The 55894-nt window shown below is 51.5% G+C and carries 59 protein-coding genes, 1 tRNA gene and 2 pseudogenes (2 of these 62 cut by a window edge); 30 read left to right on the top strand and 32 right to left on the bottom strand.

What is annotated here, in order from left to right; genetic code table 11:
- Window positions 1-96 carry the beginning of an NADPH-dependent aldehyde reductase Ahr gene (ahr, locus tag ABIC80_RS11440; protein WP_042713995.1) on the bottom strand. It extends 924 nt beyond the left edge of the window, so only the first 96 of its 1020 coding nucleotides appear in the window; it begins with the start codon at window positions 94-96; its stop codon lies off the left edge, out of view.
- 248 nt (window positions 97-344) lie between these two features.
- On the opposite strand from ahr, the gene ABIC80_RS11445 reads away from it, so the two are divergent.
- On the top strand, window positions 345-797 hold the full coding sequence (locus ABIC80_RS11445; protein ID WP_042714022.1) for a lysozyme: 453 nt from the start codon (window positions 345-347) through the stop codon (window positions 795-797).
- Here ABIC80_RS11445 and ABIC80_RS11450 read toward each other — a convergent pair.
- Together ABIC80_RS11450 and ABIC80_RS11455 are read right to left on the bottom strand one after the other, a co-directional pair.
- On the bottom strand, window positions 794-1372 hold the full coding sequence (locus tag ABIC80_RS11450) for a class I SAM-dependent methyltransferase (RefSeq protein ID WP_429177156.1): 579 nt from the start codon (window positions 1370-1372) through the stop codon (window positions 794-796). The genes ABIC80_RS11445 and ABIC80_RS11450 overlap by 4 nt on opposite strands.
- Window positions 1372-2394, bottom strand: coding sequence for an HNH endonuclease (locus tag ABIC80_RS11455; protein ID WP_429177158.1), 1023 nt, complete (start codon window positions 2392-2394; stop codon window positions 1372-1374). Before ABIC80_RS11455 ends, ABIC80_RS11450 begins: the two co-directional genes overlap by 1 nt.
- A 220-nt stretch (window positions 2395-2614) precedes the next feature.
- Here ABIC80_RS11455 and ABIC80_RS11460 point away from each other — a divergent pair.
- Together ABIC80_RS11460 and ABIC80_RS11465 are read left to right on the top strand one after the other, a co-directional pair.
- Window positions 2615-2699 (top strand) — tRNA-Leu (locus ABIC80_RS11460).
- Window positions 2700-2889: 190 nt separating this feature from the next.
- A pseudogene (locus tag ABIC80_RS11465) lies at window positions 2890-3507 on the top strand (tyrosine-type recombinase/integrase); the annotation flags it as partial.
- 236 nt (window positions 3508-3743) lie between these two features.
- On the opposite strand, the gene ABIC80_RS11470 reads toward ABIC80_RS11465, so the two are convergent.
- The 7 genes and pseudogenes from ABIC80_RS11470 to ABIC80_RS11500 form a co-directional block, all read right to left on the bottom strand.
- Entirely contained in the window at window positions 3744-4982 is a 1239-nt protein-coding gene (locus tag ABIC80_RS11470) for a hypothetical protein (protein WP_429177160.1), read from the bottom strand.
- Window positions 4970-5779, bottom strand: a complete 810-nt coding sequence (locus tag ABIC80_RS11475) for an AAA family ATPase (protein WP_429177163.1) — start codon at window positions 5777-5779, stop codon at window positions 4970-4972. Before ABIC80_RS11475 ends, ABIC80_RS11470 begins: the two co-directional genes overlap by 13 nt.
- Window positions 5780-5783: 4 nt before the next feature.
- Window positions 5784-6215 (bottom strand): hypothetical protein, encoded by a 432-nt coding sequence (locus tag ABIC80_RS11480; protein ID WP_429177166.1) that lies wholly within the window; start codon window positions 6213-6215, stop codon window positions 5784-5786.
- Window positions 6212-7351, bottom strand: a complete 1140-nt coding sequence (locus ABIC80_RS11485) for a hypothetical protein (protein WP_429177169.1) — start codon at window positions 7349-7351, stop codon at window positions 6212-6214. The genes ABIC80_RS11480 and ABIC80_RS11485 overlap by 4 nt, the downstream gene beginning before the upstream one ends.
- Window positions 7348-8355: a ComEC/Rec2 family competence protein gene (locus ABIC80_RS11490; protein WP_429177171.1), complete on the bottom strand. Its 1008-nt coding sequence runs from the start codon at window positions 8353-8355 to the stop codon at window positions 7348-7350. Before ABIC80_RS11490 ends, ABIC80_RS11485 begins: the two co-directional genes overlap by 4 nt.
- A 197-nt stretch (window positions 8356-8552) precedes the next feature.
- Window positions 8553-8733 (bottom strand): annotated as a pseudogene (locus ABIC80_RS11495) (IS3 family transposase); the annotation flags it as partial.
- A gap of 432 nt (window positions 8734-9165) precedes the next feature.
- On the bottom strand, window positions 9166-10605 hold the full coding sequence (locus ABIC80_RS11500) for a hypothetical protein (RefSeq protein WP_429177174.1): 1440 nt from the start codon (window positions 10603-10605) through the stop codon (window positions 9166-9168).
- A 587-nt stretch (window positions 10606-11192) separates the two neighbouring features.
- Between ABIC80_RS11500 and ABIC80_RS11505 the strand changes: the two genes are divergently transcribed.
- From ABIC80_RS11505 to ABIC80_RS11545, 9 genes are all read left to right on the top strand, one after another.
- A complete protein-coding gene (locus ABIC80_RS11505; protein ID WP_094193057.1) occupies window positions 11193-11732 on the top strand; it encodes a type IV secretion protein Rhs in 540 nt (179 codons plus the stop codon).
- A gap of 3 nt (window positions 11733-11735) precedes the next feature.
- Entirely contained in the window at window positions 11736-12146 is a 411-nt protein-coding gene (locus ABIC80_RS11510; protein ID WP_429177176.1) for a putative T6SS immunity periplasmic lipoprotein, read from the top strand.
- A gap of 322 nt (window positions 12147-12468) precedes the next feature.
- Window positions 12469-12810, top strand: a complete 342-nt coding sequence (gene symE, locus ABIC80_RS11515) for an endoribonuclease SymE (RefSeq protein WP_277173907.1) — start codon at window positions 12469-12471, stop codon at window positions 12808-12810.
- Between the two features lie 236 nt (window positions 12811-13046).
- The gene (locus ABIC80_RS11520) at window positions 13047-13469 is read left to right on the top strand and encodes a hypothetical protein (RefSeq protein ID WP_429177179.1); all 423 of its coding nucleotides are present in this window, start codon (window positions 13047-13049) and stop codon (window positions 13467-13469) included.
- A 219-nt stretch (window positions 13470-13688) separates the two neighbouring features.
- Window positions 13689-14300: a tyrosine-type DNA invertase gene (locus tag ABIC80_RS11525; protein ID WP_429177181.1), complete on the top strand. Its 612-nt coding sequence runs from the start codon at window positions 13689-13691 to the stop codon at window positions 14298-14300.
- Between the two features lie 344 nt (window positions 14301-14644).
- Complete coding sequence (locus ABIC80_RS11530) at window positions 14645-15166, top strand: fimbrial protein (RefSeq protein WP_429177184.1); 522 nt, start codon at window positions 14645-14647, stop codon at window positions 15164-15166.
- Between the two features lie 73 nt (window positions 15167-15239).
- Window positions 15240-15920 (top strand): fimbrial biogenesis chaperone, encoded by a 681-nt coding sequence (locus tag ABIC80_RS11535; RefSeq protein WP_429177187.1) that lies wholly within the window; start codon window positions 15240-15242, stop codon window positions 15918-15920.
- 10 nt (window positions 15921-15930) lie between these two features.
- A complete protein-coding gene (locus ABIC80_RS11540) occupies window positions 15931-18417 on the top strand; it encodes a fimbria/pilus outer membrane usher protein (protein WP_429177190.1) in 2487 nt (828 codons plus the stop codon).
- The gene (locus tag ABIC80_RS11545) at window positions 18414-19367 is read left to right on the top strand and encodes a fimbrial protein (RefSeq protein ID WP_429177193.1); all 954 of its coding nucleotides are present in this window, start codon (window positions 18414-18416) and stop codon (window positions 19365-19367) included. Before ABIC80_RS11540 ends, ABIC80_RS11545 begins: the two co-directional genes overlap by 4 nt.
- Before the next feature lie 38 nt (window positions 19368-19405).
- Here the strand turns inward: ABIC80_RS11545 and ABIC80_RS11550 are convergent, their stop codons facing one another.
- Window positions 19406-19822: a hypothetical protein gene (locus ABIC80_RS11550; RefSeq protein ID WP_200134190.1), complete on the bottom strand. Its 417-nt coding sequence runs from the start codon at window positions 19820-19822 to the stop codon at window positions 19406-19408.
- A gap of 337 nt (window positions 19823-20159) precedes the next feature.
- On the opposite strand from ABIC80_RS11550, the gene ABIC80_RS11555 reads away from it, so the two are divergent.
- Both ABIC80_RS11555 and ABIC80_RS11560 read left to right on the top strand, forming a co-directional pair.
- Window positions 20160-21869, top strand: a complete 1710-nt coding sequence (locus ABIC80_RS11555) for a DUF4153 domain-containing protein (protein ID WP_429177195.1) — start codon at window positions 20160-20162, stop codon at window positions 21867-21869.
- Window positions 21870-21913: 44 nt separating this feature from the next.
- Entirely contained in the window at window positions 21914-22303 is a 390-nt protein-coding gene (locus ABIC80_RS11560; protein WP_429177197.1) for a hypothetical protein, read from the top strand.
- Here the strand turns inward: ABIC80_RS11560 and ABIC80_RS11565 are convergent.
- The 12 genes from ABIC80_RS11565 to ABIC80_RS11620 all read right to left on the bottom strand — a co-directional run bounded on the left by ABIC80_RS11565 (window position 22300) and on the right by ABIC80_RS11620 (window position 32020).
- On the bottom strand, window positions 22300-22674 hold the full coding sequence (locus tag ABIC80_RS11565; protein ID WP_429177200.1) for a hypothetical protein: 375 nt from the start codon (window positions 22672-22674) through the stop codon (window positions 22300-22302). The genes ABIC80_RS11560 and ABIC80_RS11565 overlap by 4 nt on opposite strands.
- Before the next feature lie 216 nt (window positions 22675-22890).
- Window positions 22891-23262: a hypothetical protein gene (locus ABIC80_RS11570; protein WP_429177203.1), complete on the bottom strand. Its 372-nt coding sequence runs from the start codon at window positions 23260-23262 to the stop codon at window positions 22891-22893.
- Window positions 23263-23285: 23 nt separating this feature from the next.
- Complete coding sequence (locus ABIC80_RS11575) at window positions 23286-23669, bottom strand: hypothetical protein (RefSeq protein WP_429177206.1); 384 nt, start codon at window positions 23667-23669, stop codon at window positions 23286-23288.
- Between the two features lie 267 nt (window positions 23670-23936).
- On the bottom strand, window positions 23937-24308 hold the full coding sequence (locus ABIC80_RS11580; RefSeq protein ID WP_429177209.1) for a DUF3592 domain-containing protein: 372 nt from the start codon (window positions 24306-24308) through the stop codon (window positions 23937-23939).
- Window positions 24309-24406: 98 nt separating this feature from the next.
- Entirely contained in the window at window positions 24407-24787 is a 381-nt protein-coding gene (locus tag ABIC80_RS11585) for a hypothetical protein (protein WP_429177212.1), read from the bottom strand.
- A 51-nt stretch (window positions 24788-24838) separates the two neighbouring features.
- Window positions 24839-25243, bottom strand: coding sequence for a hypothetical protein (locus tag ABIC80_RS11590; RefSeq protein ID WP_429177214.1), 405 nt, complete (start codon window positions 25241-25243; stop codon window positions 24839-24841).
- A 100-nt stretch (window positions 25244-25343) separates the two neighbouring features.
- Complete coding sequence (locus ABIC80_RS11595; RefSeq protein ID WP_429177217.1) at window positions 25344-25721, bottom strand: hypothetical protein; 378 nt, start codon at window positions 25719-25721, stop codon at window positions 25344-25346.
- A gap of 81 nt (window positions 25722-25802) precedes the next feature.
- Window positions 25803-26171, bottom strand: coding sequence for a hypothetical protein (locus ABIC80_RS11600; RefSeq protein ID WP_429177220.1), 369 nt, complete (start codon window positions 26169-26171; stop codon window positions 25803-25805).
- Between the two features lie 316 nt (window positions 26172-26487).
- Window positions 26488-26865, bottom strand: a complete 378-nt coding sequence (locus ABIC80_RS11605; protein WP_429177223.1) for a hypothetical protein — start codon at window positions 26863-26865, stop codon at window positions 26488-26490.
- Between the two features lie 67 nt (window positions 26866-26932).
- Window positions 26933-27319, bottom strand: a complete 387-nt coding sequence (locus ABIC80_RS11610; protein ID WP_124970186.1) for a hypothetical protein — start codon at window positions 27317-27319, stop codon at window positions 26933-26935.
- Window positions 27320-27327: 8 nt separating this feature from the next.
- Window positions 27328-29706: a type VI secretion system Vgr family protein gene (locus ABIC80_RS11615; RefSeq protein WP_429177225.1), complete on the bottom strand. Its 2379-nt coding sequence runs from the start codon at window positions 29704-29706 to the stop codon at window positions 27328-27330.
- Window positions 29707-29989: 283 nt separating this feature from the next.
- On the bottom strand, window positions 29990-32020 hold the full coding sequence (locus tag ABIC80_RS11620) for a choline transporter (RefSeq protein ID WP_242389870.1): 2031 nt from the start codon (window positions 32018-32020) through the stop codon (window positions 29990-29992).
- A gap of 239 nt (window positions 32021-32259) precedes the next feature.
- Here ABIC80_RS11620 and betI point away from each other — a divergent pair, with 239 nt between their 5' ends.
- From betI to betA, 3 genes are read left to right on the top strand one after another with little or no spacing between them, the layout of a single operon-like run.
- A complete protein-coding gene (gene betI / locus ABIC80_RS11625) occupies window positions 32260-32856 on the top strand; it encodes a transcriptional regulator BetI (protein ID WP_023480351.1) in 597 nt (198 codons plus the stop codon).
- A gap of 13 nt (window positions 32857-32869) precedes the next feature.
- Window positions 32870-34342 carry a betaine-aldehyde dehydrogenase gene (betB, locus tag ABIC80_RS11630; RefSeq protein ID WP_429177228.1) on the top strand — a complete coding sequence of 491 codons (1473 nt, stop codon included), beginning with the start codon at window positions 32870-32872 and terminating at the stop codon, window positions 34340-34342.
- A 26-nt stretch (window positions 34343-34368) separates the two neighbouring features.
- Entirely contained in the window at window positions 34369-36048 is a 1680-nt protein-coding gene (gene betA / locus ABIC80_RS11635; protein ID WP_305206943.1) for a choline dehydrogenase, read from the top strand.
- A gap of 30 nt (window positions 36049-36078) precedes the next feature.
- Here betA and ABIC80_RS11640 read toward each other — a convergent pair whose 3' ends face one another.
- From ABIC80_RS11640 to ABIC80_RS11650, 3 genes are all read right to left on the bottom strand, one after another.
- On the bottom strand, window positions 36079-36525 hold the full coding sequence (locus ABIC80_RS11640) for a GNAT family N-acetyltransferase (RefSeq protein WP_429177231.1): 447 nt from the start codon (window positions 36523-36525) through the stop codon (window positions 36079-36081).
- Between the two features lie 10 nt (window positions 36526-36535).
- The gene (locus ABIC80_RS11645) at window positions 36536-37093 is read right to left on the bottom strand and encodes a GNAT family N-acetyltransferase (RefSeq protein WP_312200924.1); all 558 of its coding nucleotides are present in this window, start codon (window positions 37091-37093) and stop codon (window positions 36536-36538) included.
- Between the two features lie 133 nt (window positions 37094-37226).
- On the bottom strand, window positions 37227-38015 hold the full coding sequence (locus ABIC80_RS11650) for a MipA/OmpV family protein (protein WP_429177234.1): 789 nt from the start codon (window positions 38013-38015) through the stop codon (window positions 37227-37229).
- Window positions 38016-38125: 110 nt separating this feature from the next.
- Between ABIC80_RS11650 and ABIC80_RS11655 the strand changes: the two genes are divergently transcribed.
- The 4 genes from ABIC80_RS11655 (at window position 38126) to ABIC80_RS11670 (ending at window position 44282) form a co-directional block, all read left to right on the top strand.
- Window positions 38126-38821, top strand: coding sequence for a response regulator (locus ABIC80_RS11655; protein ID WP_042713947.1), 696 nt, complete (start codon window positions 38126-38128; stop codon window positions 38819-38821).
- On the top strand, window positions 38818-40014 hold the full coding sequence (locus tag ABIC80_RS11660; protein WP_429177236.1) for a sensor histidine kinase: 1197 nt from the start codon (window positions 38818-38820) through the stop codon (window positions 40012-40014). The genes ABIC80_RS11655 and ABIC80_RS11660 overlap by 4 nt, the downstream gene beginning before the upstream one ends.
- 78 nt (window positions 40015-40092) lie before the next feature.
- Complete coding sequence (locus ABIC80_RS11665) at window positions 40093-41211, top strand: efflux RND transporter periplasmic adaptor subunit (RefSeq protein WP_429177239.1); 1119 nt, start codon at window positions 40093-40095, stop codon at window positions 41209-41211.
- Window positions 41208-44282, top strand: a complete 3075-nt coding sequence (locus ABIC80_RS11670; RefSeq protein ID WP_429177242.1) for an efflux RND transporter permease subunit — start codon at window positions 41208-41210, stop codon at window positions 44280-44282. Before ABIC80_RS11665 ends, ABIC80_RS11670 begins: the two co-directional genes overlap by 4 nt.
- Here the strand turns inward: ABIC80_RS11670 and ABIC80_RS11675 are convergent.
- From ABIC80_RS11675 to ABIC80_RS11690, 4 genes are read right to left on the bottom strand one after another with little or no spacing between them, the layout of a single operon-like run.
- On the bottom strand, window positions 44247-45479 hold the full coding sequence (locus ABIC80_RS11675) for an MDR family MFS transporter (RefSeq protein ID WP_042713939.1): 1233 nt from the start codon (window positions 45477-45479) through the stop codon (window positions 44247-44249). The two genes, ABIC80_RS11670 and ABIC80_RS11675, sit on opposite strands and share 36 nt — an antisense overlap.
- Before the next feature lie 15 nt (window positions 45480-45494).
- Complete coding sequence (locus ABIC80_RS11680; protein ID WP_042713938.1) at window positions 45495-46256, bottom strand: ABC transporter ATP-binding protein; 762 nt, start codon at window positions 46254-46256, stop codon at window positions 45495-45497.
- Window positions 46256-47290 (bottom strand): FecCD family ABC transporter permease, encoded by a 1035-nt coding sequence (locus ABIC80_RS11685; protein WP_094420563.1) that lies wholly within the window; start codon window positions 47288-47290, stop codon window positions 46256-46258. Before ABIC80_RS11685 ends, ABIC80_RS11680 begins: the two co-directional genes overlap by 1 nt.
- Window positions 47290-48288 (bottom strand): ABC transporter substrate-binding protein, encoded by a 999-nt coding sequence (locus ABIC80_RS11690; RefSeq protein WP_305206938.1) that lies wholly within the window; start codon window positions 48286-48288, stop codon window positions 47290-47292. Before ABIC80_RS11690 ends, ABIC80_RS11685 begins: the two co-directional genes overlap by 1 nt.
- A gap of 269 nt (window positions 48289-48557) precedes the next feature.
- On the opposite strand from ABIC80_RS11690, the gene ABIC80_RS11695 reads away from it, so the two are divergent.
- From ABIC80_RS11695 to ABIC80_RS11730, 8 genes are all read left to right on the top strand, one after another.
- Complete coding sequence (locus ABIC80_RS11695) at window positions 48558-50096, top strand: methyl-accepting chemotaxis protein (RefSeq protein ID WP_042713931.1); 1539 nt, start codon at window positions 48558-48560, stop codon at window positions 50094-50096.
- A gap of 107 nt (window positions 50097-50203) precedes the next feature.
- Window positions 50204-50632: a type VI secretion system amidase immunity protein Tai4 gene (locus tag ABIC80_RS11700; RefSeq protein ID WP_263753344.1), complete on the top strand. Its 429-nt coding sequence runs from the start codon at window positions 50204-50206 to the stop codon at window positions 50630-50632.
- Between the two features lie 157 nt (window positions 50633-50789).
- Window positions 50790-51329 carry a type IV secretion protein Rhs gene (locus ABIC80_RS11705; protein WP_263754772.1) on the top strand — a complete coding sequence of 180 codons (540 nt, stop codon included), beginning with the start codon at window positions 50790-50792 and terminating at the stop codon, window positions 51327-51329.
- A 5-nt stretch (window positions 51330-51334) separates the two neighbouring features.
- Window positions 51335-51733 carry a putative T6SS immunity periplasmic lipoprotein gene (locus ABIC80_RS11710; RefSeq protein WP_263753343.1) on the top strand — a complete coding sequence of 133 codons (399 nt, stop codon included), beginning with the start codon at window positions 51335-51337 and terminating at the stop codon, window positions 51731-51733.
- Window positions 51734-51834: 101 nt separating this feature from the next.
- Window positions 51835-52185, top strand: coding sequence for a putative T6SS immunity periplasmic lipoprotein (locus tag ABIC80_RS11715; protein WP_429177244.1), 351 nt, complete (start codon window positions 51835-51837; stop codon window positions 52183-52185).
- Between the two features lie 35 nt (window positions 52186-52220).
- Entirely contained in the window at window positions 52221-52622 is a 402-nt protein-coding gene (locus ABIC80_RS11720; protein WP_312277859.1) for a putative T6SS immunity periplasmic lipoprotein, read from the top strand.
- 62 nt (window positions 52623-52684) lie between these two features.
- Window positions 52685-53206, top strand: a complete 522-nt coding sequence (locus tag ABIC80_RS11725; protein ID WP_094419251.1) for a TetR/AcrR family transcriptional regulator — start codon at window positions 52685-52687, stop codon at window positions 53204-53206.
- Window positions 53203-54342, top strand: coding sequence for an MFS transporter (locus ABIC80_RS11730; RefSeq protein ID WP_429177247.1), 1140 nt, complete (start codon window positions 53203-53205; stop codon window positions 54340-54342). Before ABIC80_RS11725 ends, ABIC80_RS11730 begins: the two co-directional genes overlap by 4 nt.
- Here ABIC80_RS11730 and ABIC80_RS11735 read toward each other — a convergent pair.
- Together ABIC80_RS11735 and ABIC80_RS11740 are read right to left on the bottom strand one after the other, a co-directional pair.
- Window positions 54290-54919, bottom strand: a complete 630-nt coding sequence (locus ABIC80_RS11735; protein ID WP_429177250.1) for a hypothetical protein — start codon at window positions 54917-54919, stop codon at window positions 54290-54292. The two genes, ABIC80_RS11730 and ABIC80_RS11735, sit on opposite strands and share 53 nt — an antisense overlap.
- Complete coding sequence (locus ABIC80_RS11740; RefSeq protein ID WP_312606269.1) at window positions 54919-55650, bottom strand: hypothetical protein; 732 nt, start codon at window positions 55648-55650, stop codon at window positions 54919-54921. Before ABIC80_RS11740 ends, ABIC80_RS11735 begins: the two co-directional genes overlap by 1 nt.
- 147 nt (window positions 55651-55797) lie before the next feature.
- Between ABIC80_RS11740 and ABIC80_RS11745 the strand changes: the two genes are divergently transcribed.
- A protein-coding gene (locus tag ABIC80_RS11745) for a hypothetical protein (protein ID WP_429177252.1) crosses the window boundary here: on the top strand, window positions 55798-55894 show its beginning. It continues 941 nt past the right edge of the window; 97 of the gene's 1038 nt are visible here — the first part of the coding sequence; the start codon lies at window positions 55798-55800; its stop codon lies off the right edge, out of view.

Genomic DNA, 55894 nt, shown 5'->3' on the forward strand with positions numbered 1-55894 from the left:
TTCAACATCTTCAGCCGCCAGCGGGCCTGCATCGTATTCCTGAAGCTCAAGCTCGGCGCCAGCCTGTGGCGCGGCGTAGTTTTTGATGATGCTCATCACGGATTCCTTTATGTTGAGGGAGACGCTTGAAGTGTAGGGCATCTGCCGCCGCTCTGGCAGCCTGCGGCTGTCCATACCGCCCGTTTCGTTAAGCGATTGCTCTGAAAGCCGCGTTTTTTAGGATTTTCCATCCGCATATTAAGCCGTGGCGACTTTGCAACACGATGTGTCCGAACCATCCTCAAATAAGGGCGCAACGCGCAGTCAACGCTCAGCGCCATTCTCTCTCTACAGGAGCAACGATGATGGCGAATCAACCGCAACACACCGGCGATGCTGGCGTCGCATTAATCAAATCCTTTGAAGGACTACGGCTGGAGAAGTATCGCGATGCCGTCGGCAAGTGGACCATTGGCTACGGGCACCTGATCCTGCCGAACGAGAACTTTCCGCGCCCGATTACCGAAGCGGAGGCTGACGCGCTGCTGCGCAAGGATTTGCAGACGAGCGAGCGCGGCGTGCACCGGCTGGTGACGGTCGATCTCGACCAGGATCAGTTCGACGCGCTGGTGTCGTTTACCTTCAACCTCGGCGCCGGGAATTTGCAAAGCTCGACGCTGCTCAAGCTATTAAATCAGGGCGAATATACGCAGGCCGCCGACCAGTTTCTGCGCTGGAACAAAGCGGGCGGCAGAGTGCTGCCCGGCCTGACACGGCGGCGCGAAGCAGAGCGGGCGCTGTTTTTGCAGGCGGGTTAGCGCTTGTTAACCAGCGCGTTTAGCCAGCTTTCATCGTGATCGGGGCGCTGATCCTGCGTTATCCACATTTTATGGATTGTCAGCTCAGGCAGGGGCGCCAGCAGCGCGGTCAGCCGGGACTCCGTCATATCGCTAAAACGACGGCCCGCCAGTTCGCGCTCGCTGTCGCCATATTTAAACGACAGATACCAGATGCCGCCGGGTTTCAGCGCGCGCGCCAGCGTGTTTATCACCGCAGGTAATTCGTTATACGGGACGTGCAGCAGCGAGGCGCAGCACCAGATCCCGTCGTACTTCTGCGTTTCATTCAGCTGGTCGAAGGTCATCTCCTTCACCGGCAGCCCGCTGTAGTGACGCGCCAGCGCCACCAGTTCGGCAGAGGCGTCGAACGCTTCCACGTGATAGCCCTTGCGGGCAAAGGCCAGCGCATCGCGCCCGGAGCCGCATCCGGCATCCAGCACGCACGCCTGTTCCGGCAAGTGCGCCATAAAGTCGGCGTACAGCGGCGACATATCGAGATCGACCGTGCCGTCGAAGAAGGTTTGCGCATGGTTCTGGTAGTAATTCATCGTCATCAGAGCACTCGCTGTTGTTGTCTCTCTGGGGCCCAGGTTTTCAGCTGTGAAGCCAGCGCCCTGTTCCAGCGGTCATTCAGGAAGGCTTTGCGCTTCGGTTCACTGTTACCGGTCTGGTTGATAATCGCCTCATGCAGCGGCAGGCGGCTATTAATAAGATACTCATTACGGGCATGCAGGCGCTCCAGCAGCGGCAATGTCGGCAACTGGGCGAGCTTACCCTGTGTGCCACGGTTGCAACTCTGGCAGGCCAGTACCAGGTTCCAGACGCCGTTCAGGTTGACGCCCGGCAGCCCTGCGCGCGCCATCAACGGGATAAAGTGATCGACATCGGCTAATAACGGATCGCTGCTTTCGATACTTATCGGCGCATGGCAGTAAAAACAGTGCCCTTTCTGGTAACCATTGAGACTGTTCCGGCAACTGGTCAGCGTGATGCGCGCGCTTTTAAGCTGGGTAAAGAGCGTTTGTTGCTCATCATCATAATGAACGTCCAGCAACTGCGGCGGCAGGTTCATCTCCCAGGCCTTTTCGACCAGCGTCCAGCGCGCGTCCGTCTCATGCACCAGGTTCTGGAACTGCGGCGTCTGCGTCAGACGATAAAAATCATCCGTCAGGCGAATGCCTTTGCTTTCGCGTTGCTCATCAATAAAAAACTGCTTCGCAATCGGCCCGCCGTTGACGTTATGAAACGCCTTCAGCACCACCTTAAAACCCTGCTTTGCCGTCACCTGCAACAGCTCATCGTAACTAATCTCACCCCGATTAAACTGCAAGCAGGCGGCGATAAACGGGCCGGGTTTGCTGGTGTTGAGGATCTGCTTTGGTGCGTTTTTCAGATGCGCGCAGATGTGCTGGCTAAAGGGGATCGCCAGATCCTGCAAGGAGATGAAGGTGTTGCTGCGATCGATATCGTACAGCGCATGCGCCAGCGCGAACTTATAGGTCGCGAAGTTGTTGCCAAAGAGGATCACTCCCCGCCAGTAGTTTTCCAGCGTGGGATCGACCTGGTAAAAACGCATAGGTTTTCCTGGTGATGGATTACCGTGAATGTTACGTGATCACATAACAAATGCGCAGTGATGTAAATCACCCAACAATTGGTTTGGTGAATTTATGAGGGGAGGAGAGGGGGAGGTTTAGCGCTGAAAATTTCAGCACTTGGCAGACCTTACGCGCGGCGCTGCTTGCATGGAGACGATTGACAGGTATAATCCAACACGTTTCCGCATCCCTTTCCGTGCCGGAGTGGCGAAATCGGTAGACGCAGTTGATTCAAAATCAACCGTAGAAATACGTGCCGGTTCGAGTCCGGCCTTCGGCACCATAAGATGCAAAGATAAGTCGCCTAAGAGCGGCTTTTTTTGTGTCTAAGAAGACTAGAGTCCGCAAGGCCTTGCCCCGCTTTCCAGCCAACCCAAGTCAATCTGAGCAACCCACATCAACATGCTTGTGAGTATATATGCTAGTTCGATGATGGTTATATAATAACCACGGCACATGGACGGGGAGGTTTTATTGCTCTGACAGATATCACAAAGTGGGGTCGTAAAACTGCAGGACAATGAGTACACCTTCGTCGATGGGGATGGCATGTTTTTGCTTATTCATCCTAACGGCTCAAAATACTGGCGGTTCCGCTTTCGCTTTGGTGGCAAGCAGCATCTGATGGCTATTCTTAAACATCTTTAACCGATGCGAGGTAGAAGAGAGAAGTGGCCAGAAAGCTGGTTGCTCCAGGTATTGATCCTAGTGAGCATAAGCGTGCCGTAAAAGAAGATCAGGTGAAAGAGGTCATTACTTTTGAGTCAGTTGCCAGAGAGAGGCATGCCGCTTACAAGAAGTGGTTAGAGTCACAGTCAATGGATTCTGAAGAGTCTTGAAGACAATCTGTCGCAATTGGCAGGCGTAGTATCGAAGAGCTAAGAACTCTTGATCTGCTTACTACTATTAAACTTATAAAAGCTACACGCCGTTTGAAGTCGCCTCTCGTCTTCATCCGAACAATTGCCATCATGCGTTATGCCGTTCAAACCGGCTTGATTGATTACAACTCAGTCCAATAGGTGGCTGAAACAGTTGCTTCCACTAAGCATGTCCATCGTCCTGCACTTGGGCTATTAATTCACAATATAAAAATAATCAAGATAGAGTAATATTTCTTCATTAAAATCACGATAAGATAGGATGAATCAAGAACAGCTTCAATGTAATAATTTTGGCGCTATTGGGGATAGTGAGAGGAATAAGAACGTCAGTGTTATGTATAAAGGTTTTTCACTCATATGAGGGGTGTCTTATTTTAGAGCACTGAAGCCATGGTTATTAATAACAATGGCTTCATGATGTCATCTGATTTTATTTTGTGGTTTTATCTAGAACCAACACATTTTTGTTCATTTGGGTCAATATCAATAAGTTTATATTTTTGAAGCCCTTCTAACTTTGTGAATATTTTATTTAGGTTTGCAGTATTTGACTTATCTTTTGTGTCTTTTGATATGCACATTATTATCTGTTTATTAGATGATGCAGCATATGTAAGCAAAGCAACCATGCTTTCGACATTCATTGCGTGTTGGCCTGGTTCATCGAGTATTAAAAAACCGGGGTGATTGGCTGAAATATCTAAAAGAGTTAGATAGAATGCCCATTGGGCTCGAATGAAATCACTTGCTGAAGAACTGAGTCTTATTGTTTGAGTATCGCGGCCAGTAATCACTACAGGAAGTAGTCTTGATGGAGGTTTATTTTGAATGGCAATATGATAAATATGATTGCTAGTATAATTGAAATACTCAGGGCCTAGCAGTATTTTAAATTTTTCTAAAAAGAAGGCTATCTTGATGTTATCTCTTTCGTCTGATGATCTAAGTGAAGATTTATCTTCTTTTAATTTAGTAAACTCTACTGCTAGATCTTTAAGATCTGCCTTTATGGCTTTGAATGAATGGAGTAGTTTTTTATACTGTTCTATTTTTTGAGATATAGTTAGTTCGTTTAATATATCAGTTCGTAGTGTCGAGTCTTCAAAAGAAGAAATATCCTTTCTAAGGTTTTTTATTTCATTTTTCTTCAGGGAAATTTCGTTTACCAAATAAGTACTAATGTTATCGAACTTAGAATCTAGTTCATTGTGTTTACTAATATAAGACATGTAAAGATTTCTTTGGCTTTTGAGAAAAGCTATAGAATCTCTAAAGTTCATTTTTGAATTTGTAACATTTAGCCTTGATTCAACATCAAGTTTGTGATCACAAAGTGGACATAAAGAAGATGCTTTATCTTCAGGTAGAAATGCATCTAACTTTAAAGCACTATCTAACCTATCGATCTCAATATCTAATTTATTTATTGATTCTTTATATTCATTTATTTTCTGTTTTTCTGCGATCCTTTCTATATTTAATGTTCTAAGTTGCCGGTTTATTAATGAAATTTCTGATTGTAATTTTCCCTGCGCATTTTTGATTAGTTCTGGTGTTAGAGAAGATTTTTTTTCTTTGATTTTTTTTATAGTTAATGTTAGTTCATTATCTAGCTCAGTTAATTCTTTTTCAAGCGTGATCCATTCTTTTTTATCAGCTGATATTTTACTCAATGATGACATCGAAATATTTTTAAATCATTACTATGGATATCATTATTGATCCCTTTTAAGATGAAACCTTTTTCAGAGGCTAATCCATCAATTCTTTCGTATTTTTTTTCCCACAACGATTTAATATTTTTTTCTTCTTGAACAAGTATATCCTTTTTGAATTCATTCTCTAAACTCTCTAAGTTTAAGAGGAATTCTATTAATTTTTGTTTAGCATCTTTGATTCCGAAATTAGGCATTTGAGCAAAGAAATCAGACCAACCTTTCGTTTGTTCAATTAAAGCACAAGGAAATATGTTTTGTAAGTATAAATGCTTTACCTGATCGGTATTTTCACTGTAGGTTTTAGGTAAATCTATCCCTAAAAAAAGAGTTAGCCATTTATAAAAACCTGAGGTCCTATCATGATCTCCTTGAGTGTGGACTAAATATGATCTAGTATTTCCATCCTCGTTAATTATTATTTTATTTTTATTTTCATCAAAATTGTTTTTTATATATCTTTTTAAAGTCGCAACTCTATTATTGTGACTGATTTTTAATTCTGCTTCAGACTCAATAATGTTATAAGTTTTTCCATTATAATCAAATTCTCTAGTTATGCTTTTATCAAGTATTAGGTTACGATTTCCCCCAAGCAACTGTTCCATACCTAAGCAATAATAGATACAAGAAATAATGGTTGATTTACCACTAGAGTTATGCCCAGTAATAATATTCAATCCAGAATCAAAGTTATATGAAAAACCATATTCTTCTACTGAACCAAAAACTCTAACGTGAAGGTTTATACTATTTATTTTCATAAGATTACCAAAGCAGCTTGTTGTTTTGTAGTTTTTTAATTGTCAGTTTTTTGGTTAGTTCTCTGGCTGATGTGTTGATATCATTGAATAATTCTTCATTAATCATTTCTTCAACATATAAAATCCCATTATAAGTTATTTTTATCGCCATTTTACTGTTTTTATAATCAATATCGAGTAATTCATAAGTGTATAATAATAATATTATTGGCTTGATTAAACTATTTACATTCCAAAGCTGAACATAATCATAATCTAAGTTATTGGTATTGTTTATGATGTTATCGAAAGCAAAGCTTATATATTCTAAATTGACAGATTTAGTTCTTCCTTTTAGAGCATAATAAATAGTAAATAATACTATTGAAGAATATATCTCATTTGAATTAGAGCTGCTAGCTAAAACTCTTCTCTTATTTAATTTGATTTCAATCATGATTCATCCTCCAAAAAATCCAAATCACAATTAGCGAGCCAAAAAGCAATATCTTTGTTGCGCAATAATCGGATTTCATCTTTTTTTAAGCCGTGAGGGGATAGGCTATCGGACAAAATATTTAAATAATCAAGCTTGATACCTTGATAACCTTTATTTGCCTCTGAACGGTTATTAACGTATAAGGTCATATCCTCTCCACAGAATACTTGGTGTGCTGTAGAGTAGCTAGTTTCAATATTTGGATTGTTACTCATCCTCACTCGAGAGAAATCATTCCCTGAAAGTAAGTTAAGTATTATTTTTTTCTTTTCTTGCTCAATTTTATTTGCAGCATGCAATATGCTTATTTTTCTATCTATATTGTTTTTGTATTTTTTATTCTCTTCTGAACTTTCCCATTCATGTATGACTGAGTCTATATTTTCGTCCTTTAGCATGAGTAAAGATTCTTTTAATATTGCGCTACCGTAATTATAATCATTATTGTCATTTGTTTTTAATGAATCGTGAATATCAATAAAACAGGAGGCGTTACTACATCTAATTTTCCCAAATAAACCATCATCCGGAATGGAGGATATGATACCTACTAATACTAATTGTTGATGAATTTTAACAAATACACCCGCTCCCGATATTCCTTGTAGAGCGCTAGCTCCCCAACGGCCAGAAGAGTCTTCCATAATATTTTTATCAATATTTATATAATAATAAAAATCGTCAAACCTTTCTATTTGTTCTTTTGAGTATAACGAAGTAGGATGATTATTAAGGCGACTTCGGCACCTGGAAATTAATTCCATACTTGGAGAGGAAAGTGGATTTAAAAAAAATATCTCTTCAAGGCTATCAGCTTCCCCATCTAAAATAAGAAGTGCAACATCACGCTTCTTGCTTTCACTAACATTGCCGCGTAGTTCATTAACTTTATATATTCGTTTTTTTTCATCTACGATTTGTATTAAATGTCTATTCTCAGAAAGGTTATAAGCTAATGGTTCAAGAACATGAAATGCTGTTGCTAGCATGATTTCATTATTTTTTTTAAAAATAACAGCACACCCGATAAAATCACCTGATATATAAACAAATGCTGTTACTCTGCATAGATTATTGATCTGATAGCAAGTCATAAAATTATCTCATTCGTGACAATTTTGCAAATTTCAATATCAAAATCTGCTTCATTTATTATTTCGAATTCCGATGCGTAATGGTAATTAAAATAAAAATAAATTTTGGGAAATCCAACATTAATAGCATTAATGATAATCTTGTTTATTGTCTCTATATCAGGATGATTATAAGGACGACTACCGTCGGTAGAAATAATATATCTATTACAATTAATTAAACTTAATAATTCTAAAGTTGTATTATGTTTACTGCCATGATGAGATATTTTTACAACATCAATATCTATTTTTTGAATCTTTTGGTTTTTGAGTAAAGTTTTTAACTGTCTTGAAATTATTTCAGGGTGAGCATCCCCTAACATTAAGGCTTTTTTATTCTTATATTCAATAAGACATGCTATAGAAGTTGAGTTTAATAAATCATTAACTGGCTTTTTTACTAAATCATTTTGTGCTACTCGAATATCAATGTTGAGTTTCTTTTTTTGCAGCGATACAAATTCGTCACTATAATATTTTTTATTTAATTCATTCTCTATTTCAATCCATTTTTCTTTTAATATATAAATATGTTCTAATGTTGGCGATAAAATGGTAACTTTAATGTTTTTTAAAGATAACACATCACCGGAAAATAGAGGCTTACATTTTAAATTTAGTATAGATATTAGGACGGATAGTGCAGAGCCGTGGCGAAAACCGACTTCATCATTGTCTTTATATCGTATTAGATCTAATGTGTTTCCAAAAAAAAGAAAATCTGGATGTAGATCGTTTCTTTTAGCTTTGGATAAAAAATCTAAAAATCCACCGATATGATCATAATCGATGTGCGTAATTAAGCAAAACTCGATATCTTTGATTGGAGGCAAAGAAGGATTACGGTTCTTCCTTAAAGTCGAAGGAGTACCGCTATCAATGAGCATGTGGTTCCCCTCCCATGACAACAGAAGCGAGTCTCCCTTACCAGCTTTTAAAATCCCTATTCGCATATCATCCATTGCCTTAAGGAGTAAGATTAACGTTAGAATTTGCTTAATGCTAACATCATTTGTTCTTTTTTTGAACTGTATGCATTTACACTGTTTTTATATTCAGTCATTAATGCCAAATATTAAATGTAATTTAATTATATGGGAGATCACCTCTATTTATAGTTTGAACGTAATAAAAATAATATTGAATCACGACGGTTAATCTAGATACTTCCGAGCCATTGATAATATTGATTTTCATATTCCGTCGATGGCATCTGAGCACACGAATCATGCCAACGTTTATTATTATAAAAATTTCCACGGAATCATAATATCGCTGCGTGCCTCTTCCCATGTTCCAGAGACCTTTTTCTTTATACGTTCACGCTTCAGTAGCTCTATTCGTATTTCTTCTAGTATTTGCGGCACAGCCTGACCTTATGCAGCTCGAACTGATTTCTGCAGAACCCTAGAGCCGGTTAAAGAACGGCAGAGGCTGGAGCGCTATGGCTCGTCCTTACGCACTCTCCACTAGCCAAAAGGACGGCTGAAAAAAGTGCCTTTTTTATATTTGGTGTTTATTTTTTAGCGCCCTTTTTCAGGCCAGCATAGTTTGGAATAAGTCATGGATGTATAAGGTGAATAGATTTGCATGGAGAATGCCGGTCTACAGACACCCCGTCAGCCCTTATTCGGCCAGACTTTTCCCGGTTTATGCAGCAGCATAAACCGGGCAGGCGAGATGGGGATCGTATTGCGTAGAGGCTACAAATAAATTATATCTTCTTACTAAAATTGATAGCTATATGAATCGGTTCGAATTACTGTAGCTCCCTATTTATAGGTGATTTTCTTCATTTTATCGGATAATATCTCCTCAAGATATTTAGCCTCGCCAAGCTTATATTTATTCAATGATGACAATAAATCTAGGTCAGTGATAGGTATAATTAAACCACGGTCATCTTTTAAATTGTCTGCGCAACGCTCTAGAAAAAGGTCTTCATTTTTTATCTCTCTACATAATAGTAATCCGAATTTCCCTTTATTGGGTGAGAATCGACCTGAGAGTTGATCTAATTCTGGATTTGTAATGTCCTTTTTGTAGTTTTTACACTCAACTGGAATATATCCACATGGGTGTTTGTGGATCATATGGAGATTGTAGAAGAAACCATTTTCTGCTGAGTTCTCAAAAAGAATATCAATTCTTTTTCTTCCTGAATTTACTTCATGTTCTACACTTGGTGCAGAGATGTTGGGGTATAATAAAAGCTCAAGTATGCCCACAGTCAATCGGTGATAAACAGATGCGTTCTCATTACCAGGTATTGTGTTGGTTAGCTTATCTGAAAGATAATCGACAATTTTAACTCTGTCTAAATCTTCAATTATTTCTTCATTTTGCAAAGATGTAGATGTCTTTTTTATCCAGTCTTTATAATCGTTAAAAACACTTGGATGTTTTTCTGAAAATTCAAGAAGGTATTCTTTTGAGTATGTCACCGCCTTTTCCTTAAGATCTTTTTTTGTGACATAGGGGGTGCCATCAGATTTATACTTTACAAAGTTTGAGTTAATGCGTAAATGTTCATTTTGCAAGAATTCCAAAACAAATTTATTAAAATATTTATCTGCAGTCGTATTTTTACTAAAGGATACTACACCCTTTGGAACTAGTAGTATTAATTTATTGCTTATGACAAGAGCATCGTCGTGATGTGTAATCCATTTGCTGGATTTTCTATCCCACCAGTGACCTACATTTATATTTTTAGTTAATGGTATATTCCAGAGTACACATTGCGCTTTTGTATAATCCAGAAGGTGTCTTCTGATTATATTTGTAGACATATCTGAAATTTTATCCTTCCCTATTCCGGGAATAAAAAATTTAAAATCTTCCAGATCCTCCACCAGTCCTGAGTTTACGGCTTTACTTGTCTTTATACTTTCAAATAGCTTGTCGGCATCTCCATCTCCCATACCATTACCACGAGGTTTACCACGCGAAAGGCCTAGCCGAGTTTCGTTGGGTTCATGAAGATATGAAAATAAGGCTCGAGCCTCATCTTCTTTTTGGGCGCGTATGAGTCTGATAAAGGTTTCGAAAAAGCTTTTTAAAGTTCTTGAAGCATCGGATGACCATCTATCTTTTCTAATTGATAAAAAGTAAGGATCAATAAAGAGAGGTAAATCCCTATTGATGTTTATATCTACAAAATCAAGTTCATACTGAGTTTTTCCTAGAGAAAATTTTTTTGATATGCGCATTTGTCGACCCTAATCTATAAAGTAAGAATAATCCTATTGCTCCATTCATTACACTTAAGGATTAAATAGTCAAGTAAAAATTAAGGATAATGTGAAGCTTATACTTGGATTATATCTTTTGAGCGCTGACGAGCAATTGTGGGCATTGATAAATAATCTACTTTTTTGTTGAATATTAATTGGTTGTTTTTTTGAGCTCTGATTTGCACTAAAGGATGAAAAAAATTGGCCTAATAGCATTTTGATTTTCCTGTAATTCGTCATCCGCAATGCTTTCTGAGCTTTTTAGTCAACCTAAGCCACCTGATTCACTCAACAGCAGTTAACTGACGTGTACAAATCTGAGTGAGTATCTCTGTTCGATAAATTCTTATGAATATATAATAATAAAACAAGTAAGGAGTATTATGCTTATTTAAATTGCTTCTTATTTTTTTTGACTATTAAGCAATAGCTTTCGCGATATTATAAATATTTATCCTTCTTTTCTGTGTTTTTTATATTGAACGTTGTAGTCTGGACAATTCTAATAGCCCTCAATAAAATCCGTACCTCTCATGGTTTAAAAGGACTTAATTATGTCAGCAATAGATATGCAACCAGAAGAAGGGACGTTGCGCCTAATGACTCCCGGTGAGATAGCTATGGCCCGAAGGATCTATGGTGATTCGATTGTGTATAGCCGGGTATGGATACACTGCGATAGCTATTTACCTTTTGGGTGGCAGCATCCACAGTTTGCGATGACACCCAATGGTGAACTGTGGTTAAGAAAAGAGAAGTATGTTGCGGACTACTCAAAAGCATCAGTATCTATTGATTTGAAGCATTTATTCATTCATGAATTGGCGCACGTCTGGCAGCACCAGACCGGTCGATGGGTAAGATTGCGTGGTTCTTTTAGCTGGGCTGCTGATTATACTTACAGGCTCGATAAAGAGAAGCTTACGGATTATAGCCTCGAAAGGCAGGCATCTATCATCGCGGACTACTGGCTGTTAACGGTCTACGGAATGAGGACATGGCGTGATAATCAAGGAAAGGAACTGATGGGTAATTACCGGGGCATAGACCATTTAAAAGATGTTCCTGCACTCTATGAAAAAATCATTTATGGGCGAGGGTAGACGATGAATAAATTCATTTTAATCGCGGCTGTATTTCTGCTCACCGGCTGCCCAGGGCCCATGGATCCTGTTCCTCAAGAGTACCCCGCACAAGCCCGATTGGTCGGCAATCAGGTGTGCATCACCGTTCCGGCCATGGCGGGCGAAAAAATTTTCTCTGTGCAGTTTGGTACTGGATCAGGTCGTGAGGTATACAAAACCTTTGGTCAGCCTGATCAGCAGCTCCCGGTTGTTCAGGGTCAATGCCTGCCCACGTTTGATTTTCAGTTCAAGTCGGGTGACAGGTATGCGGCTTATTATAAGTTAACAAACCCGCAAACCGGGCCGGGTAAGTTGTTTGCCGCGCGGTTCTCGCTGGAGAAGAGTGAAAATGGTCACCTGCAGCTGAAACAATACAGCCGTAGTGAATATTAGAATTTCGAGAGGATTGCCTTGTGGGTGTAAAACCAGGTCTGGCGGAAAAAACTCATTCTGGACGCTCTATTCAGTAGGAATGAAATCCTTAATTAATAAATTATTTTCAGCGCGTCTTTTAGATGCGCTTTTTATTATTTCTCAAAAATAAAGCCTAAATATTTATATTTAAATGGATTCAGAAGCTTCTTATTTTATCCTGTTTTTATCTGGACTTTATTTCTCTTTATTGGTGATATGTACAGGTTTTTAGCGCGATGCGGATGTGCTGCAACACACCCGCACCGCTCATCACAATCACTATTTCGAGAGAATAGCAATCATGACTGACACGCATTCTATTGCACAACCGTTTGAACCAGAAGTCTCCCCGGCAAATAACCGTCAACTGACCGTAACTTATGCGAGCCGCTATCCGGATTACAGCCGTATTCCCGCCATTATTATGAAAGGGCAGTGGCTGGAAGCCGCCGGATTTAACAGCGGTACGGGAGTCGATGTGAAAGTAATGGAAGGCTGCATTGTGCTCACCGCCCGAAAAGCCGCACCCGAAGAGAGCGAACTGATGCGGTCGCTGCGCCAGGCGTGCAAGCTTTCAGCGCGGAAACAGAAGCAGGTGCAGGAGTTTATAGGCGTGATTTCCGGTAAACAGAAAGTCGCCTGAATGGAAACACGCTCCCGGCAAAAAAACGGGAGCGTTTCATTGTCAGGAGGCGGTCATTTCAACCAGAAGGTCCGTTACCCGCACCCTGAACGCTTCCCCAATGCCAGCCCGCATCACGGCCATTTACCTGCTTTCATGCAAACCATTCAGCCTTATACTGACTGGAACTCAGGCAACGTAGCTATATCAACCATTAATGGAAGCTTTATGCAATCAGGAAAGGGCGCACCGATAATATGAAAACCTCTACGAAAATTTTACTCGCAACGATTGCCATCATCGCCGCAGGCCTGGTTTACGCATGGCCCTACGTCAAAATGGATTTTGCTGAAAGCGCTAACTATACGGAGCAGGATAAACGGGAGTACGAATTTTTCACCCCAGAACTGTTAAAGAAAATTCCGCGCGTGTCTGAAAATTATCGGTTCGGGTATTCCAATGTCACTGGCCCGGATCTGCTTATTTACGATGTGACATTTTCGGGTACCACAGATGCGAGCAGAATAAAGACCTATCTTGAAGAAAATGGATATAAGCGTCTTGGCGTCTGCGATATTGAAGGGGAGTGCTGGCAAGGCGCTGACCCCAAAACCTCTGTCTCGGTTGGTGTTGTATCGAAGCCAGAAACCGTCATTGTATCGTTGGTAGAGAAGCCCTAATTTAAATACTTCTTCTGCTAAAAAGTATAAATAATGCGGGGAGCGTTTCTGATGCCCTCCCATTGTGAAGAATTTATCCCCCAGCCAAATAACCCCCCATTAAAAAATTCCTCCCCAACTCCCCCTTTGCAAAATGCTATCCTGTCGCTGGATTCAGGCCGGCTACATTCACGGTACTGGCCTGATTTTATTCCCCTTTTTTAAGTAAGGAGTAAGACAATGTCAGTTAAGAGAAAACACCTGACTCGCCACGAGGTGAGGCAAATATTGCTGGCTACAGACCGGGGGCTGCATTTTGCGCGGGATTACTGCCTCATCCAGATGTGTTTTTTACATGGGCTGCGCGTCAGCGAACTGTGCGATATGCGCTTGTCCGATATCGATCTGGTCGGGCGGTCGGTTTACGTCCGGCGGCTCAAAAACAGCCTCTCCACGCAGCATCCGCTGTTCGACACCGAACTGCCTGCGCTGACGCGCTGGCTGAACGAGCGTCGCCGCTGGCGGGATTCGGACAGCGACTGGCTCTTCCTCTCGCAAAAAGGCGGACCGCTCTCGCGCCATCAGGTGAGGTTGCTGCTTAAACGCTATGGCGAACTGGGGGGAATCAGCATCTCCGCTCATCCGCACATGTTGCGGCACGGGTGCGGTTACGCGCTGGCAGATTTGGGGCGTGATACGCGTCTGATACAGGATTATCTCGGGCACCGGAACATCCGGCATACGGTGATCTATACGGCCACCAACACGCAGCGGTTTTTGAATGTCTGGGGAGATGTTTCGCAAAATCAACCATTTAGTGCCAAAACGCAAAGTAGTATCAGAAAAATTTAGGGTAGAGTCAAAATTTTTCTGATGCCTCTTCAGGCAAGACGTTATCTTGCTGTTTTTAAATCGTTATTTTTTGCAAGCACGTCGTAATAATGCATTAACCTTTACTGGCAACATGATCCAGTTGTTCACGTTGCCAGTGTTATCTTCTCAACGTTCCGTTATTTTATCTCTCTTATCTTGCCAAAAAGCGCGTTCCCTGACGTTTTATGCTGCCTTTCTCAGTTTTTAAAAATCTTCCGCTGAACTCACCACTCTGGCACTAACGGGAAAGTCTGAAGCAGATTTTTTCGCCGCCGTTGTAGAGCAGGGCATGGCTCTGCGTCATTTTTATCAAGGAGAAGAAAATGAAAATGCGGTTAGCAAACACGGCTTTTATCGTCTGGGTAGGGCTTGCCGGCACGGCGCAGGCCGCAGACGGCACCATCTACTTCACCGGCAGCATCACCGACCAGACCTGCGTGGTCGACAGCGGCTCGCAAAGCATGAACGTTGATTTAGGCAAAGTCTCCGTGACGACGCTCAACGGCTCTGCCGGGCTGAAAGCGGCTCCGACACACTTCAGCATTACGCTCAATGATTGCCCCGACACCGTCACCGCGCTGAAAGTAAAATTCGACGGCACCGCGCATGCCGTTAATCAGCGCCTGCTGTCGCTGGACAGCGGAAGTAACGTTGCGAGCGGCGTCGGGATCGAAATCGCGGATAAAAATGGCTCCGCCATTCCGCTCTACTCGGCCTCGGGCGACTACACCCTCGATGAAGGCAGCAATACGCTGGACTTCACCGCCCGCTATGTCTCGACCGGCACGACGGTTACCACCGGTACGGCTAACGCCACCTCACAGTTCACCCTGAACTACCGCTAACGCCCGACTGACGCGGAGATACACATTAACGGTGTATCTCCGCATAACAAGGATGGTGTCCGGAGAGAAGAAGATGAACAGGCATCTGCATGTTGTGCTGGCGTTGCTGCTGGCTTTGCCAGGCGGGCCGGCAGAGGCAGGGATCGTGATTGGTGGAACGCGTGTTATTTATAACGGTGATAAAAAAGAGGCCTCGCTCTCCGTCCGCAACCCGGATAAATCGAATGTCTATCTGGTGCAGAGCTGGGTTGATAGCGGTGAGCAGGGTCGCAAAGCGCCCTTTATCGTCACGCCGCCGCTGTTTCGCATCAACGCGGATGACGAGAACCTGCTGCGCATCATCCGCACCGGCGGCGGGCTGGCGCAGGATCACGAATCGGTGTTCTGGCTGAACGTTAAATCGATTCCCGCCATGGATGACAGCGTTGCGCGCAGCAACATGCTGCAGGTGGTGATCAAATCGCGCATCAAGCTTTTCTACCGCCCCGGCGGGCTGCCGGGCGAGCCTGGAAGCGCTTACTGCAAGCTGTTGTTCACGCATCGCGGCAATCGCCTGACCGTCACTAATCCCACGCCCTATTACGTCACGCTCTTCACCCTGAAAGTGGACGGAAAAGAGGTTAAGGACGTTGATATGGTGCCGCCCCTGGGCAACGCCAGCTTTACGCTGCCCTCAGCGGCAGTATCGCGCGTCAGCTGGCAGGCGATCAGCGATTACGGCGGCGTCAGCCGGGTTGAACATCGGCCGCTCTGAGGGGAAGGTAATGAAAATGCCGACTTCGCGGCAGCGGGCGTTTTTACCGGCGCTGGTGCCGATAGTGCTGCTGCTGCCCGGCTACCTGCGCCATGCGGACGCGCGCGAGATGTTTAATCTTCATGCGCTGGAGCTTGATAACCCGGGCCAGCCGGTGGCCGATCTCGCCTTCTTTGCTGAACCGGACGGTCAGTTGCCGGGCACCTACCGCGTCACCGTCTATGTGAATGGCGAAAAGCAGGGGGAGGCGCAGGATATTGCCTTTATCGTGGGCACAGACGAGCGACTGCATGCGCAGATCACGCCCGCGATGCTGCGAGGCTGGGGAGTGAAAATCGATGCATTTCCCGAACTGGCGGCGCTGTCGCCAGAGGCACCGCTTGAGGATATCGGCCATTACATCCCGATGGCCGCTGCCGAACTGCGGTTCAGCCAGTTAAGGCTAAACGTCAGCCTGCCGCAGGCGGCGATGGATGCGCGCGCCAGAGGCGATGTCGATCCCGCCGAGTGGGACGAGGGAGTGACCGCCGCGCTGCTGAACTATAACCTCAGCGGCAGCCATCGCTGGCTTGATGTGGGTAAAGGTTCGCGCGACAGCTACTATGCCAGCCTGCAAAGCGGGGTGAACCTTGGGGCGTGGCGGCTGCGTAATGACTCGACCGGGCATTACGCCAGCGACCACGGCAGCCGCTGGGCGTCGATTAACACCTACCTGCAACGCAACATCAAAGGGCTGAAGGGGCAGCTGACTCTTGGCGACAGCTACACGACCTCGGAGATCTTCGACAGCGTGCAGTTTCGCGGCGCGCAGCTCGCTTCTGACGACAACATGCTGCCGGACAGCCTGCGCGGCTTTGCCCCGGTGATCCGCGGCATCGCCCGTTCCAGTGCGCAGGTAACGATCAGGCAGAATGATTACATCATCTACCAGAGCTACGTCGCGCCCGGGGCGTTTGTTATTCGCGATCTCTATCCCACCTCCGGCAGCGGCGATCTCACCGTCACCATCAAAGAGGCGGACGGCAGCGAGCACACCTTTGTCCAGCCCTTCTCGGCGGTGCCGATTATGCAGCGCGAAGGTCGCCTGAAATATGCTTTGACTGCCGGGAAGTATCGCAGCGGTAACAGAACCAGCGATGAGCCCACTTTTGGCCAGGCGACGGCCATCTACGGCTTGCCGCGCGCCGTTACGCTTTTTGGCGGTGCGATCGCAGCGCAAAATTACCACGCCGGAGCGGCAGGGCTCGGTTTTGGGCTTGGCGATCTTGGCTCCCTGTCTGCCGATATGTCGGTTGCCCAGAGCACGCTGAACCGCAACGACGCTCACCACGGCCACTCCTACCGGCTGCAATATGCAAAGGATTTTCAGGCCACCGATACCCGCTTCACCCTTGCGGCGTACCGCTACTCCACCGCCGGATTTTACACCTTTCAGGAGGCGAACGATCGGCGCGTGGAGGGCAGCAATAAGCGGCAAAAGCTTCAGCTCGATCTCAGCCAGAGCGTGGGCGATTACGGCTCGCTTTATCTCTCTGGCTATCAGCAGAGTTTCTGGCAGGAGGAGGGCTACGAACGCACGCTTAGCGCTGGCTGGAGCAGTAACTTCAATGGTATCAGTTACAACCTCGCCTACAGCTATAACACCTATCCGGCTCGCGCCCAGCCTGCGGAACAGCAACTGGCGTTCAGCGTTCAGGTGCCGCTCAGCCGTTTTCTGCCCAACGCGTGGGCGAGCTACAGCCTGAACAGCGCCCGGCACGGCAATACCCGCCAGCAGGTGGGGCTCAGCGGCACGACGCTTGCCGACAACAACCTGAGCTACAGCATCCAGCAGAGCCACAGTTATCACGGTGCGGGTAGCGCGGGGAGTCTCAGCGCCGGTTACAAAGGCGGGCAGGGGGAGATAAGCGGCGGCTACAACTATGACGCGCACTATCAACAGATTAACTACGGCCTGAAAGGCGGCGTAGTTGCCCATCCGCACGGCATAACCCTCTCACAACCGCTGGGCCAGGCGCTGGCCGTGCTGCAAGCGCCGGGCGCTCGTGATGCGAAAGTGCAGAACAACACCGGTCTCTACACCGACCGGCGTGGCTATGCGGTGGTGCCCTATGTCACGCCGTACCGGAAAAACCGCGTGGTGCTGGATACCACGACCCTTGGCGATGAGGTGGATATCGATAGCGCAGTGCAAACCGTTACCCCGACAAACGGCGCCGTGGTGGTGGCGAACTTCAATACCCGTGTCGGGTGGCGCGTGCTGATGAAGCTCTCTTATCTGGGGCGGCCGGTGCCGTTCGGCGCTCAGGCAACGCTTAAAGAGGGGAGCAGCGGGATCGTCGGCGATGACGGCGTGGTCTATCTCGCGGGCGTGCCGGAGGAAGGAAAACTCAAAGTGAAATGGAACGCGGATCAGCAGTGTGAAGTCCATTTTCGCCTGCCGGACAACGTCGGCAACAGCCCGGTAATTGAAACAGAACAGGAGTGCCTGGCATGACGCGGTTCGTAAAATCACTCTCCGGCCTGCTGGTGCTCTGGTCCCTCTCCGGCGGCGCGAAGGCCGCCTGCGGTTTTGCCAGTAATCTGGCGGGTGAGATCGGCAATGCCATCAGCTTCGGCAACGTCTCGGTACAACGTGATACGCCGGTCGGTATCGTGATTGCGACGGCAGTTACGAGTGCCTATAACGGCGGGAACAACATCGCCGGATGCAATGAGAGCTGGATTTACCGCTGGGAGATGAACCAGTGGCGCACTCAGAGCGCCATCGGAAACAGAATTTATGCAACGAATGTGCCCGGTGTGGGGATTCGCTTAACCAATATCGGATCCCGAAAACAGCTGCCTTACGATCAGCGCGTACCGCCGAATACCAGTGTTTATATCGGTGCCGGTATGAAAGCGGAATTAATCAAAACCGGCGCGATCACGCCGGGAACATTGACCCCGGGCGTGCTGGCGCGCGCCTCAATCGCCAGCCGCTTCTATTTTGCCAATGTCATGCTGGGCGGCACCAACACGGTTACCACCACGGCCTGCACGATCCTGACACCGGAGCTCTATGTGCTGCTGGGCGACCATGAAAAATCGAACTTTTATGGCCCCGGCGCCTATACCGAATGGAAAGATTTCTGGATTGAGCTGGAGTGCGATAAAGACGCCCGTATCTACGTCCAGGTCGATGCGGAACAGGATCCCTCAAACGTGCCGGGCGTGATGAAGCTGGACAGCGCGCCTGGCGATATCGCGGCAACGGGCGTCGGTGTGCAGCTCTATTTTGCCCCCGACGATCGGGCGGTGCGCTTTGGGCAGCGCAGGATTTACTACATCTCGCCCGGCGGCGGCACCGAGACCGTCCAGTTTAAAGCGCGCTACTACCAGACCGCACCCCGCGTCAGCGCAGGTGTCGCCAGTGCAACAGCGACATTTACCTTAACTTATCGGTAAGTGCCCGGAGTAAATGGCGCGGTAAGAGAAAAGCCTGTTTAAAAACTGGAGCGAGTCAGCGTCAGCGTCCGTGTTTGCGGATCCCGGGTAATAACAAAGTAGGGCGTGTTTTCCCCTTTGCGCTGCCAACTTTCCAGCAGGCCTTCGCGCTTTACGCTGGCGTATCCCAGTGAGGTTAAATAATTTCTGATGACGGTTATGTCAGCACCTGGGCCATAAACAATGCTGCTGTCCCTGGGCTGAGTGCCATCCTCGGCGGTGAAGGTGAAGTGATATTTCTCAGAGGCTCTCGGCGCATGGCGAATGTCGCTATCGGTGTAGAGATAATAGGCCCACAGGTTTGCCTCGGTATAACCTTCGTGGCGCTCAGCAACTTTCTGCATGCTGCAATCAATCAGCACAAAGCCAATGATGACCAGCAGAATAAGCATTGACGCTCTTTTTAGTTTTTTCATATCTCTTCCTTCGCACTCCGTTTGCAGTCGGGCTTAGAGTGCCAGTTCCCTCAACTATATCGATAGAACGAAATCAATGTAGTGAAGAAAAACGTTACGCCTGCCTCTGTATCAAACGACACGCATGAAATAAGTCTGAAAAAAAACGAAGAGTGGGCGCAAATTTTAATTCCCACCCAAACAAGTGATTGCGCTCCCCATCTCAGCATGGACAATGCCTGAGCGTGCGCCGTACAAAGCAGAGCAAGAAAAGGGCCAGCAAAAACCCGTAGTGGTTTTTGAAGAAAAAAGAAGCGTATAACTACGTTTCACATAGCCAAACAGCAAAGGAGTCGCGATGTTACAAAAAGAGGATTTTCCGGCAAAGACCAGGTGGGTGATTATCGCCATTGGCACGCTCGCTGGATTAGTGTGTGCGTTGTCCGGCGGGCTCATCGACGATCACGACTACGCGTTTTATCTGTCGCCGCTTGCCATTGCATTTGCCAGCGTGCTCGCCTTCACGCTTTATCGCGTCAAAGACGTTAAGCCGTGGCTCTGCGCACTGCTGACGCAGCCTTGTATCGCGCTGATGACCGGCTGGCTGCGCTGGAACTTTCCCGGGCTGCCGAACGATGATTTTCATGGCACAAACTTCGGTGCATCGATATTTCTGCTTACTCTGGTGATGCCGTTTCTGGCGGCGTTCTGCACGCCGTCCGGGCAGAAAGCGGATAAACATGCTTTTATCACCGGCGCGCTCTGGAACAACACCTTCACCCTGGGCGTGACCGCAGTAATGACCGGGCTTTTCTGGCTGGTGCTGCTGCTGTGGAGCAAACTCTTCAGCATGATTGGCATCACGCTGTTCGAGCACCTCTTTTTTGATAACCCTTTTTTCCCGGCGATGGCGACGGGTGCTGCCATCGCCGCTGGCATCGTTTTTTGCCGACGCCTGCCTGGCGCTGCCGGGCTGTTTCGTAATCTGCTGACGCTCGCGGTCAGCGTGCTGCTGCCGCTACATGCGGTTATCTCTCTGCTGTTTCTGGCCTGTCTGCCCTTTACCGGGCTGGCGATTATCCCGGCCTCTGTCTCCGCCGCGACACTGCTGCTGACCATGACGCTGCTGATGCTGGCGTTCAGCGCCATGGTTGGCGAAAAAGCGCCAGCTGCTTCGCGCTGGTCACGGATGGTTGCGCGTCTGGTGCTGGTGGCGCAGGGGATCACGCCGCTGCTCGCCGTACTGGCGGGCTGGGCGCTGTGGCTGCGCATCGCCGAATATGGCTGGACGGTGGATCGCGTTTACGGCGTGGCTCTCACGCTTCTCGCGTTGATCGGGTCGTTGCTGCTGGTGAGCTATCAGCGCCGGGCCTGGACGCAGGGCGCGGCTAACATGAGCAGCTTTATCGTTCTGATGCTGGCACTAACAGCCTGCGGCTGGTTTTTGTTGCATACGCCGGTTGTCGATCCGCTGCGTATCACCGTTGACACTCAGCTGGCGCGATACGCTGAGGGCAAAGCCAAAGCGGATGGGGAGGATCTTTACATGTTCAGCCACGCGGGACGTCGGGGCAAAGCGGCGTTACAGATGCTGAAGGCGCATCCGCAGTGGCTTAAAGATCCGGTGCAGCAGCAAGCGATGCTGATGCAAATCCTCGGCGGCTATCACGAAGGCACGAAGAAAGACATCAACGCGTTGCAGAAAAGCATCCCGCTGCGCGCGGGCAGCGAAGCACCACCGGAGAGCTGGTGGCAGGCGCAAACGCAGTATGTCGATCACACGCTGAGCACCTGCATGGTGGATAGCAGCGCCTGCCTGATCTGGATGCAGGATCTCAACAACGACGGCACGCCGGAAGTGCTGCTCTATAACCGCAACGACGCCGGGATCTCGGTCTATACCCATCAGGGCAATGAGTGGCGCCAGGCGGGCAGCGTCACGCTGTCGCAAAACGCCGAAAAAGCGCTGCGCGAAAGTATGCCGAAAACCGTCAGCAAACCCTGGCGCGATCTGGAGATCAACGGTCAGCGCTATCCGGTGCAGTATTACGGCTTTGAAGGCCAGTAGTCATTAAGCCCGGCGGCATAAAGCCGGGCGAGAGGAGTGCAACAGTGAGCCCGAGCGTAGAAGAGGTGATTGCTTTTGTGCGTGAGTTTTCGGGACGTACGCGCAAAGCGATCGATGAAAGCACGTTGCTGGAAGAGGATCTGGGTATTTGCGGTGATGACGGCGTTGAGCTTCTTGAAGAAGCAGAGAAGTTTTTTGCTGTACGTTTTGAAACGGATGAAGAGGATTTCCGCTCGCTTTTCTCGCTAAAGGAGAACGAGTACCTCTTTACAAGCGAAGGTCTCGATCTACTCGGCATCTGCTATTTTTTTCGCTGGTTGCGCGGCGAGCCAGAGCCCGTGGTACGCGATCTCTCCATCGGGCAGTTGCATCAGGTGCTGGTGAAAGTGCGTAGCAAACAGGAGGGCAGTTGCCCCGCAACACCACGGAGTTAATAGGTTTTGTAATCGCTAAAATAGAAGTGTTTCCCGGTCTCATTGTCGACACGGATATTGACTTCGGCACCAGGAAAAAACTGATCCTTTTCAATAAAAGGGAAAGCAATACCACGTTTGGCGATAACTTCCTCTCCTTTGAAAATATATTTCACCGTCACGGCTGCCGTAAGATGATTATTAACGCCCTGACGCTCATCAAGTTTTAAATCAACGATATTTGCCTTAAGGTCAGTGCCATTTTGTTTGGTTTTTGCATCTTTGGACTGGCTTTGCCAGTTAGTTATACCGATATAAACGAAAACAAGCAGCATGCCGCCAGTAATAAACCAGCCTAACTTTGGTGAAACGGTTGATAAAAATTCCATCATGATAGTTCTGTTTCTCCGTGATTAAGATGTTGACTATGTGTGGCTATATTGTACTGAATATTATAGGCTTTTCTAATTTGGCGATCTAGCTGTTTTTAGCCGAGTCGGTTTTAAGAACGTCTATCATGCTGAATTGATCACAAAGAATAATTAAATGATTATCCGCTTATACAAATTAGAAAAGATGTAACCCGTCATGCACTGCACGTTCTGTCGTTAACAGTTTTCATAATCGAGGTAGTAAAAATCAGCAGGATTGGCAGGGTTTACTCTTATTCTTAATGGTTTCCCCATTTGAATTTTATCCTTATCTGTGACATAAACTCTGATGCCTCTTTTCGAGGTAATGATTTGCCCTGAAAAGATATATTTCACCGTAACAACACTAACGAATTTATTATTGGCTCTTTGATATTTATCAGGAACGACCTCCGTGATAATGGCCTCTATATCAACGCCATTCTCTTTAATATTGGCATCTCTTTTATTGCTTTTATGGGTAAGGAAGGCCACGTAGCCCGCAAAAATCAGGCCTGCCAGGGGGATAAGCCATGCCAGCTTTAGCATAATCCAGGAGAGAAGGTGCATAGATACTCCATCAGATATAGTAATTATCGTCTTTTATAATCAAGCGCTGCGTCACGCATATCAAGCATATTTTTATTAGGGTTACTTTTTAAATAAACCACAGGAATGGGTGCTCCTTGAATGTAATTTTGAAGTTCGCTAGCTTTGATATTTATTTGCGCATTCCTTTTTTTATATTCCGTACCGTTTTCTGCGATGAATGAATATTCAACATGAATATAAGCAAACTCGCTGTTCGGTGATAATTTCGATTGTATCTGCAAAATAGTTGCGTCAATATAACAAGGGTTGCTAAGGATTTTCTTTTTGGTAAAACGCTCGATTACACCTCTTGTTAATGAGTGAGCGATGGCAAATACCACTAATGTAATAAGTATGATGTGTATCGTTTTAAGAAAGCTATCCATACTGAATCCATATAAGATAATAAAAATATTCTAACACGAATCGTTCATATTGATATTAATTTCGACACAATTTGGCTGTTTTTTAGCAAAAAAACTATCATTGAGCATGCTATGTTGTTAAATATATTATAATAAGATAATCGATTGTTTTTTCTATTATTTAAAAAATTATAAAACCACATGTCATCAACCAGAATAAGGATACGGCTACCGGATTTATGGCATTTAGCGCTAACAGGCAGCCATGATACAGTTCTGTATTGTTATTTAATAGGTCCTGTAATCAGGATAATAAAATTGCGTCGGATTGGCAGGATTAATTCTTACTCTGATTTTACTTCCAACCTCAAATTTATCTTTGTCCGTTATATAAAAATTTAGGCCACGTTTAGAGGTTACGGTTTTTCCTTGAAAAGCATAATGCACTGTAATCACCGCAACTATCTTATTATTAATTCTTTGATATTTATCTGGAATGATTTCCACTATTGTGGCGTCCAGATCAATGCCGTTTTTTTTAATGAATGCATCGATTTTATCGGACTGCTTATTTTTGAAGATTACGTAAGCAACAAAAATCATAGCAGTCAAAGGTATCATCCAGGCTAACTTCAGCATGACATAAGATATAACTTCCATAATGTTTTGCCTTTAATATTTCTCACTGAGAAAGAGTTATTTTCGAAAAAAACGTAACTGTGAAAATCGGTGTACGCAGGTACGGTTTTTCCCCCTATTTACAGTCGCCCATTTTCGTACCCGATGTAATAAAAGATGGTCGGCTTGTCAGGATGAACTCTGATGACAATCATCTTTCCAGGTTTAAATTTTTCTTTATCAGTAAGGTAATAGCGTAGGCCGCGTTTTGCATTGATAAGCATGCCGCCAAAGTTATATTTTACCGATACCAGCGCAACTATTCTGTTATTAACTTCCTGAATCTCATCAGGATTTACTTCAGTAATAGTGGCGTCAATATTAATTCCACGATCTTTAATATACGCATCCGTTTTGTTGGATTCGCTTATCTTATAAGCGATGTAACCGGCAAAAAACAGTAAACTAACGGGGATGGCCCAGGCAAGTTTAGGCATTATATAAGAGAGTAGTTCCATCATTTTATATTTCAATCCTTATTGTTTTAGTTGAAAGCTAGTTATGCAGTAATATCAGAATCTCTTTTTCCATTCAAACCGTACGTAATCCTCTATCGCATTTCTCATATTAAGCATGTTTTTTGACGGATCGTTTCTAAGGTAAACAACGGGGATGGTGAAACCTACATTGAATTTTGGCAGGTCCATCGTCTTAATCCCGGTCAGGACGTTTTTTTTTGTGTAAACCTCGCCGTTTATGGCTGTAAATGAGTAATCGACCGTGATATTGACGAGCCCATAACTGCTTGGTGTGCCCGGCATGATTTCCGTAATGGTTGCATCAACATAGCAGGGATCTGTCATAATCTTTTTAACTGTTTTTTTATCAATAAAATTTTGGACAGTTGTAATACAGATGGCTAACACCGCAGCGCCAACGAATATGTAAACTAACGCTTTCAGTAATATGTCAATCATATCAATTCTTAAAGTGAAATGAGTTAGAAGGCATTACATCAAAGTCACAGACTGCTTGCTATAAAAAAGCAGTAGTTACCATGTTTTTTGATGTAACTATTTAGTACGTCCTGTAATCAGGATAATAGAACTGCCCTGGATTGCCAGGGTTTATTCTTATCTTTATTTTATTGCCAACTTCAAACTTATCTTTATCCGTTATATAAAAGCTAAGACCACGCTTAGAAGTTATGCTTTTCCCTTCAAACTCATACTGCACTGTAATGACAGCAACTATTTTATTGTTTATGGTTTGAGCTGCATCTGGCTTGATTACTGTCATTGTTGCCTCAACGTCAACGCCATTTTCTTTTATATAATCGTCGAGCTTATCTGATTCTCTGTTTTTAATAAAAACATATGCAACGAAGATTAAAATACATAAAGGAATGATCCATGCAAGTTTAGGCATGATATAAGAAAGGAAGTCCATAACCATAATTTAACGGTCCTATATTTCTATTCATGCTTTTGGTTTATTTTTTAAAACTAAAGTCACGATTTTAGTAGAAAGAGTTTATTATTCTGCTGCATTTTTCATATTCAACATGTTTTTTGATGGGTTATTTTTAAGATAAACAACGGGTATTGTTGAACCCACTTTGAACTTCTGCAAATCCATTGTTTTGATCGCGGTCAGAACGTTTTTTTTCGTGCATGTCTGACCATTTATAGCCTTAAAAAAGTAATCAACCGTAATATTTACAATGCCATAACTACTTGGTGTGCCCGGCATAATTTCAGTTATAGTTGCATCCACATAATAAGGATCTTTTAAGATGTCCGCAGCTATTTTTTTGTCAATTAAACTTTTGGCTACCAAATAAAATATCGCTGTTGCGGCAACTCCAACAAAAATATAATAATAAGCTTTTAATAATATATCCATAATAGACCTATAACGCAAGTTCAACTTCTTTATTTATCGCCAAACTTAATTTGATATGTTGGGGGTAGCCTGCCTCATATTTCAATACATTATTAAAAATAACTGTTATAGAATTATTTTCCATTTTTGTTATTGTAATCCCTTATGAAATAATTGTCCGGAGGTTAACAGTTCTGATGCCTGGAAAATACTATTTTTCAATATATTATTACATGGTTGAAAATTATCTCGGTGCCACTTTTAATCGTAGTTTTGCCGAGAGAACACAGTGGCAAATAAAAAAGCTGGGTAGTTATACTAACGCTGGTTCATCTCTTTAGTACGTTCTGTAATCAGGATAATAGAACTGTGTCGGATTGCCAGGGTTTATCCTTATCCTGATTTTATTTCCAACTTCAAACTTATCTTTATCCGTTATATAAAAGCTAAGGCCACGCTTCGAAGTTATGCTTCTCCCTTCAAAATCATACTGCACTGTGATGACAGCAACTATTTTATTGTTTATGGTTTGAGCTGCATCTGGCTTGATTACTGTCATAGTCCCCTCAACATCAACGCCATTCTCTTTTATATAATCGTCGAGCTTATCTGATTCTCTGTTTTTAATAAAAACATATACAACGAAGATTAAAATACATAAAGGAATGAACCATGCAAGTTTCGGCATGATATAAGAAAGGATGTCCATAACCATAAATTAAAAATACTTATAGTCCTTATGCGTGTCTAACTACTTGTTGCAAAAACTCAAACTTACGTTTTTACCCAAATCGCTTGTAATCTTCCATCGCATTCCTCATGTTCAACATATTCTTCGATGGATCGCTTTTAAGATAAACGACAGGAATAGTCGATCCCTCATTGAATTTTTGTAAATCCATTGTTTTAATGGCCGTCAGAATTTTTTCCTTCTTGTAAGTTTTCCCATTATTAGCAGTAAACTCATAAGTAACTGTAATGTTTACTATGCCATAAGAGGTCGGCGTGCCTGGCATAATTTCTGTGATTATTGCTTCTATATAGCAAGGATCTGTCATAATCTCTTTAGCTATTTTTTTTTCAATTAAGCTTTTGACTGTAGTAATACAGATTGCTAAAACCACAATGCCAACGGATATATAAAGGAACCCTTTTAAAAATATTTCCACACTAAACCTCATATGAATGATGTTAACACTGCGTTCTTGAATGCCAACGCGTAATTGCTGGATTGAAACCTACCAACTTTGAATTTTATGCCGTTATTCCAGACAACGTTTACGGAATTACTTTCCAACTTAGTCGTTGTTATTCCAGTGGAAAAGCCTACCATAGAGGCAGTAAACGCACTGCAACCTACAGCTGTCCATTTTGTTTCAACAGCCCATGGCGTATCGACATTCACTTGCGTATCACTTTTGATGGTTATCTTACTTGGAGAATAAAGGTTCATCTCCCCAAGCACTGTCTCGGTGAGCACGCCCTGAATGTTCCTCGATGCATTACCATGGATGTCGACAATGTGGTTCTGATCGACCGTTAACTTATCGACCCCTTCGATGTGTGTCACTACGCCTTTCTTGTAGGTCACTTTCGTGGCGGCGCCAATGGCACTTGATGAAGCTGAAGACATATAGTCAGCCGGGGAAGGCATTGATCCTGGCGCCGACATTACGGGCCCCACCGGTTTGCTGATATCAAAAGGCACCGGTGTTACCGCCGACTCCTGACCCTCCGCATTCACCACCTGGCCAAACACCACTTCCGGCACTTCATACATGATCTTATCTGCCGCCAGGGTACTGACCGAGGCGTCGGTTTTGATCACCAGATTCTTGGTATAGCTGTTGTCGGAGTAACCGGTGACTGATTTGGTCTCGTTATCGACAATCGTCTCTTTACGGCCTTCAGCGCTCACACAGATGGTCTGTCCTTTATTAAAGGTCTGCGTGTCGTGATCTTCCACCGTTATGGCACGGGTGAGCTTATGGTTATAGATCGTCTCTTTATGCACAGTCTCCTTGTGGATCCCTTCAACGGAGACATTCATATCCCGCTCGGAGTGGAGGTCAACCGACTCGTTGCCGAGCTTATCTTCGAAGAAGAGATAGCTGGCGTTATCTTTGTTGCCGTCTTTACTGCGGGTCATAAAGCCCATACGGGTTGAGTCGCCCGGCAGCTCCCACGGCGGCATGCTCGCTTCGTTATAGACGCGACCGGTGACAATCGGACGATCCGGGTCGCCGTTAATAAAGTCGATAACCACCTCATCGCCGACGCGTGGGATCTGCACCCCACCAAAGCCCTGGCCAGCCCATGCGCTGGATACGCGTACCCAGCAGGAGCTGGTGTCATCGCCTTTTGCATGACGATCCCAGTGGAACTTCACCTTCACGCGCCCATAGCGGTCGGTCCAGATGGATTCACCCTGCGGGCCGACCACGCGGGCGGTCTGCGGGCCGTGTGTGCGTGGCCACTCCGTGCGTTGTGCCGAACGGAAGGTGGTTGCCGCCGGTATCACCACAAACTGAATCTGATGAATAGTGTCGGAAGCGCTGCCGCTGGCGTAGCTGTTCTCTTCCAGCGTGTAGGCGGCGCTGACGACGAGATAATCGTTGCTGCTGCCGGCAAAAGGCGGGTTGCCGAGGGTAAAGGTATAACCCGGCGTGATACCAAGCGCCGTGCCGTTGGCGTCAATGCGCTGCTGCTCGGCCTGCCACTCCTCCTGGCGGATACGGGCGTAAAACTCACCGTGCGAATGCTCGACAAAACGGCCCGGCCACTCGTAATAGTCAATCTGGCCGGGTGAGGGCGAAGCAGGGTTCTGCCGCGCCTGGAACATCCACGCATTCGGCTTGCGGAAGTCGTAATCATCGATGCTGTAAAGGCCGGGCGTAACGCGTTCGCTGATCGCCCACTGACCAATACCCTCTTTATCCGTCGACCCGCCGGAAAGGGTGGCGTGATAGGGGATAACTTCATATCCGCTGAAAGGTTCATGATGCTCTGCCGCATCCATCAGCACCATGGTGTGGGAATCCGCCTCATGGCGGAAGTAGAAGTAGATCCCTTCCAGCTCCATCAGGCGGCTAATAAAGTTGTAGCTGCTCTCCTGGTACTGAACGCAATACTCCCAGTTACGGTAGTCGCCGGTCAGCTTATCTTCCGTTTTAACACCATATTCCGACAGCACGGTTTTAATAATGTCCGGCACGCGCTGGTTCTGGAAAATACGCTGGTTACGGTCGCGCAGCAGCGGCCATAAATCGGATTCAATTTTCAGGAGATATACTGCGTAACGCACACCATCAAGCTCGGTGCTTTGCAGATTCACCTCGGTAATTTTGCCGTTGAAATAGCGTGGTTGCAGGCTTTGGGTTGGCACCTTAATAGTTAAGGGTTTCCCTAATAGCGCTCTACGGTCAATATTGCCATCTTCACTTAACATCGTGACGTTCAGTGCAAAGGATCGCGACATCACTTCTGTGCCGTTAAGTTTCCAGAACATCAGCGACTCGGCGCCGGCTGGCGGGGTGACGGTGATACGGTCAAACATAGCAACTCTCCCGGAGCTATTGCCCCGCGCGTTCAAAGGTTTGCGAGGTGTTTCTTTTTTTGGTTTTTTGCTGTGCTCACGGTTGGCGGGAATAAACGTTTAATGTCAATCCGCAACCATTCCATGAAAGACGACATTTTACAGATCGACATCTTCAGATACAGAGCGCAACGCATGAAATTGAAAAGCTGAGTCGTATTTGCAGACTTTTCCTAAAAACACCGTCATTTAGCGCAAATTCATCTGCCTGAAAAAATAAGGCCACTTGCGTGGCCTTATGTCGTTACATCTGTGGGTAAACAATATTTGCGCCGGGCGCTTCGCGGTGCAGATGGATAAAGTTCAGGTGGCGTTCATATTGATCGAGAATATCGATAATCACCTGCTCTTTGTTGTAATCCATCAGGTCATTCCCCTGGCTGCCCTCTAACAGGAAGGTCTCCAGACGGAAGTAGTGCGACTTACCGCTGCGCGCGCGGTAGGTAAAGCCGGGAACGGAGTACTGCTGCGGCCAGACCTGGTAAACAAAGTCCTGCTCGTCGCCGAGAAGCACGCGCAAATCGAGATGGCCGAGCGGTTTATCATCCTCCGCAGGCACACTCTCCAGCGTAACGCGACCGCCGCGCAGTTCCAGCTCCTTCGCCACATCCTGCATTGCCGGGTAGATTACCGTCTCCATCATCTGCTGGGTGTAGCGCGTACCCGGGTAGTTCATCAGGCGCGAGAGACGCTTTTTCCAGCTCAGGCGATCGTTACTCGCCGGAATATAGGGTGCGGTTTCACGGCTGGCGCTGGCGCGGCGATGATCTTCCACCTTCAGCGACTTATAAAGCCCCGCCATCACAAAGAAGATCACAAAGCTGAATGGCAGGCCCATGATCACCGTGGTGTTTTGCAGGGCAGAAATGCCGTTGGTCATCAGCATCCCCATCGTCAGCACACCAATCGCCACCGACCAGAAGATACGCAGCCAGTTCGGCGCATCGCTGTTGATATCTTTCAGCTTCGAGGTGAAGTTACCCAGCACCAGCGAGCCGGAGTCCGCCGAAGTGACGTAAAAGAGCAGGCCGGTAATGGTGGCAACCGAGGCGCTCAGTTTAAACGCCGGGTACTGCGCCAGCAGGCTGTAGAAGCCGCGTTCGGCATGGGACATCACTTCCTGGGCAAAACCGGCATCGCCGTGAATGATCTCATACAGCGCGGCGTTACCAAACACCGACAGCCACAGCAGGGTAAAGGTAAACGGAATGATCAGCGTACCGAGCACGAACTCGCGGATGGTACGACCGCGTGAGATGCGCGCAAGGAACAGGCCGACAAACGGCGACCACGCCACCCACCAGGCCCAGAAGAAGAGCGTCCAGCTGTTCATCCACTGCGTCGGGCGGTCAAAGGCAAAGGTGTTCAGCGTCATGCCCATAAAGCGGTTGATGTAATCGCCCACGTTCAGCACCAGCGCGTTGAGCAGGAAATCCGTTTTGCCCATAAACAGCACAAACAGGATCAGCCCGAGCGCCAGCGCGACATTCAGTTCAGAAAGGATGCGAATACCTTTATCGACGCCGGAGGTGACCGAAATGGTGGCGATAACCACTGACAGCACAATCAGCGCCATCTGCGCGGTTAACCCTTCCGGCACATCAAACAGCACTTTCAGACCGTAGTTAAGCTGCACCACGCCAATACCGAGGGTGGTGGCGATACCGAAAATGGTGCCGATCACCGCTGCGATATCCACCGTGTGGCCAATCGGGCCATTAATGCGTTTACCAAAAATCGGGTAGAGCGCCGAGCGGATGGTTAACGGCAGGTTGTAGCGGTAGCTGAAGTAGCCGAGCGCAATTCCCATCAGGGCGTACATCGACCAGCCGGTTAAGCCGTAGTGGAACAGCGTCCAGACCATCGCCTGTCGCGCGGCCTCCATCGTCTGCCCGGCGCCTTCCGGCGGCTGCATATACTGCGTCACCGGTTCAGCGACGGAGAAGAACATCAGATCGATGCCGATCCCGGCGGCAAACAGCATCGCCGACCAGCTTAACAGGCTGAACTCCGGTTTGGACTGCTCTGGCCCGAGCTTGATCGCCCCGTAGCGGGAACAGGCCATATAGACCACAAAGACGATATAGAGCGTGGCGGCCAGCATGTAGTACCAGCCAAAGGTGGACGACACCCAGTTAACGGTGGTCTGGATCCACGCCGCGGCGAGATCGCTATAGAGAATGGTGACAAGTGAAAATGTCAGAATCAGTCCGGCGGAGGTGTAGAACACCACAGGATTGATTCTGTCTTTTTCACTGGCAGGTGGATTAATCATCGGTTACCTCTGGTTAATTTCCTGTAAATAAATCAAAAGATTACTTGCAACGTGCTGCCTCTTTTCTTGTTGTTTTTCCCTCATTTTTGTTACGGATTGAGCCTGCTACAGCTTACACACTGCCGCTTCGTTTTTGTAACAGCGCAGGTACATTACCTTAACAAATTCTTTTTTTATATTGAACGTGCAATCAAAAAAAGATTAAATAGAGCCCTTACTTTGCGGTGGAAGAGGGAGTCATGCCAAAGGTGGGAATGCAGCCGATACGCCGTCGGCAACTGATTGATGCGACCCTGGATACGATCAACGACGTCGGGATCAACGACGCCACCATTGCGCAGATTGCGCGCCGGGCCGGGGTATCGACCGGCATCATCAGCCACTACTTCAAGGACAAAAACGGCCTGCTGGAAGCCACCATGCGCGACATCACGCGCCAGCTGCGCGATGCGGTGGCGGTACGCCTGAAACCGTTAGCCCAGGCCACAACCGAAGCGCGTTTACTGGCGATTGTCGACGGTAACTTCGACGAAACTCAGGTACACAGCGCAGCGATGAAAGCGTGGCTCGACTTCTGGGCCAGCAGCATGCATCAACCGCAGCTGGGCCGCCTTGAGCGGGTCAGCAGCCGACGCCTCTTCTCCAGCCTGACGGCGGAGTTTCGCCGCGAATTGCCGCGCGAACAGGCCCGGCTTGCAGCGCACGGCCTGGCGTCATTAATTGATGGCCTGTGGCTGCGCGCAGCCCTGAGCGGCAAACCGTTCAACCCGGACGTTGCCCGAACGCTCACCACCCAATTCATCCGCCAGCAGTTGGCTGGCGCAGAGAATCCCTGAGGAAGGAGGAATCATGTCCCGATTCGCAGAACAGCAGCTCTATATTGATGGTCAATACGTTCCCGCCGCGGCTGGAAAAACATTCCAGACCATCAACCCGGCCAACGGCGAAGTATTAGCCGAAGTGCACGAAGCGGCGCAGGCCGATGTCGATCGCGCGGTAGAAAGCGCGCGTAAAGGCCAGAAAATCTGGGCCGCGATGACGGCGATGGAGCGCTCACGCATCCTGCGTCGCGCGGTCGATATTCTGCGCGAGCGCAATGACGAGCTGGCCGCGCTGGAAACCCTCGACACCGGTAAGCCGCTGAGCGAAACCCAGGCGGTTGATATTGTCACCGGCGCGGATGTGCTGGAGTACTACGCCGGGCTGATCCCGTCGCTGGAAGGGCAGCAGATCCCGCTGCGCGACACCTCCTTTGTCTACACTCGCCGCGAGCCGCTTGGCGTGGTTGCCGGTATCGGCGCATGGAACTACCCGATCCAGATCGCGCTGTGGAAATCCGCACCGGCGCTGGCTGCGGGCAACGCGATGATCTTCAAACCGAGCGAAGTCACACCGCTCACCGCCCTGAAACTGGCGGAAATCTACACCGAAGCGGGCCTGCCGGACGGCGTCTTTAACGTTCTGCCGGGCAGCGGCGCGGTCACCGGCCAGTTGCTGACCGAACATCCGGGCATCGACAAAGTCTCCTTCACCGGTGGCGTGGCCAGCGGTAAAAAAGTGATGGCGAATGCCGCCGGTTCGACCCTGAAAGAGGTCACCATGGAGCTGGGCGGTAAATCGCCGCTGATCATCTTTGAAGATGCGGATCTCGATCTCGCCGCCGATATCGCGATGATGGCCAACTTCTACAGCTCCGGCCAGGTCTGCACCAACGGCACGCGCGTGTTTGTTCCGGCGAAATGGCAGGCCGAGTTTGAAGTGAAGATCGCCGATCGCGTGGCGCGTATTAAAGCGGGCGATCCTAACGATCCAGCCACCAACTTCGGGCCGCTGGTCAGCTTCCCGCATCGCGACAACGTGATGCGCTATATCGAATCCGGCATCAGTGAAGGCGCGCGTCTGCTCTGCGGTGGTAAACGTCTGGCTGGCGGTGAGTTCGATAACGGTGCCTGGGTTGCGCCGACGGTCTTTACCGACTGCCGCGACGAGATGACCATTGTGCGCGAAGAGATCTTCGGGCCGGTGATGGCGATCCTCACCTATGAAAGCGAAGAGGAAGTGGTGCGCCGCGCCAACGCTACCGACTTCGGTCTGGCCGCTGGCGTGGTGACGCAGGATCTCAACCGCGCGCACCGCGTCATTCATCAGATTGAAGCGGGGATCTGCTGGATCAACACCTGGGGCGAATCCGCCGCCGAAATGCCGGTGGGTGGCTACAAGCACTCCGGCATCGGGCGTGAAAACGGCCTGATGACGCTGCAAAACTACACCCAGGTGAAGTCTGTGCAGCTCGAAATGACCCGTTTTCAGTCTGTATTTTGAGTGAATTTTAACCTGAGGAGCGACTAATGGAATTTGATTACATCATCATCGGAGCCGGATCCGCAGGGAACGTATTGGCAACAAGACTGACCGAAGATAGCGACGTCAACGTGCTGCTGCTTGAAGCGGGCGGTCCCGATTACCGTTTTGATTTCCGCACGCAGATGCCTGCGGCGCTGGCGTACCCGTTGCAGGGCAAACGCTACAACTGGGCGTATGAAACCGAGCCCGAGCCGCACATGAACAACCGCCGCATGGAGTGCGGGCGCGGCAAAGGGCTGGGCGGATCGTCATTGATCAACGGCATGTGCTACGTGCGCGGCAACGCGATGGATCTCGATAACTGGGCACAGGAACCGGGGCTTGAGCGCTGGACCTATCTCGACTGCCTGCCTTACTACCGTAAATCGGAAACGCGCGATATTGGCGCGAACGACTACCACGGCGGCGAAGGCCCGGTCAGCATCACCACCTGCAAACCGGGCAACAACCCGCTGTTTGCAGCGATGATCGAAGCGGGCGTGCAGGCGGGCTATCCGCGCACCGAGGATCTCAACGGCTATCAGCAAGAGGGCTTTGGCCCGATGGATCGCTTTGTGACGCCGAAAGGGCGTCGCTCGAGCACCGCGCGTGGCTATCTTGATACCGCGAAAAAGCGCGCCAACCTGACCATCATCACCCATGCCACCACCGATCGCATTCTGTTCGACGGCAAGCGGGCGGTGGGCGTTGAGTATCTGCACGGTGCCAGCAACACGCCGCAGCAGGTGCATGCGCGCCGCGAAGTGCTGCTCTGCGCGGGTGCCATCGCGTCGCCGCAGATCCTGCAACGCTCCGGCGTCGGTGCGGCAGATCTGCTGAAGAAGTTCGATATTCCCGTGGTGCACGATCTGCCGGGCGTCGGGGAAAACCTGCAGGATCACCTCGAAATGTACCTGCAGTACGAGTGCAAAGAGCCGGTGTCGCTCTACCCGGCGCTGAAGTGGTGGAACCAGCCGAAAATCGGCGCGGAGTGGCTGTTTAACGGCACCGGTATTGGTGCCAGCAACCAGTTCGAAGGCGGCGGCTTTATCCGCAGCCGGGAAGAGTTCGCCTGGCCGAACATTCAGTACCACTTCCTGCCGGTGGCGATTAACTACAACGGCAGCAACGCGGTTGAAGCCCACGGCTTCCAGTGCCACGTTGGCTCCATGCGCTCGCCGAGCCGCGGCTTTGTGCGCCTGAAATCGCGCGATCCGCGTATGCACCCGGCCATTCAGTTTAACTACATGGCCCACGAGCAGGACTGGCAGGAGTTCCGCGATGCGATCCGCATTACACGCCAGATCATCAACCAGCCAGCGCTGGATAAGTATCGCGGGCGTGAGATCAGCCCCGGTATCGAGTGCCAGACCGATGAACAGCTGGATGAGTTTGTGCGTAACCACGGCGAAACCGCCTACCATCCGTGCGGCACCTGCAAAATGGGCAGCGACGAGATGGCGGTAGTGGACGGGGAAGGGCGCGTGCACGGCCTGCAAGGGCTGCGCGTAGTCGATGCCTCGATTATGCCGCTGATCATCACCGGTAACCTGAACGCCACCACCATTATGATTGGCGAGAAGATTGCCGATAATATCCGTGGCCGCACGCCGCTGCCGCGCAGCAATGCCGACTACTTCGTGGCGGGCGACCGCCCGGTGCGCGGCGAGCCGATGCGCGCGTAGCGCCAGCAGCCGGTAGGGCTCTCTTACCGGCTAGTTTTGCCCCAGCCGCAGGCAGTGCGTCACCCGCTCAATCCCTTCCGTTGGCACAAAGCCTGCGCGTTGGTAAAAGCGGAACGCCGCCTGCGGTGCATGCGTGTAGAGATTGTCAAAGCTCTGCGCGGCCTGGGCGACAATCTCTCTCAAAAGCGCGCTACCCACCGCCTGGCTGCGATAGGCTGCGGCAACGTAGAGGTGGCGCACCCGGCCTGCGCGATCTCCCTGCACAAACGGGTCGATATTCAGCCCGCAAACGCCGACCAGTTGGCCGTCAAGCAACGCGCCCAGCAGCATTTCGCCAGGCTTATCAAAGCGGTTGTGCTGATTGAGCCAGTTCTCCTCAAGCCTGCGCAGCATATTAAATCCTTCCACCACGCTCGCCTGTTTTAGCGCCTGAAAACCGTCGACTGCCGGGGTAATGGCGGTGATGTTTAGTGACATAACACCCTCGTTATTGATGGAGATAATCCTGGCGCAGCAGGCCAAACAGCCAGTCATTGTGCCAGCGGTTATGCAGCCAGTAGCTCTCGCGCAGCTCGCCCTCCAGCACAAACCCCACCTTTTCCAGCAGGCGGCGAGAGGGGTGATTGCCGGCGGTGACCATCGCCGTTAGCCGCCGGATGCCGCCTTTATGGAAGGCGAAATCGCACACCGCCTGTAACGACTCGCGCGCATAGCCTTTTCCCTGCGCCTCGGGAGCAAAGAGAAACCCCACTTCGGCGCAGTCCGCTTCGCGATGGATATAGCCGGTGACGCCGAGCCTTTCACCGCTCGCTCTGTCGCGCACCACCAGGCAGAGCCAGTGCGCGCTCCCCGGCTGCCAGGGCGGCAAGCGGGCGGTGAAAGCCTCCTCGATCTCCTCTGGCGCGCGCGCGTCGGAGATGTAATGCTGCACCTCATTGCTCGCCATCAGGCGGCTAAAAAAATCGCGATCCTGGGCCTCGATTTGCGTGCAGACCAGCCGTGGCGTGTCGAGGCAAAGGGCGTTAGTGTGGGCGTCTTTATTCATCTCATCGCTGTTTTGTTGGCAATCATTACAAAGAGATATATGTCAGATAGGCACCCAGGTAAACCAGAAAGCAGCCAAACCAGATCTTCCCCACCAGCTGATAATCCTCTTTTTTCACGATCTTCCCCCCTGTTCAGAAGGTCCAGGTCACGGCAAGCGTGCCGGTTCCCTCATTACGTTGCGAGACAATCGGGCTGTCGCCCGCGCGATCGCCAAGCCAGGTGTAGCCCGCGCTCAGCAGTGTTCCCCAGTGTTCGTCGAACTGATGGCTCCAGGTGAGCGAGCTGTTGACGCCGTAGAAACCGCCCGCGCGATCATAGGGGCGAAAACCGCTGCGCTGGCTCTGCCGCGCGCTGACGGCATAAAAGGTGTTGATGTAACGGCTGTCGCCAAACAGGGCAGCGGACTGGAGTGCCACGGTATCGCTGGCGCTCTGCACCGGCAGCAGCGTCACCGAGGTTTGATACTGCACACCCTGGCTGTCGGTCAGCGGCAGCGTCGCTTTACCTTCAACGGAGAGCCACGGCGTGATCGACCAGCCGACGGCAAACGCCGTATTCATCGTTGCATCGATTTTCCCCATCCCTTTCAGGTTATTGGCCCCGTCGCGCCAGGAGGAGTTGCTCTCATCGCGGCCGAGGCCGTAACCGAGCGTATGTTCGAGATAGAGGCCGTTATCGCTTTGCAGGTCGTAACCGATGCCCTTTTGCGAATCAATGAAGAGGGCATTATCACGTGCCTGAATCAGCGGAACGAATTGCAGGCGCTGCTTGTCTGAACCGCTATAGCGCGGCGCAGACTGTGCGCCGATGCCTACAGTTACGCCATTTTGTGCCGATGGATCATCATCGGCGTGCGCCGCAGAGGCGGTGGCTGCCAGCAGGGCGCAGAGGCTATACAACGTACGTTTTCTGGTTATCATCGTCACATCTCGTCGGTGGGAAAGGGTGTGCGCAAGCGCTGAAAGGGAACATAGACAGGTCGTATCAATAAACCGTCAGCAAAGTGTTAAGAAACGGTCAAGGTGGGGAAATGGTGGCGAAAAGAGTGCTGGTGATTGAGGATGACGCGGATGCGGCGGGCGTGCTGGAGGCCTATCTGCGCCGTGAAAATTATGAGGTGACGCTGGCGAGCGACGGCCTGGCCGGGCTGGAGCTGGCGCAGCGCTGCAAGCCCGATCTGATCCTGCTCGATGTGATGCTGCCCGGCATGAACGGCAGCGAAGTGCTGGCGGCGCTGCGGCGCAAAAGCGATGTGCCGGTGATCATGGTGACGGCGCTCGGCGATGCGCCGGATCGCATTGGCGCACTGCGTTACGGCGCGGATGATTATGTGGTGAAGCCCTATCACCCCGGCGAAGTGGTAGCGCGCGTGCAGGCGGTACTGCGGCGCACGCAGCGCGCGGAAACCCAGGAGGAGGTGCTGCGCTGGCACAACCTTGCGGTCGACACCGTCGCCATTAGCGTGACCGTCACGCAAGAAGATAACCAGACGCGCGCGCTGGAGCTGACGCCGACGGAATTCTCCCTGCTTACGACACTGATGCGCCATCCCACGCGTGCTTTCTCCCGCCAGCATCTGCTGGAGCACTGCCTGCCCGAAAGCGAAGCGCTGGAGCGGGTGGTCGATACGCACGTCTACAACCTGCGTAAAAAGCTGGAAAACGCGGGTGTCAGCGGCGTGTTAAGCAATGTGCGCGGCGTCGGTTACAGGTTCTCTCAGCCATGAAAAATTTAGCTCAACAGTCACTCTGGCGCTGGATTTGCGTGCGTATCCTTGCGCTGGCGATCGGTACGGTGATCATCATCGCGCTCTGTATGTGGCTGCGCTACGCCGTGCAGACTGTCTGGATCCTGCACGCCATGCCTGCGCCGGTGCGCGCCGAGTTTCTGCTGTTGAAAGAGAACCCGGAGATCAACCCGACGCGCTTTCACGAAATCGTCGACACCTGGTGGGGGCTGAGCTACTCCACCCCCTCTATCGCCTCGACGGACTGGATCCTGGTCAGCGTGCTGGTGCTGGTGATGATCCCCTTTATCGTCTTTATGGGGCTGCGCTATGCCCGCCCACTGACCCTGCAATTTAGCCGCCTGCGGGACGCCGCCGAAGAGGTGACGCAGGGGGCATTTGGTGCGCAAGCCGAACTGGTAAAAGAGGCGCCCGCCGAAATGGTGCGCTTTGCCAGCGACTTTAACGGCATGACCCGCCAGCTGGCGCGCTATGAGCGTGAACTGCGCGCCTCCCACGTGGCGATGGCTCACGAACTGCGCTCGCCGCTTACTGCCGCGATTGGTCGCCTGCAGGGGATGCTGGATGGCGTGTTTGAGCCAAGCCCTGCGCAGATGTCGATGGTGATGAAGCAATTACAACTGCTGCGCCGCTTAACCGATGAGCTGCACCTGCTCTCACTGGCCGACGCCGGGCAGCTGATGCTCAACTGCCAGCCGCTGCTCTTAGATGATCTGCTGCGCGAACGCGCGGCGTGGATGAAACCGCAGGCCGACGCCGCCGGGTTCACCTTTACCCTGACAGCGCCAACGCCCGCGCCGCTGGAGGGCGACGCCTTCCGCTTAGGGCAGGTCTTTACCGTGCTGATGGAGAATGCGGTGCGTTACGGCCGGCAGGGCGGCCATCTGTTTATCACCCTCACATCGCAGGCGAGCGGCTATTTAATTGATTTCACCGATGACGGCCCCGGCGTGGAGGCTGATTTTCTGCCGCTGATGTTTGATCGCTTCACGCGTGCCGATACCTCGCGCGCGCGCCATTCCGGCGGCAGCGGCCTTGGGTTATCCATCGCCCAGGCGATTGTCCATGCCCACGGCGGCAGCATCAGCGCCGCGCTGCCGGAAGCGGGCGGGCTGGCGATCACCCTTCACCTTCCCCACATTGTTGAGGCGCAAGAAAAGTTGCAGCCTTGATAAAACCTTGACGAAACGTGGGCTGAATCTCGACGCGTCACGCCTGTAATAGCGCCATTACCTATTCGGAGTGGCGCTATGTCAGAACAGTTTATCCCTTACGCACGCCCGCTCGCACACAGGCTTTTGCACGCTGTGCGCGGGCTTCCTCTGCTGATAGTGCTGGCGCTGGCTGCGACCGGCTGTGGCGAGAAAAAAACCGACAAACCGGCCCCGCTGCGTCCGGTGCGTTACCTGGTCGTCGCTAACAGTGCGGCAAACCCGCAAACGGTGCGCACCGGCGAGATCCGTGCTCATGATGAGACAACGCTGGCTTTCCGCCTGGATGGCCGCATGATTTCCCGTGAGGTGGATATTGGCGCGCGGGTGCATGCCGGGCAGGTGCTGGCCTCCCTTGAGAGCGAAACCGGTAAAAACCAGCTCGCCAGCGCCCGCGCCGATGTGGAGAGCGCCCGCGCGGCTGAGCAGGTGGCGGCGCTGAATCTGAAACGGATGCAGGCGTTAATGCCCTCCGGCGCGATTGCCCGCACGCAGCTCGACAGCGCCCGCGCCGACTGGCAGTCGGCAGCATCAAAACTGAAAAGCAGCACTGCTGCATTACGCAATGCCGAGCAGAATCTGAACTGGACGCAACTGGTCGCCCCGGCAGATGGCATTATCACGCGCGTGAACGCCTCTGCCGGGCAGGTGGTCAGCGCCGGGCAGGCGGTCTTTACCCTCGCCACCAGCGAGGCGCGCGACGTGGTGTTTGCCGTTGCCGACCCGCGCCAGCTGGCATCAAACGCAACGTTCACCGTTGCGCTGCTGGCGGATCCGTCGGTGAAGGCGAGCGGCAGCCTGCGCGATATCAGCCCGCAGGCCGATCCGCAGACGCGCACCTGGCAGGTGCGGCTGGCGCTGGCAAACCCGCCTGCTGCGATGGCGCTCGGCGCCAGCGCCACCATTGCGCTGCCGGAATCAGCATCCGCAGGCTTCGCGGTACCTGCCCCGGCATTAAGCCGCCTTGGTCAACAACCGGCGCTGTTTGTGATTGATGAGAAAAACCGGGCGCAGCCGCGCGCGGTGACGCTGGGCGGCTACAGCGCCTCATCGGTGTTTATCCGTTCCGGCCTGCGCCCCGGCGACAGAGTCATTACTGCGGGCGTCAGCAAATTGCGCGCTGGTGAGCAGGTGATCGCCGGGGAGTTGCAGCCATGAAACGCTCGCGCTTTAACCTCTCTGCCTGGGCGCTGGAACATCAGCAACTGGTCACCTTTTTTATGCTGCTGGTGATAGTGATGGGCGTGCTCTGCTACCAGCAGCTGCCGCGTAATGAAGATCCGGCATTCACCATCAAAACGGCGGTCGTCACCGCTCAGTGGCCGGGTGCCAGCGTCGAAGAGACAACGCAACTGGTCACCGACGTGCTGGAGAAGAAGTTACAGGAGGTTCCGCATCTCGATTTTATTGAGAGCGAAACCCGCGCTGGCAGCACGATTATCAACGTCAACCTGCGCGATGACACACCACCAAAAGCGGTGCCCGACATCTGGTACCAGGTGCGGAAAAAGATGCAGGACAGCGCCGCCGATCTGCCGCAGGGCGCGCAGGGGCCGCAGGTCAACGATGAGTTTGATGACACCTTCGGCACCATCTATGGCTTTACCGCCGACGGTTACTCGCCGCGTGAACTGCGCGATCGGTTGGAGACCATCCGCCGCAGCCTGATGTCGCTGAACGATATCGGTAAGATAAGCCTGATAGGCGATCAGCAGGAGCAGATTGTTATCGCCTTCTCCCCGCGTCAACTGGCGGGAATGGGGCTCGATATTGAGCAGATCAGCACAGCGCTGAAGGCACAAAACGCCATCGCGCCCGCCGGTACCATCCGCACCGGTGAGGATAACGTGGCGCTGCGCGTTAGCGGCGCGTTAAGCAGCGAAGAGAGTCTGCGGGCGGTGACGCTGCATATCAACGATCGCTATATTCCGCTCACCGATATCGCCACCGTCACCCGCCAGGCCGCAGAGCCGCCCGCGCCGCAGTTTCGCGTTAACGGGCAACCGGCGCTGGGGCTGGCGATCTCGATGGCTTCGACCGGGAATATGCTGCGCTTTGGCAAGGCGCTGGATGCGCGTATGGCGCAGATCCAGGCCCAGCTGCCGCACGGCATTGAGATGGTGAAAGTGGCCGATCAGTCGCAGGTGGTGAGCGGGGCGGTGAGCGGTTTTGTCCGCGTGCTGGTGGAAGCGGTGGTGATTGTGCTCGCCGTCTCCTTTGTCTCGCTGGGCCTGCGCGCGGGTCTGGTGGTGGCCGCCGCCATTCCGCTGGTGCTGGCGATGACCTTCGCCGGGATGATGCTCGCCGGGATCGGCCTGCAACGCATCTCCCTCGGCGCGCTGATTATCGCGCTCGGTCTGCTGGTGGATGATGCGATGATCACCGTTGAAACCATGGTCGCGCGCCTGGAAGCGGGGGAGTCGCGCAGGCAGGCCGCTACCTATGCCTTCAAAACCACCGCCTTTCCGATGCTCACCGGCACGCTGGTGATGATCGCCGGGTTTATTCCCGTCGGCTTCGCCGCCTCCAGCGCCGGGGAGTACTGCTACTCGCTGTTTGCCGTGGTGCTGATCGCGCTGCTCTGCTCGTGGGTGGTAGCGATCCTCTTCTCTCCGCTCACCGGCACCTGGCTGCTGCCCGCGCGCATCGATAAGCACGGCGATCGCGTTGGCAGGCTGAAGCGCGGCTATCAGGCGTTGCTGCGCCTCGCGCTGCGCTGGCGGCTGACCACGCTGGCACTGGCGCTGCTGGCGCTGGGGTTGTCGCTGGTCGGCACCACCTATTTGCAGGGGGAGTTTTTCCCCGCCTCCGATCGCCCGGAGCTGCTGGTGACGCTCTCGCTGCCCGCGAACGCCTCGCAGACCGAGACGCAAAAGCAGGTGGAGCGCCTTGAGCGGGCGATGGCCGGTAATGAGGATCTCGATCGCTACAGCAGCTACGTCGGCTCCGGCGCGGTGCGTTTTTATCTGCCGATGGATGTTTTGCAGGACAACGAAAACACCGCGCAACTGGTGGTGGTGGCAAAAGATCTCGCCGCCCGTGACCGGCTGCGTCAACAGCTGGAGACGCTGCTGGCAAAGCAGTTCAGCGCGATTACCTCTCGCGTGTCACCGCTGGAGCTGGGGCCGCCGGTGGGCTGGCCGGTGCGCTACCGCGTGAGCGGGCCGGATTATGCAAAAGTGCAGACGCTGGCGCATCAGCTGGCGGCGCAGATTGGCGGCTCGCCGCTGACCCGGGAAGTGAACCTGACCGCCGGGGAGCCGGAGCGGATGATCCGCTTACAGGTTAATCAGACCGCCGCGCGTGCGGCGGGCGTCTCCTCGGAAAGCATTGCCCGGATGCTTGATACCGTCTGGTCCGGCGCGACGCTCACCACGGTGCGGGATAACGATCGGCTGGTGGACGTAGTGCTGCGCGGTAACGATCGCGAGCGGCTCGACATCGGTACGCTCGGCACCTTGATGCTGCCGACGTCTAACGGCACAAAAATTCCGCTGAGCGAAGTGGCGACGCTGGAGTGGGGGCTGGACGACCCGGTGATCTGGCGTCATCAGCGGCTGCCCTTTATCACCGTGCAGACGGATCTCGCGCCGGGCCTGCGCGCGGAAGCGGTATCGTCCGGTCTGCGCCCGACGGTGGATAAGCTGCGCGCCCAGTTGCCTGCCGGGTATCGCATTGAAGAGGGCGGCACCGTTGCCGAGTCGGACAAGGGCAACGGCTCAGTGTATGCCGTGCTGCCGGTGACGCTGATTATTATGCTGCTGCTATTAATGGTTCAGCTTCAGCGCTTCTCGCGCATGCTGCTGGCCGTCACCATGGCACCGTTTGGCCTGCCGGGAATTGTGTTGGCGATGCTGCCGACCGGCACGCCAATGGGATTTGTCGCGCTGCTGGGGGTAATTGCACTGGCGGGGATGATCATCCGCAACGCGGTGATCCTGATTAGCGAAGTGGACAGCAATCTGCACCTTGGGATGCAGCCTGATGAGGCGATTATCGCCGCGTCGGAGCACCGCGCGCGGCCGATTATGCTGACCGCCTGTGCGGCGATCCTCGGCATGATCCCCATCTCCCATCAGGTGTTCTGGGGGCCGATGGCTTACGCCATTATCGGCGGGCTGCTGGTGGCAACGCTGGTGACGCTGACGGTGTTACCCGCCGCGTTCAGCCTGGTGCTGCAACTGAGCGCCCGCTTAGCCCCTGCGCATCGGGCGGCAGATAAAGATTAAGGCCACCGCGCTACAGAGCGGGAAGATAGCCAGCTGCAACCAGGGGTAGATCGCCTCAACCGAGGGGGTTAACGCCCGGTCGAGCTGGCTGCCAAACAGCAGGTTGCCCGCCAGCACGGCAAAACCGCCCGCCGTCGCCAGCGCGCCATAGTGCGCGCCGAGCGTGGCGTCGTCAGCGAACCACGGCACCATATCTTTCGCCGCAGGCACCAGCAGCATCTGTCCGAGGGTTAATAACGAGACGAAGCTGATGGCGGGCAGCAGCCGCATCCAGCCCGCAGGCGGCGTGCTGGCAGCGCAAAGCGCGACGCTGGCAAAGCTTGCAGAGATGAGCAAAAAGCCCACCGGCATCATGCGCGCGGCACCAATGCGGCGCGTTAAGCGGGCGAGGGGCAGTTGCAGGGTGATAATCAGCACCGAGGCCAGCATAAACAGCGGCCCGAGATCTTTTTCGCTACCGCCCGCGCGCTGGATCTCAACCGGCAGCGCCAGGTAGAGCTGGTTGTAGCTCAGTAACCAGGAGCTGTAGGCGATGATAAAAGCGACAAAGCGCGGCTGGCGAAAGGTGGTCCACCACGGCGTGACCGCCAGCGTCTGGCGTTTTGGCGGCGCGGGCGGCAGGCAGAAGAAGAGCACAATCAGCGCCACGACAAACACCCCAGCACCTGCTAACGCCACCTGGCGAAAGCCGAGGCCGGTCATCAGCGCGCCCGCTACCGGGCCGAGCACCGCGCCCAGTTCGCCGCAGACGGCAAAAAGCGCAAACCACTCGGCGCGGCTGCGCTTGCCCTGGCTCTCGCTCTGGGCTCCGGCGCGCGCCAGTAACGCTTCAATCGAGGGGGAGAAGAGCGCGCCGCCGATCCCGGTCAGGCAGGCACCGACAATGATCGGCCCCAGCGAGTGGCCAAAGGCCAGCATCAAATAGCCCGCGACGCGGATAATGCAGCCGCAGAGGATAATCACGCGCGCGCCAAAGCGGTCCGATAACGCGCCGCCGATAAAGAACATCCCCTGCTGCGAGAAGGTGCGCAGCCCAAGCACCAGGCCGATCAGCCCGCCGGAGAGCAGTAAGTCATCGCGCAGAAAGATCGCCAGAAAGGGCACCACGGCGTAGAAGCCGATATTAAAAACAAACTGGCTACCGAGTAAAACAGGCGGCCAGAGCTGTTTCGCTGGCCGCAGGTGGGGAAAGGACATGCGAAAATCCTGACGTCAGGCGATGAAGTGGATATGGTTTTTATCATGGCAGGGCGATGGCGTGATTTTCGCCTTCACGCGAAACACCTCCCACAGCAGATCTTCAGTGAGGATCGCCTGCGGCGTACCGCTCGCCACCACAGTACCGTGCTGCATCACAATCAGGCTGTCGCAAAACATCAGCGCATGGTTGAGATCGTGAATGGCGACGATGCTGGTCACCGGTAGCTCGCTGATAAGCTTCATCAGCTGGAGCTGGTGGTGAATATCGAGGTGGTTGGTCGGCTCGTCGAGCAGGATCTCTGACGGCATCTGCGCCAGCGCGCGGGCAATGTGGACGCGCTGCCGCTCGCCGCCCGATAGCGTCAGCCACCCCTGCTGGCTTTTCTCCAGCATGTCGACGCGTGCCAGCGCCGCGGAGATGGTCTCATCATCCTCCGTGCTCCAGCTGGAGAAGGGGGAGTGGTGCGGAATACGCCCCAGTTTCACCACGTCGCGCACGCGCATATTGGCATCGGTCATGCCGTGCTGCTCAACGAACGCTACCCGGCGGGCGAGCTGCTTTTTGGGCAGCCGGTGAAGGTTCTGCCCGTCGAGCAATACGCGTCCTTTATGCGGGCGACGCAGCCCCGCCAGCACGCGCAGCAGGGAGGATTTCCCCGAGCCGTTCGGCCCCAGCAGGCCCACCGTTTCGCCACGCGCAACCGTCAGTGAGACATCGTTGACGATCACTTTTTTACCCACCTTCCAGGTGATGTTTTCAGCGGCGATGCTCATTAGCGATTCCTTGAACGGTAAATAATAAAGGCGAAGAACGGCACGCCGACCAGCGCGGTGACGACGCCCACCGGCAGGCTCTGCGGGGCAATCAGCATGCGCGAGGCGATATCCGCCAGCACCATCAAAATCGCGCCTGCCAGCGCACAGGCCACCAGCAGCCTGCGGTGCAGCGGCCCAAAGAAGAAGCGCATCATATGCGGCACCACCAGCCCGACAAATCCGATGGAGCCAGCCATGCTGACAATGGTGGCGGTGATCAGCGCCGTGGTGGTAAACAGCGCGAGGCGCACCCACGGCACGGCGATACCTAACGAGGCCGCCGCATCATCACCGAAGGTGAAGGCATCCAGCGCCCGCGAGTAGTAGAGGCAGATCGCCAGACCAATCAGCACCACGATCAGCACCAGCTGGAACTCCGGCCAGCGCACGCCGCTAAAGCTGCCCAGCAGCCAGAACATTACGTCGCGCGCCTGCTGGGCGCTGGCGGAGGTGCTGATGGTATACGCCGTGACGGCGTTAAAGAGCTGCGAAGCGGCCACCCCGGCCAGGATGGTGCGCTCGTTGCCGCCGCGCGCGCCGTTGGTGAGAAACGCCACGAAGGCAAAGGCGGCGAAAGCACCGGCAAAGGCGCCCGCCGAGAGCGATACCGCACCCGCGCCAAGACCGAGCACCACCACGGAGACCGCACCGGTCGAGGCGCCCGCCGAGACACCGAGCACATAGGGCTCGGCCAGGGCGTTTTTCAGCAGGCTTTGCAGCACCGCGCCGCAAATCGCCAGCCCGGCGCCACAACAGGCAGCGACCAGCGAGCGGCTGAGGCGAAAATCCCAGATCACGCTTTCATAGATGCGGTTGAGCGGCTCGGCGGTTAGCCCAAGCTTATTGCCAATCGCATAAAAAACGCTGGGTAACGGAATCGCCAGCTCGCCGACGCTGGCCCCTACCGCAATCACCACCACCAACAGCACAACGGCAAGCAGCGCGGCACTACTTAACCACAGCGTTTGTCGCGTTGGGTGCAACGCTGCCATCAATTAAGCCCCATCTTTCTCAGCTGTTCAGCAACCTGCTCTGCGCCATAAATGGTGCGAATAGTGGGGTTCATCGCCTGTCCATCCATCACCACGATATGGCCTTTTTTCACTGCCTCAAGCTGGCTGACGGCGGGATCGCTCTTCAGGAACTTAATCTTCTCCTGGGCGTTATCCAGCGCCCAGCGGTTGCGGTCGAGGCTGGAGACGACGATCACATCCGGGTTAGCGGCAATAATGCTCTCCCAGCCAACGGTCGGCCACTCAGTTTCGGTGGTGATGGCGTTATGGCCGCCGAGCACATTGGCGATAAAGCCGGAGGCGCTGTTTTTGCCGCCGACGTAGGCGTCAGCAGAAGGGGATGAGCTGGAGAACCAGAAGACGAAGGAGAGATCTTTTTTGTTTTTACCAAACTCTTTACGCAGATCGGCTTCGCGCTTTTTGAAGTCGGCAACCAGCGCCTGGCCGCGATCTTCAACGTTAAAGATCTTCGCGAAATCCTCGATCTCCTGGTAGAGGTAGGTCATGTCCCACAGCTTCTGGCGGCTGCCGTACATGTCGCCGGTGCCCTTTTTGGTGGCGCACATGCCGGGTGACATATAGCTGTTAACGCCGACGGTGGCGAGATCTTCGCGCTTCGCCACTTTGCTCTCTGGCCCCAGCAGCAGCGGTGATTGCGCGGCAACGAAATCCGGGGTTTGCGCCAGCACCGACTCCAGCGTGGGGATCTCAACCGTCAGGGTTTTGATCTTCGCATTTTTGTCCGCCAGTTGCGGCAAGACTTTGGTCGGCCAGAAGGCGGTGGCGGCGATTTTATCTTCCAGGCCAAGCAGCAGCAGGATCTCGGCGGTGTTTTGCCCTAACGCGACCACGTGCTCAGGGGCTTTGTTGAAGGTCTCTTTGTAGCCGCAGTTTTCAAGGATGAGGGGATATGTGGTGGCATAAGCAGAACTTAATGAGGCAAGCGCCAGCCCCAGCGCACAGAGAACCTTCTTCATTCAACACTATCCTTCATTAACATTATGGTGATTTATGGGATCATCGAAATAGTTTCGCAATGATAATGAATCCTATTACGAATGCGAGATCTTCTTTGCGCGAGGGGCTCAAATTTGTTTTATGAATGGATTTTTGAGGATTCATATTTAGTGTAAATATGATTATTTAATTTAAATTTCGCTCCCTTTTGGTCGATAACTCTTTTAAGGCAATTCGCATTTTATGCGGTGCCACATCGTTTTGTCGCTCTATCACCCAAGGGATCACTATGTCAGTCAGGCGTTTTTCATTGCTCGTTTTTGGTCTGTTACTCTCTATCTTCCTTATCAGCTCCGCGTCTAACCTCTGGTCGCTTACCCGCAGTAACGACTCGCTGGATAACGTAAACAAAGAGATCCGCGTGGTGCTGTCGGTCATCGATCCGATTAACCATAGCCGTACCCTGCGCGTGCGCCTGATGGAGGCGATGATTAACGCCTCGCTGGGCGATAGCCAGAAAACCCAGGCCTCCCTTGAGAGCGCCAATGAGGTGATGCAAAAAGCCTCTTCGGCGTTCAACAACTACCTGGCCGCGCCGCGCGTTGCCGGTGAAGATGCCCTTGCCACGCCGTATCGCCGGGCCTGGCAGAACTATGTTGATAACGGCTTACGTCCGCTGATGGATGCCGCGAAAAACAACGACACCGCGCGCTTTAACCAGCTGGTCAGCACTACCATTCCTCAGCTGGATCGTCAGTTCGAGATCACCCTTGATAACCTGCTGGCGTTCCGTGAAAAGTATGCCCAGCAGTTGAACAATGAGGCGCAGAGCCGCTTCGTTAACAGCATGATGACTATCGGCCTCTTTGCACTGCTGTTTACGCTGATCATTGTGGGCATCTTTATCCTGCTGCGTCGTCGTGTGCTGTCACCGCTGGATGCCGCGCGTCTGCACTGCCAGAAAATGGCGGCGGGCGAACTGAATCTGCCGGTGGTTTCCAACTCCAAAGATGAGATCGGCGGCATGATGAGCGCGCTGGAGCAGATGCGTCTCTCGCTGGTGCAGATCATCTCTCAGGTGCGCAACTCCAGCCAGAGCGTGGCTTACGCCGCAGAAGAGATCGCTGCGGGTAACACCGATCTGTCGGCGCGTACCGAAGAGCAGGCCGCCTCGCTGGGGCAGACCGCTGCCAGCATGGAAGAGCTGACCTCAACCGTGAAACACACCTCTGAAAACACCCAGCAGGCCAACAGCCTGGCGGGGAATATGCGCAGCGCGGCGCAAGAGGGGAATGCGATTGTTGAAGAAGCCGTGGTGTCGATGAAAGAGATCGAAACCAGCTCCGGCAAGATCGGCACCATTATCGGCATCATTGAAGATATTGCTTTCCAGACCAACATCCTGGCGCTTAACGCCGCCGTTGAAGCAGCGCGCGCAGGCGAGCAGGGTCGCGGTTTTGCGGTGGTGGCAACCGAAGTGCGTAACCTCGCGCAGCGCTCCTCCGTGGCGGCGAAAGAGATCAAAGAGCTTATTGAGCTCTCCGGTCGTCAGGTGCTGGTGGGCAGCGATCGCGTTACCAGCGCAGGCGAGAGCATGCAGCGTATTATCAACTCGGTGAAGCAGGTTTCCGAACTGATGTCGGAAATCGCGCTCTCCACCGGTGAGCAGAGTCGTGGGATCGATCAGATCAACCTCGCGGTGGCGCAGATGGATACCGTGACCCAGCAGAACGCCGCGCTGGTTGAAGAAGCCTCTGCCGCAGCCTACTCGCTGAAAGAGCAGTCTCAGCTGCTGGAAGAGGCGGTGGCGGTGTTTAAGCTCAGTTAATCAGGCGAAGCCGTTAACTTGAGGCCAGCCATGTTATGTGGCTGGCTTTTTTTATGGGCTTTGCTTTACGCTCTGCTGCACAACCACTGTTTTGTCTGGAGTTATTGATGAAAGGGTTTTCTCGCGGGTTAATCGCCAGCTTACTGTTGAGCGCCGGGGTAAGCGCTGCGCCTCAACCTGACGCCGCAAGCCGCACCTATGCACAGAATTACAAAGATGCCGCACTGGCGCTCTGTGTAGCGAAAGCGTACGCCAGTGAACCCGCTGCCGGTAAAGACGCATCAGCCAGCGCTGGCGGTTTTGATAACTGGAGTGAGTATGATGCCGAAAAGGGCGCCGGGAAGATGGGCGAACTGGCCGACCGCTATCTTGCAGGAGAGTATCACTCCCATCAGGGCAGCGATGTAAAACTCAATCTGATGAAATGCATCGACATGTATCACAGCGCAGAGCTTGCAAAACAGGTCAAAGATTTTGTGCCGCATCCCGAGCGCAGTTGGGCGCAGGATCATGCTTCAGCAAAGCGCGGTAAATAAGATTCCGGCAATTAGCGCGAAGGGGTAATTTAATTACCCCTGTAACGCGTCCTTATAAAAAATAATCTGAATTTTTGTTTTCTGCTTATTCCCCCTGCGCAGCGGTGACGAGATTTGTTGATAATCCTGCGCTGTGATTTGTGAGAGGGAATAAATGATGACTACAGGACGTAGAGAGGGAACATTGCGTCTGATGACGCTCGGTGAAATTGCCATGGCACGTCAATTTTACGGCGATGCGATTGTATATAGCCGCGTCTGGATCCACTGCGACAGCTACTTCCCGTTTGGGCTGCAGCATCCGGATTATGTTATGGCGCCGAATGGGGAGATTTGGTACAGGAAAGAGCTATATCATCATGACTTTTCCCATTCAACTGTGAATATGACGAGCAAGCACACCTTCATGCATGAAATGGGTCATGTCTGGCAGCATCAGCATGGTCAATGGGTTCGAACGCGAGGACTATTCAGCTGGGCTGCAGATTACTTTTATCAACTTGATAAAGAGAAAATTATAGATTACTCCCTTGAGCAGCAAGCCTCTATCCTGGCCGACTACTGGGTATTACTTATTTATGGTATAAATACGTGGCTTACATTACAGGGCGAAAATAAACCCGGAAAATATCGAGGTAAAGAAGCATTATGCGATATACCATCCCTTTATCGTCGAATTGTGACAGGAAGAAGATAATCCCTATGTCAAAGCTTTCATGTGTAGTAATACTTTTTTTGTTAACAGGTTGTATTGGTTTCTACGATAAGGCAGTAGGAAGCACCGAAACTGCAGTTAACATCAAGAACAATAGAGTTTGTGCCGTATCTCTTATGAAGCCCGGTGAGAAAATGATCGCGGTGGAAATCTATAGTCATGACGGCGAAAAGAAAATTGAGACATTTCCGGCAAAACCGCTGTATGTTCCTCTCGGGGAGTGTTTGCCGTTATTCGGCACAACCTTTAAAACGGGGGATGCCTATTATTTTTATTGGCACATCCTTCCCGTTAAAGGCGATCTTCAACTCATCTCCGCTAAATTTACAGTGACAATTGATCCTGATGGGCGCCTTTTATCGCTCAATAGCGGTGCGCCTGATTAGAGCCAGTGATATTTCTCCTGTAACGGGAAATAACGGGGCGGTGAACCATGTATTACATTTCCTCTCTTTATGAGGTGCTATTCCTGCGGTGAATAAAATTAATGAAAAAAGTAATGTTATTAATGCCTTTTTTGCTTACCGGTTGTCCTGGGCCTGGCGACAGATTTACACCGCGCACTGCCACAACGGTCATTTTAAAAGGCAGTAGCGTTTGCGCATTATCAATCATGAAATCGGGTGAAAAGTTGACCGCAGTAGAGATCTACAGCAGTAAAGATGAACCTGTTTTTCTTCAGTTTAACGATAAACCCCTCTCTGTTCCCCACGGTCACTGTTTACCGCTATTTGGTGCCACCTTTAAATATGGCAACGAATATACCGTGGCCTGGGATATTCATACCGCAGATGGGATGTATATGATCATTGCAGAATTCATGCTTTCGAACGACTGAAACTAATACCGCATTTTTTATTAGAGAGAAGGAGTATGAGAAAAAGTTTGCTAATAGTAGCAGTATGTACCCTATCTGGCTGCATCGGTTTTCTTGACAAAATGACACGAGAAGCGCCGACAAATCTATTTTTGATGAATCATGAAGTTTGCGCAGTCTCGATCATGAAACCCGGCGAAAAGATGGTCTCGGCTGAGATTTTCAGTACTGGTGCTGGTGAAGGAAAGCGTTTTGAACTCTTCCCGGAAAAGCCGCGTTATATTGCTGCGGGTGATTGTCTACCCATGTTTGGTACTCCATTCAGGGCAGGGGAAAAATATGCTTTGTACTGGAACGTAGTGCCGCTCAAGGGGGATGCCTATCTCATCAGCGCAAAATTCACTCTTTCAACTGACAGCACGGGGCGTATCTCACTGACAGATGATTCCACTCGCTAAACATCGTAAAAAAATCTCCCCGTTTTTTTGCAGAAGTAAAACGATCGGTTTACTTTTTAACTATGCAAAAACGAAAAGATATCATCGAGGCCGCCGAGCGGCTCTTCTATGACAACGGCTTTCACGCCACCAGCACCGACCGCATCTGCCGCGAAGCGGGCGTCTCCACACGCACGCTTTATCGCTATTTTCCGTCGCGCGAGCAGCTTACCGAGGCGGTGATGCAGGCGCGTCAGCAGCGGTTTTTTGCTGACCTGCGAGCGCCTGACGATCCGCTCGCCATTCACACGCTCTTCACCGTGCTCGGCGACTGGATGGAGGCACATGGCACCGGCGGCTGCTTCTTTCTGAAAGCCTGGGGCGAGTATGCGCAGGAGAGTGTTCGCCTCTCGGCGCTGGCGCTCGATTTTCGCTATCAGCTGCGCGCTTACATCACCGACTGCGTACACGACGCCGCGCTGGCAGATGCGATATGGATGCTGTTTGAAGGCGCTATCACCTCGGCATTGATCGTCGGTGCGCAGGCCGCGCAGCGCGCCGGTGATGCGGCGGCACTGCTTATTGCCCACCAGGAGACGCCATGAAAAACTCCCTCCCGCTCGCCGTTACCGGCTTTCTGTTGATTGCCGTCTCTTACGGGCTGGCGCGTTTCTCGTGGGGATTGATGCTGCCCGCGGTCTCGCAAGAGGTGCCATTCAGCCCGCGTCTGGCGGGCGTGCTTTCTGCTTGCAGTTTCGCCGCCTACTGCCTGTCGGTCTCGGTGGCATCCCGGCTCTGCACGCGCTATGGCGCAAGGTTGGTAGGCGTGATCTCCGCTCTCTGTGCCGCGGCCGGTTTGCTGCTGCTTGCCGCTGCTTCCTCGCCCCTATTGCTGGCAGCAGGGCTGCTGATTGCCGGTTTCAGCGCCGGGCTCTCTTCACCGTCGCTGGCGGCGGCGGTTAGCCAGGCTGTCACCGCGCAGCGCCAGACGCAGGTTAACACCATCATCAATGCCGGTACGGGCGCAGGAATTATCCTCTCTGTGCCGCTGCTGCTTGTTCTGCCCTGGCGCTACGCCTGCGTGCTGTTCGCGGCGATTGCGCTGCTGACCTTGCTGCCGGTGTGGCGCTATCTGCCGTCGGGTGCGGTGAAGCAGGTTGAGCCATCCGCTCAGAGGGGGCTGTTTACTCGTCCGCTGGTGCGCCTTGCGATCGTCGCCTTTATCAGCGGTATGGCGAGCGCGGCGTGGTGGAGTTTTGGCCCCGAGGTGCTGCGCCAGCATGCGAAAGTCGCGAATACGCTGATAAGCCTGCTGTGGCTGGTATGCGGTGCAGCGGGGATGCTCGGGGTCCTTACCGGGCCGCTTGCGCGCCTCATCGGCATGGGGCAGGTTTACCGCCTGTCGCTACTGTTTATGGCCGCTCCGCTGATGCTAATTGCCTTCAGCCATACCTTTAGCGGCTGGCTGTTTCCGGCGGTGGCGCTCTGTGGGGCGGGTTACATTACGCTTTCCGGCGTGCTGCTGGTCGGCGGTGCGCAGGCCACGCCAGAGAGGCCTGCATCCGGCGTCGGCGTGGTCTTTTTTATGCTCGCTGCCGGGCAGGTTGCCGGATCGATGCTTTTCGGCGTGCTTTACGCGCAGATCGGCGCTGCACCAGCGCTGATCGCCTTTACGCTGCTGGCGGGCATTATGCTGTTTTATCCGCCCGCAGTATTGCCAGGTGAGCCTCGATGCGTTTAACAAGCGCGTCAACGCTACCGTCATGCGCTAGCTCATGAAGCTGCACCCGGAAACCGATCGCTTTGATGGGTTCACCCTCTGCAAGGCTGACCGTACCGTCAGTTTTTGGATAACCGCGATAGCTGTTCCACAGCGTGTAAGGGGAATCGTAGGTTCCGTTTTTACAGGCGGCGAAGAGGTAGATTTCAAGCAAGCTTTTTGCATTTTCTGGTGCTGTTTTCAATGCGCTGGCGAGCGGTTTTTCATCTTCGCCATACTGCTTGTTGCGCTGCTCCCAGGCCAGATCGCTGTCCGTTACCAGGCGGAAATCAACAACGAAATCCTCGCTCCCCATTTTGCTGGCGGTCTGCTGGTGAGCGAAAACGAAGGCGGCATCCATCAGCGGCAGGAAATCCCACTCCCAGCAGGTAAAAGGGTTGCTGTTACGCTGCGGCGGTGGGCTGAAGCTCCAGTGATCGCGGCGAAAAAACTCTGCCCCAAGGCGATAGGCGGTTTCATTGATGAGCGGCAGCATCTGCTGATAGTAGGCCGCACAAATCCGGTGCGCCTGGCGCACGACGCTAAAGGGATCGGACATCAGGATTTTCCTTGTGAAGAGGGGAAGCCAGCCGACAGGTCGGCGTGATGAAGAGACGAAAGAAAGGGCTGCCACGGCAACAACGGCGCGCGGATGCCATATAGCTCAAGGGCGCGCAGGCAATCGGCGACAATGCGTTGATCCTGCTCTGTCGGCCAGCCGCTGGCAGGGTGTTCCATTTTGGCGCGAACCTCGCGCCACTCTAAGCCGTAAAACGACACGCCATCAAAGAGACGCTTCAAATCGCAAAACAGAGCGTTAGCGTGCTTCGGTAAGTTGCCGATCGCCAGAAAATGCAGCGCCTGCTGGGCCTCTTCACTGTTTTTCCACGCATAGATCTCTTTACACCACTGCTGTTGGTACTGCTGACCACCTTCTGGCGGTTTGACTTCCACCATCAGCGTGGCGTGTTCGAAGGTCAGGACTACATCGGGCTCGGCATACTTGTCCTTTTCATTGATCCACGGCGCGACAGCGCTATCCAGCACATCAGGAAAGGGATATTTGGGCCAGAACGTAAGGGATTCAAATTTTCCCCACGGGCCAGTATCGGTTGCGAGCAGGGAGGAGAGTAAAGCCTGTATGGCTTCTTGTGAGAGGTAGCTTATTCGCGCCCAGAAAGCGGCGGTTAAGAGATCTTCATAGTTTTGAAATACCGACCGCCAGCTTTGCGCGGCCTTATCGCTCACATCCACGCGCCGCGCTTTGCTGTTCAAAATGGCATGTAACATTGTGGTTCCTTTCACAAAGTAATGAGAGGTAATAAACGGCAGGCGATCCCTTTTCTTTAATCTCAGCCATGGTTTAAGACATTCTGGTAGTTATCCCTGCGGCAACTTTGCCTTACACTCTGCGGGTCACGTCGTAAGGAGAAGAGGATGAGTGAGTACTGGTGGAAAGATCTGCTCGACCGTCAGGATCGCTGGCAGGGGCTGGAGCTGGTGGTGCGCGAAGGCAACGGCCAGGCGATGGAGA

Origin of the sequence: Kosakonia sp. 1610 (genome assembly GCF_050435845.1) — a bacterium.
In the GTDB taxonomy this organism is placed as follows: Bacteria; Pseudomonadota; Gammaproteobacteria; order Enterobacterales; family Enterobacteriaceae; genus Kosakonia; species Kosakonia cowanii.

Excerpts from the sequence above, each read along its gene's own strand:
- ABIC80_RS11445 (WP_042714022.1), top strand. The coding sequence starts at position 345 with ATGGCGAATCAACCGCAACACACCGGCGATGCTGGCGTCGCATTAATC.
- ABIC80_RS11450 (WP_429177156.1), bottom strand. The coding sequence starts at position 1,372 with ATGACGATGAATTACTACCAGAACCATGCGCAAACCTTCTTCGACGGC.
- ABIC80_RS11455 (WP_429177158.1), bottom strand. The coding sequence starts at position 2,394 with ATGCGTTTTTACCAGGTCGATCCCACGCTGGAAAACTACTGGCGGGGA.
- ABIC80_RS11470 (WP_429177160.1), bottom strand. The coding sequence starts at position 4,982 with ATGTCATCATTGAGTAAAATATCAGCTGATAAAAAAGAATGGATCACG.
- ABIC80_RS11475 (WP_429177163.1), bottom strand. The coding sequence starts at position 5,779 with ATGAAAATAAATAGTATAAACCTTCACGTTAGAGTTTTTGGTTCAGTA.
- ABIC80_RS11480 (WP_429177166.1), bottom strand. The coding sequence starts at position 6,215 with ATGATTGAAATCAAATTAAATAAGAGAAGAGTTTTAGCTAGCAGCTCT.
- ABIC80_RS11485 (WP_429177169.1), bottom strand. The coding sequence starts at position 7,351 with ATGACTTGCTATCAGATCAATAATCTATGCAGAGTAACAGCATTTGTT.
- ABIC80_RS11490 (WP_429177171.1), bottom strand. The coding sequence starts at position 8,355 with ATGGATGATATGCGAATAGGGATTTTAAAAGCTGGTAAGGGAGACTCG.
- ABIC80_RS11500 (WP_429177174.1), bottom strand. The coding sequence starts at position 10,605 with ATGCGCATATCAAAAAAATTTTCTCTAGGAAAAACTCAGTATGAACTT.
- ABIC80_RS11510 (WP_429177176.1), top strand. The coding sequence starts at position 11,736 with ATGAATAAATTCATTTTAATCGCGGCTGTATTTCTGCTCACCGGCTGC.
- symE (WP_277173907.1), top strand. The coding sequence starts at position 12,469 with ATGACTGACACGCATTCTATTGCACAACCGTTTGAACCAGAAGTCTCC.
- ABIC80_RS11520 (WP_429177179.1), top strand. The coding sequence starts at position 13,047 with ATGAAAACCTCTACGAAAATTTTACTCGCAACGATTGCCATCATCGCC.
- ABIC80_RS11525 (WP_429177181.1), top strand. The coding sequence starts at position 13,689 with ATGTCAGTTAAGAGAAAACACCTGACTCGCCACGAGGTGAGGCAAATA.
- ABIC80_RS11530 (WP_429177184.1), top strand. The coding sequence starts at position 14,645 with ATGAAAATGCGGTTAGCAAACACGGCTTTTATCGTCTGGGTAGGGCTT.
- ABIC80_RS11535 (WP_429177187.1), top strand. The coding sequence starts at position 15,240 with ATGAACAGGCATCTGCATGTTGTGCTGGCGTTGCTGCTGGCTTTGCCA.
- ABIC80_RS11540 (WP_429177190.1), top strand. The coding sequence starts at position 15,931 with ATGAAAATGCCGACTTCGCGGCAGCGGGCGTTTTTACCGGCGCTGGTG.
- ABIC80_RS11545 (WP_429177193.1), top strand. The coding sequence starts at position 18,414 with ATGACGCGGTTCGTAAAATCACTCTCCGGCCTGCTGGTGCTCTGGTCC.
- ABIC80_RS11550 (WP_200134190.1), bottom strand. The coding sequence starts at position 19,822 with ATGAAAAAACTAAAAAGAGCGTCAATGCTTATTCTGCTGGTCATCATT.
- ABIC80_RS11555 (WP_429177195.1), top strand. The coding sequence starts at position 20,160 with ATGTTACAAAAAGAGGATTTTCCGGCAAAGACCAGGTGGGTGATTATC.
- ABIC80_RS11565 (WP_429177200.1), bottom strand. The coding sequence starts at position 22,674 with ATGATGGAATTTTTATCAACCGTTTCACCAAAGTTAGGCTGGTTTATT.
- ABIC80_RS11570 (WP_429177203.1), bottom strand. The coding sequence starts at position 23,262 with ATGCACCTTCTCTCCTGGATTATGCTAAAGCTGGCATGGCTTATCCCC.
- ABIC80_RS11575 (WP_429177206.1), bottom strand. The coding sequence starts at position 23,669 with ATGGATAGCTTTCTTAAAACGATACACATCATACTTATTACATTAGTG.
- ABIC80_RS11580 (WP_429177209.1), bottom strand. The coding sequence starts at position 24,308 with ATGGAAGTTATATCTTATGTCATGCTGAAGTTAGCCTGGATGATACCT.
- ABIC80_RS11585 (WP_429177212.1), bottom strand. The coding sequence starts at position 24,787 with ATGATGGAACTACTCTCTTATATAATGCCTAAACTTGCCTGGGCCATC.
- ABIC80_RS11590 (WP_429177214.1), bottom strand. The coding sequence starts at position 25,243 with ATGATTGACATATTACTGAAAGCGTTAGTTTACATATTCGTTGGCGCT.
- ABIC80_RS11595 (WP_429177217.1), bottom strand. The coding sequence starts at position 25,721 with ATGGTTATGGACTTCCTTTCTTATATCATGCCTAAACTTGCATGGATC.
- ABIC80_RS11600 (WP_429177220.1), bottom strand. The coding sequence starts at position 26,171 with ATGGATATATTATTAAAAGCTTATTATTATATTTTTGTTGGAGTTGCC.
- ABIC80_RS11605 (WP_429177223.1), bottom strand. The coding sequence starts at position 26,865 with ATGGTTATGGACATCCTTTCTTATATCATGCCGAAACTTGCATGGTTC.
- ABIC80_RS11615 (WP_429177225.1), bottom strand. The coding sequence starts at position 29,706 with ATGTTTGACCGTATCACCGTCACCCCGCCAGCCGGCGCCGAGTCGCTG.
- ABIC80_RS11620 (WP_242389870.1), bottom strand. The coding sequence starts at position 32,020 with ATGATTAATCCACCTGCCAGTGAAAAAGACAGAATCAATCCTGTGGTG.
- betI (WP_023480351.1), top strand. The coding sequence starts at position 32,260 with ATGCCAAAGGTGGGAATGCAGCCGATACGCCGTCGGCAACTGATTGAT.
- betB (WP_429177228.1), top strand. The coding sequence starts at position 32,870 with ATGTCCCGATTCGCAGAACAGCAGCTCTATATTGATGGTCAATACGTT.
- betA (WP_305206943.1), top strand. The coding sequence starts at position 34,369 with ATGGAATTTGATTACATCATCATCGGAGCCGGATCCGCAGGGAACGTA.
- ABIC80_RS11640 (WP_429177231.1), bottom strand. The coding sequence starts at position 36,525 with ATGTCACTAAACATCACCGCCATTACCCCGGCAGTCGACGGTTTTCAG.
- ABIC80_RS11645 (WP_312200924.1), bottom strand. The coding sequence starts at position 37,093 with ATGAATAAAGACGCCCACACTAACGCCCTTTGCCTCGACACGCCACGG.
- ABIC80_RS11650 (WP_429177234.1), bottom strand. The coding sequence starts at position 38,015 with ATGATAACCAGAAAACGTACGTTGTATAGCCTCTGCGCCCTGCTGGCA.
- ABIC80_RS11655 (WP_042713947.1), top strand. The coding sequence starts at position 38,126 with ATGGTGGCGAAAAGAGTGCTGGTGATTGAGGATGACGCGGATGCGGCG.
- ABIC80_RS11660 (WP_429177236.1), top strand. The coding sequence starts at position 38,818 with ATGAAAAATTTAGCTCAACAGTCACTCTGGCGCTGGATTTGCGTGCGT.
- ABIC80_RS11665 (WP_429177239.1), top strand. The coding sequence starts at position 40,093 with ATGTCAGAACAGTTTATCCCTTACGCACGCCCGCTCGCACACAGGCTT.
- ABIC80_RS11670 (WP_429177242.1), top strand. The coding sequence starts at position 41,208 with ATGAAACGCTCGCGCTTTAACCTCTCTGCCTGGGCGCTGGAACATCAG.
- ABIC80_RS11675 (WP_042713939.1), bottom strand. The coding sequence starts at position 45,479 with ATGTCCTTTCCCCACCTGCGGCCAGCGAAACAGCTCTGGCCGCCTGTT.
- ABIC80_RS11680 (WP_042713938.1), bottom strand. The coding sequence starts at position 46,256 with ATGAGCATCGCCGCTGAAAACATCACCTGGAAGGTGGGTAAAAAAGTG.
- ABIC80_RS11685 (WP_094420563.1), bottom strand. The coding sequence starts at position 47,290 with ATGGCAGCGTTGCACCCAACGCGACAAACGCTGTGGTTAAGTAGTGCC.
- ABIC80_RS11690 (WP_305206938.1), bottom strand. The coding sequence starts at position 48,288 with ATGAAGAAGGTTCTCTGTGCGCTGGGGCTGGCGCTTGCCTCATTAAGT.
- ABIC80_RS11695 (WP_042713931.1), top strand. The coding sequence starts at position 48,558 with ATGTCAGTCAGGCGTTTTTCATTGCTCGTTTTTGGTCTGTTACTCTCT.
- ABIC80_RS11700 (WP_263753344.1), top strand. The coding sequence starts at position 50,204 with ATGAAAGGGTTTTCTCGCGGGTTAATCGCCAGCTTACTGTTGAGCGCC.
- ABIC80_RS11705 (WP_263754772.1), top strand. The coding sequence starts at position 50,790 with ATGACTACAGGACGTAGAGAGGGAACATTGCGTCTGATGACGCTCGGT.
- ABIC80_RS11710 (WP_263753343.1), top strand. The coding sequence starts at position 51,335 with ATGTCAAAGCTTTCATGTGTAGTAATACTTTTTTTGTTAACAGGTTGT.
- ABIC80_RS11715 (WP_429177244.1), top strand. The coding sequence starts at position 51,835 with ATGAAAAAAGTAATGTTATTAATGCCTTTTTTGCTTACCGGTTGTCCT.
- ABIC80_RS11720 (WP_312277859.1), top strand. The coding sequence starts at position 52,221 with ATGAGAAAAAGTTTGCTAATAGTAGCAGTATGTACCCTATCTGGCTGC.
- ABIC80_RS11725 (WP_094419251.1), top strand. The coding sequence starts at position 52,685 with ATGCAAAAACGAAAAGATATCATCGAGGCCGCCGAGCGGCTCTTCTAT.
- ABIC80_RS11730 (WP_429177247.1), top strand. The coding sequence starts at position 53,203 with ATGAAAAACTCCCTCCCGCTCGCCGTTACCGGCTTTCTGTTGATTGCC.
- ABIC80_RS11735 (WP_429177250.1), bottom strand. The coding sequence starts at position 54,919 with ATGTCCGATCCCTTTAGCGTCGTGCGCCAGGCGCACCGGATTTGTGCG.
- ABIC80_RS11740 (WP_312606269.1), bottom strand. The coding sequence starts at position 55,650 with ATGTTACATGCCATTTTGAACAGCAAAGCGCGGCGCGTGGATGTGAGC.